43 protein-coding genes and 1 pseudogene (1 of these 44 cut by a window edge) are annotated in these 55475 nt (G+C 34.8%); 33 read left to right on the top strand and 11 right to left on the bottom strand.

Annotation, left to right across the window (positions count from 1 at the left end):
- Positions 1-221: transposase family protein (locus tag BM183_RS04805; RefSeq protein WP_139221479.1), on the bottom strand; the 221-nt coding region annotated here is incomplete at its 3' end.
- Positions 222-481: 260 nt separating this feature from the next.
- The gene (locus tag BM183_RS04800; RefSeq protein WP_091684841.1) at positions 482-1051 is read right to left on the bottom strand and encodes a manganese efflux pump MntP; all 570 of its coding nucleotides are present in this window, start codon (positions 1049-1051) and stop codon (positions 482-484) included.
- 372 nt (positions 1052-1423) lie between these two features.
- Between BM183_RS04800 and BM183_RS04795 the strand changes: the two genes are divergently transcribed.
- The 8 genes and pseudogenes from BM183_RS04795 to BM183_RS04760 all read left to right on the top strand — a co-directional run bounded on the left by BM183_RS04795 (position 1424) and on the right by BM183_RS04760 (position 10037).
- Positions 1424-2038 carry a cytidylate kinase-like family protein gene (locus tag BM183_RS04795; RefSeq protein WP_091684840.1) on the top strand — a complete coding sequence of 205 codons (615 nt, stop codon included), beginning with the start codon at positions 1424-1426 and terminating at the stop codon, positions 2036-2038.
- 82 nt (positions 2039-2120) lie between these two features.
- Entirely contained in the window at positions 2121-3362 is a 1242-nt protein-coding gene (locus BM183_RS04790; protein ID WP_091684838.1) for an AI-2E family transporter, read from the top strand.
- Between the two features lie 226 nt (positions 3363-3588).
- Positions 3589-4221: pseudogene (locus BM183_RS21460) on the top strand (ABC transporter ATP-binding protein); the annotation flags it as partial.
- 612 nt (positions 4222-4833) lie between these two features.
- Positions 4834-7317, top strand: coding sequence for a COG1361 S-layer family protein (locus tag BM183_RS04780; RefSeq protein ID WP_091684837.1), 2484 nt, complete (start codon positions 4834-4836; stop codon positions 7315-7317).
- Positions 7318-7444: 127 nt separating this feature from the next.
- A complete protein-coding gene (locus tag BM183_RS04775; protein WP_091684835.1) occupies positions 7445-7741 on the top strand; it encodes a hypothetical protein in 297 nt (98 codons plus the stop codon).
- Entirely contained in the window at positions 7731-9065 is a 1335-nt protein-coding gene (locus tag BM183_RS04770; protein WP_091684834.1) for an ABC transporter permease, read from the top strand. The genes BM183_RS04775 and BM183_RS04770 overlap by 11 nt, the downstream gene beginning before the upstream one ends.
- Positions 9066-9192: 127 nt before the next feature.
- Positions 9193-9459 carry a hypothetical protein gene (locus BM183_RS04765; protein ID WP_091684832.1) on the top strand — a complete coding sequence of 89 codons (267 nt, stop codon included), beginning with the start codon at positions 9193-9195 and terminating at the stop codon, positions 9457-9459.
- Positions 9460-9599: 140 nt separating this feature from the next.
- Positions 9600-10037: a hypothetical protein gene (locus BM183_RS04760; RefSeq protein WP_091684830.1), complete on the top strand. Its 438-nt coding sequence runs from the start codon at positions 9600-9602 to the stop codon at positions 10035-10037.
- 174 nt (positions 10038-10211) lie between these two features.
- Here the strand turns inward: BM183_RS04760 and mgrA are convergent, their stop codons facing one another.
- Complete coding sequence (gene mgrA, locus BM183_RS04755; protein WP_091684829.1) at positions 10212-11201, bottom strand: L-glyceraldehyde 3-phosphate reductase; 990 nt, start codon at positions 11199-11201, stop codon at positions 10212-10214.
- A gap of 408 nt (positions 11202-11609) precedes the next feature.
- Between mgrA and gltX the strand changes: the two genes are divergently transcribed.
- Together gltX and BM183_RS04745 are read left to right on the top strand one after the other, a co-directional pair.
- Complete coding sequence (gene gltX / locus BM183_RS04750; RefSeq protein ID WP_091684827.1) at positions 11610-13073, top strand: glutamate--tRNA ligase; 1464 nt, start codon at positions 11610-11612, stop codon at positions 13071-13073.
- A gap of 5 nt (positions 13074-13078) precedes the next feature.
- The gene (locus tag BM183_RS04745; protein WP_091684860.1) at positions 13079-15076 is read left to right on the top strand and encodes an ATP-dependent helicase; all 1998 of its coding nucleotides are present in this window, start codon (positions 13079-13081) and stop codon (positions 15074-15076) included.
- A 232-nt stretch (positions 15077-15308) separates the two neighbouring features.
- Here BM183_RS04745 and BM183_RS04740 read toward each other — a convergent pair whose 3' ends face one another.
- Both BM183_RS04740 and BM183_RS04735 read right to left on the bottom strand, forming a co-directional pair.
- Positions 15309-15752, bottom strand: coding sequence for a hypothetical protein (locus BM183_RS04740; RefSeq protein WP_091684826.1), 444 nt, complete (start codon positions 15750-15752; stop codon positions 15309-15311).
- A 250-nt stretch (positions 15753-16002) separates the two neighbouring features.
- Entirely contained in the window at positions 16003-16356 is a 354-nt protein-coding gene (locus tag BM183_RS04735; RefSeq protein ID WP_091684858.1) for a DUF1292 domain-containing protein, read from the bottom strand.
- A 322-nt stretch (positions 16357-16678) separates the two neighbouring features.
- On the opposite strand from BM183_RS04735, the gene BM183_RS04730 reads away from it, so the two are divergent.
- Together BM183_RS04730 and BM183_RS04725 are read left to right on the top strand one after the other, a co-directional pair.
- The gene (locus tag BM183_RS04730; RefSeq protein WP_091684824.1) at positions 16679-17260 is read left to right on the top strand and encodes a hypothetical protein; all 582 of its coding nucleotides are present in this window, start codon (positions 16679-16681) and stop codon (positions 17258-17260) included.
- Between the two features lie 158 nt (positions 17261-17418).
- Complete coding sequence (locus BM183_RS04725) at positions 17419-19785, top strand: ATP-dependent DNA helicase (RefSeq protein ID WP_091684822.1); 2367 nt, start codon at positions 17419-17421, stop codon at positions 19783-19785.
- Positions 19786-19841: 56 nt separating this feature from the next.
- Here the strand turns inward: BM183_RS04725 and BM183_RS04720 are convergent, their stop codons facing one another.
- Positions 19842-20759 (bottom strand): diacylglycerol/lipid kinase family protein, encoded by a 918-nt coding sequence (locus BM183_RS04720; protein WP_170847891.1) that lies wholly within the window; start codon positions 20757-20759, stop codon positions 19842-19844.
- Positions 20760-21069: 310 nt separating this feature from the next.
- Between BM183_RS04720 and srtB the strand changes: the two genes are divergently transcribed.
- Entirely contained in the window at positions 21070-21918 is an 849-nt protein-coding gene (gene srtB, locus BM183_RS04715) for a class B sortase (protein ID WP_091684819.1), read from the top strand.
- A 34-nt stretch (positions 21919-21952) separates the two neighbouring features.
- On the opposite strand, the gene BM183_RS04710 is transcribed toward srtB, so the two are convergent.
- Positions 21953-22867: a LacI family DNA-binding transcriptional regulator gene (locus BM183_RS04710; protein ID WP_091684818.1), complete on the bottom strand. Its 915-nt coding sequence runs from the start codon at positions 22865-22867 to the stop codon at positions 21953-21955.
- A gap of 422 nt (positions 22868-23289) precedes the next feature.
- Here BM183_RS04710 and BM183_RS04705 point away from each other — a divergent pair, with 422 nt between their 5' ends.
- The 5 genes from BM183_RS04705 to BM183_RS04685 all read left to right on the top strand — a co-directional run bounded on the left by BM183_RS04705 (position 23290) and on the right by BM183_RS04685 (position 29228).
- Entirely contained in the window at positions 23290-24630 is a 1341-nt protein-coding gene (locus BM183_RS04705) for a carbohydrate ABC transporter permease (protein ID WP_091684816.1), read from the top strand.
- 5 nt (positions 24631-24635) lie between these two features.
- A complete protein-coding gene (locus BM183_RS04700; protein ID WP_091684814.1) occupies positions 24636-25460 on the top strand; it encodes a sugar ABC transporter permease in 825 nt (274 codons plus the stop codon).
- A gap of 61 nt (positions 25461-25521) precedes the next feature.
- Positions 25522-26838: a sugar ABC transporter substrate-binding protein gene (locus tag BM183_RS04695; RefSeq protein WP_091684812.1), complete on the top strand. Its 1317-nt coding sequence runs from the start codon at positions 25522-25524 to the stop codon at positions 26836-26838.
- 51 nt (positions 26839-26889) lie between these two features.
- A complete protein-coding gene (locus BM183_RS04690; protein WP_091684810.1) occupies positions 26890-28635 on the top strand; it encodes a glycoside hydrolase family 13 protein in 1746 nt (581 codons plus the stop codon).
- Positions 28636-28655: 20 nt separating this feature from the next.
- Complete coding sequence (locus tag BM183_RS04685; RefSeq protein WP_091684809.1) at positions 28656-29228, top strand: starch-binding protein; 573 nt, start codon at positions 28656-28658, stop codon at positions 29226-29228.
- Positions 29229-29867: 639 nt separating this feature from the next.
- On the opposite strand, the gene BM183_RS04680 is transcribed toward BM183_RS04685, so the two are convergent.
- The 4 genes from BM183_RS04680 to BM183_RS04665 all read right to left on the bottom strand — a co-directional run bounded on the left by BM183_RS04680 (position 29868) and on the right by BM183_RS04665 (position 34531).
- The gene (locus tag BM183_RS04680) at positions 29868-31838 is read right to left on the bottom strand and encodes an ABC transporter permease (RefSeq protein ID WP_091684807.1); all 1971 of its coding nucleotides are present in this window, start codon (positions 31836-31838) and stop codon (positions 29868-29870) included.
- Positions 31831-32598: an ABC transporter ATP-binding protein gene (locus tag BM183_RS04675; RefSeq protein ID WP_091684806.1), complete on the bottom strand. Its 768-nt coding sequence runs from the start codon at positions 32596-32598 to the stop codon at positions 31831-31833. Before BM183_RS04675 ends, BM183_RS04680 begins: the two co-directional genes overlap by 8 nt.
- A 229-nt stretch (positions 32599-32827) precedes the next feature.
- Complete coding sequence (locus BM183_RS04670) at positions 32828-33838, bottom strand: sensor histidine kinase (RefSeq protein ID WP_091684804.1); 1011 nt, start codon at positions 33836-33838, stop codon at positions 32828-32830.
- A 21-nt stretch (positions 33839-33859) separates the two neighbouring features.
- A complete protein-coding gene (locus tag BM183_RS04665) occupies positions 33860-34531 on the bottom strand; it encodes a response regulator transcription factor (RefSeq protein ID WP_091684802.1) in 672 nt (223 codons plus the stop codon).
- Positions 34532-34794: 263 nt separating this feature from the next.
- Between BM183_RS04665 and BM183_RS04660 the strand changes: the two genes are divergently transcribed.
- From BM183_RS04660 to BM183_RS04590, 15 genes are all read left to right on the top strand, one after another.
- Positions 34795-35478: a LiaF transmembrane domain-containing protein gene (locus BM183_RS04660; RefSeq protein ID WP_091684801.1), complete on the top strand. Its 684-nt coding sequence runs from the start codon at positions 34795-34797 to the stop codon at positions 35476-35478.
- The gene (locus BM183_RS04655) at positions 35475-36308 is read left to right on the top strand and encodes a DUF4097 family beta strand repeat-containing protein (protein WP_091684799.1); all 834 of its coding nucleotides are present in this window, start codon (positions 35475-35477) and stop codon (positions 36306-36308) included. Before BM183_RS04660 ends, BM183_RS04655 begins: the two co-directional genes overlap by 4 nt.
- Before the next feature lie 288 nt (positions 36309-36596).
- Positions 36597-37829 (top strand): D-alanyl-D-alanine carboxypeptidase family protein, encoded by a 1233-nt coding sequence (locus BM183_RS04650; RefSeq protein WP_170847890.1) that lies wholly within the window; start codon positions 36597-36599, stop codon positions 37827-37829.
- A gap of 144 nt (positions 37830-37973) precedes the next feature.
- Complete coding sequence (locus BM183_RS04645; protein WP_091684796.1) at positions 37974-40919, top strand: insulinase family protein; 2946 nt, start codon at positions 37974-37976, stop codon at positions 40917-40919.
- Positions 40920-41047: 128 nt separating this feature from the next.
- Positions 41048-41956, top strand: coding sequence for a GTPase Era (gene era, locus BM183_RS04640; protein WP_091684794.1), 909 nt, complete (start codon positions 41048-41050; stop codon positions 41954-41956).
- Positions 41957-42143: 187 nt separating this feature from the next.
- A complete protein-coding gene (locus BM183_RS04635; protein WP_091684792.1) occupies positions 42144-42335 on the top strand; it encodes a hypothetical protein in 192 nt (63 codons plus the stop codon).
- Positions 42274-43023: a DNA repair protein RecO gene (gene recO / locus BM183_RS04630; protein WP_242960851.1), complete on the top strand. Its 750-nt coding sequence runs from the start codon at positions 42274-42276 to the stop codon at positions 43021-43023. The genes BM183_RS04635 and recO overlap by 62 nt, the downstream gene beginning before the upstream one ends.
- An 81-nt stretch (positions 43024-43104) precedes the next feature.
- A complete protein-coding gene (locus BM183_RS04625; protein ID WP_091684789.1) occupies positions 43105-43707 on the top strand; it encodes a hypothetical protein in 603 nt (200 codons plus the stop codon).
- Between the two features lie 188 nt (positions 43708-43895).
- Positions 43896-45284, top strand: coding sequence for a glycine--tRNA ligase (locus BM183_RS04620; RefSeq protein WP_091684787.1), 1389 nt, complete (start codon positions 43896-43898; stop codon positions 45282-45284).
- Positions 45285-45868: 584 nt separating this feature from the next.
- The gene (ppdK, locus tag BM183_RS04615) at positions 45869-48490 is read left to right on the top strand and encodes a pyruvate, phosphate dikinase (protein ID WP_091684786.1); all 2622 of its coding nucleotides are present in this window, start codon (positions 45869-45871) and stop codon (positions 48488-48490) included.
- Between the two features lie 950 nt (positions 48491-49440).
- Positions 49441-50793, top strand: coding sequence for an MATE family efflux transporter (locus BM183_RS04610; RefSeq protein ID WP_091684784.1), 1353 nt, complete (start codon positions 49441-49443; stop codon positions 50791-50793).
- 131 nt (positions 50794-50924) lie between these two features.
- Entirely contained in the window at positions 50925-52439 is a 1515-nt protein-coding gene (locus tag BM183_RS04605) for a serine hydrolase domain-containing protein (RefSeq protein ID WP_091684782.1), read from the top strand.
- Between the two features lie 153 nt (positions 52440-52592).
- Complete coding sequence (locus BM183_RS04600; protein WP_091684780.1) at positions 52593-53243, top strand: redox-sensing transcriptional repressor Rex; 651 nt, start codon at positions 52593-52595, stop codon at positions 53241-53243.
- Between the two features lie 42 nt (positions 53244-53285).
- Positions 53286-54224: a LysR family transcriptional regulator gene (locus tag BM183_RS04595; RefSeq protein ID WP_091684778.1), complete on the top strand. Its 939-nt coding sequence runs from the start codon at positions 53286-53288 to the stop codon at positions 54222-54224.
- Positions 54225-54609: 385 nt separating this feature from the next.
- On the top strand, positions 54610-55475 hold the 5' portion of the coding sequence (locus BM183_RS04590; RefSeq protein ID WP_091684776.1) for an iron-containing alcohol dehydrogenase. It continues 310 nt past the right edge of the window; 866 of the gene's 1176 nt are visible here — the first part of the coding sequence; the start codon lies at positions 54610-54612; its stop codon lies off the right edge, out of view.

Genomic DNA, 55475 nt, shown 5'->3' with positions numbered 1-55475 from the left:
TTTCTGAGGACAAGATACGTATTCTTTAACTGAAAAGGAAGATCTTTTATCTTCTGCATACGATAGTCATGAATTCGCTTCGTTGAGTTACCACAGCATGGGCATATATGCGGTTTTGGAGTTGTCTCAATAAAAATATTTACACAAGTATCTGAATGTGTAATTTTAAATATTTTAATATCTTCTAAATTTAATAATAATCTGATATAATTAGGTTGCATGTATTTGCACCTCCGAGTGATGTTTGTGAGACTGACGCTTGGAGGTTTTTCTTTTATTATAAAATAAAATGTTAGAGTATACGAGTTTTTTCGTACACCCCAACACTTATTATAGAACCAAAAAAGGTAACTAGTTAAATCTAGTTACCTTTTTTCAAGCCTATCATTAAGTTCTGATTTTGTAAGTCGTAAATCCAAGATAACCTCACTCTCATCTTGTCCACAATCCCTCAAGAAAGTATAGCAGGAGACTCATCTCATTATAAGTACAAATCCAATACCCCCGTATGTTCAAGTAGAATTTTAAGCCCAATACAGACTAACACAATACCTCCTACCAATTCTGCCTTTGATTTATATTTTACTCCAAAAATATTCCCTATCCTAACTCCAACCATAGATAAGATAAAAGTAACCGTACCAATAAATGTAACAGAGTGAATCACATCTACTTTAAGAAAAGCTAAAGTAATACCAACGGCTAAAGCGTCTATACTTGTACTAAAAGCAAGAATCACCATGTTTTTAAAACCAAGATCCCCGCTGGGACATCCTTCATTTGCTCTGGATTCCTTTATCATATTAACACCGATAAAAGCCAGTAAGAAAAAGGCAAACCAATGATCAATGGAAGTGATTATATCTCTAAACTGCACTCCAAGGAAGTAGCCGATTAAAGGCATACCTGCCTGGAATATCCCAAAATATAATCCTACCGTCAAAGCTTTTTTAAGGGTGACTTTCTGCATGGATAACCCTTTACAAATAGCAACAGCAAAAGCATCCATGGAAACAGCTACAGCGATGAGAAATAACTCCAGTAAACTCATTATAAAAACTCCTTTAGTATATTAATTTTAGTACAAAAAAAGACCAATCTGCAGTCCTTTCCCGCAGATAAGTCTCATTATACCAACAATTTAAAAAATTGAAGTTTATAAAGCCAGATGTGAAACATCAGTATGTTGACTTTATCACACAAATATTGTGCTAATTACTCCCTTATCTTTTGCTAGTATACTTGGTGAATAAGGTTTTGTCAAGGTTTTGATAGCTATTGATCATAATGGGTATATTATCTAAAAAATAAAGTTCACATACCTATAGCAATATGGTATAATATAGAAGAGAACAATAACCATTTGTGTGTCCATGTATTATATGCATGAACCTTGCCTGAAATTGAAGAATGGAGTGATCATATGAGTAAAATTATAACCATTAGCAGACAGTACGGAAGCGGAGGAAGAGAAATAGGTAAAAAGCTTGCAGATAGCCTGAGCATTCCTTTCTACGATAACGAATTAATTGCCAGAGCAGTAAAAGAAAGTGGTTTTGCAGCAGCAGCATTTGAGAATGCAGAAAGAAAAGCAACCAACAGCTTACTCTATTCTATCGCCATGGGATTAAATGCTTATGGCAGCCAGGAACTTGGTTTCAATCATCTTTCCTTAGATGACAGAATATATCTTGTTCAATCCGATGTAATACGTAAAGTTGCACAGGAAGGACCTTGTGTTATAGTGGGAAGATGTGCTGATTATATATTAAAAGACATGCCGGATGTGGTAAATATATTTATATGGGCCGGTTTGGAATTTAGGAAAAAGAGAGCAATGGAACTGGATCATCTTCCAAAAGATAAAATAGAAGAAGAAATCCGCAGAATTGACAAAAGGAGAGCTAATTATTATAATTATCATGCCAACGAAAAATGGGGAAAAGCAGAGAACTATCACTTATCCCTCCGCAGTGATTATATCGGGATAGATAATTGTGTGGAATGTATTAAGAATTATATTGAGCATAGGCTCTGATATTAAAAAACCAACTAGGTAATTATGATATGAAAGAGTCATTTCATAATTACCTAGAATATTATAGGGAGATAAAAAATGAATGAAGCTGAATAAAAAACAAAATGAAAAATATACTTTAATTTCCATCTACGTAATCATAACGGCTATGATTATTTATAGCTTAAGTTTGGTAGCTAAAAGCGCACCGGCAATCTTTCAATATATTATGGATAAGCTGTCCTGGCTGGTGAGAGTTGCAAGACCAATAGTAATAGCATTTGTATTTGCATATATTTTTGATCCGGTAATTGAATTCTTTGAGAAGAATTACGAAAAGGTAAAGATAGGAAGAAAAGGAAAGGAAAGGCACCTAAAGTCTTCCAGAACATTAGCGGTATTAACTACAATTTTCCTTATTATATTCTTGTTATCCGGGATAATATCTTTATTGGTATTTAGTGTAACTGATCAAATCCGTTTTGCTAACTTTGATGATCTTATTATATTAGCTGAATCCTACAAGAAGAATATTAATGATTTCTATAATTCTGTTCTAACTCAATTAAATAAATTAGATATTCAATCCGAACAAGTATCAGACTATGTAAGACTTGTTTCCACAAAGTTATTAGATGGATTAAAAGTCATGGCAAGTTCTCTGGTATCCTCTATTAGTAATATATCATCCTACTTAACTACATTTATTTTCTCCACTATTATCGGTATATATTTTATGATCGATGGAGCTATGATTAAGAAATTTGTTAAAAAAGTAGGTGAAGCCTTACTAAGTGAAAAAGCAAATAAAAGAATCAGTAGATTTATAAAAGATGCAGACCAGGTATTTAGCGGCTATATCAGAGGACAATTAACAGATGCTGTGTTCATGATGATATTAATTAGTTTAACCTTATCTGTTGTTGGGGTAAAGTTTGCTTTTATAATAGGTATAATAGCGGGAATTGGCAATTTAGTACCTTATCTTGGTCCTTTCATCGCATACATTGGTACTGCAATCGTATGTCTTATTAACGGACAATACAGAGAACTGCTAATTGCCGTTATTGCCCTGTTCATTGTCCAAACCTTAGATGGAAATGTAATACAGCCGAAGTTCCTCAGTCAAAGTATACAAATACATCCGGTATTGGTAATCATATCCTTAATATTTGGTAATGCAATCGGCGGTTTGTTTGGTATGCTATTGGCAGTTCCGGTAGGTGCATTAATTAAATTATTATTTGTCAGATATATAGATTACAGATTGGAAAAGAAGAAAGAAGAAAAGGAAGAAGGAGAAGTGGAAAAAGAAGAAAAAAACCAGATGGCAAAAAAGATATAAAAATTTAAATAGTATAACACTCAAAGTTTACATTGGAATGTCATACTATAAAATGTGACAGAATATGCTATTAATTCAGAAATTCTTAAGAAAATATATAGTCTTTATTTAAGATTTTTAGAGTAGGATTATTTAGAAACCAAGGAATAATTTAGGAGGTGGAGCAAGAGTGCAAAACCAGGTCGAAACTGTAATTCAGGTTAAGAATGTAAAGAAGATATACAGAATGGGAACGGAAAAAATATTTGCGGTAGATGATGTTAGCTTTGATATTTTAAAAGGTGAATTCTGTTGCTTACTTGGAACATCCGGTTCAGGTAAATCAACTTTACTAAATCTAATGGCCGGCATTGAGAAACTATCAGCCGGTCAGATTATTATAAAGGGGAAGAAAATACATCGTATGAATGAAAGTAGCTTAGCAAGATTCAGGCAACGCTACTTAGGATTTGTCTTTCAATCCTATAATCTGATTAATTCTATGACTGCATTGGAGAATGTGGAGTTCCCCCTGGTGTTTAAAAGGGTAAAGGCGAAGAAAAGAAAATCCATGGCAAAGGACGTACTCACAAAGGTTGGTCTGGAAAACCGTATGGCTCATAAACCTAAGGAAATGAGCGGCGGTCAGCAGCAAAGAGTTGGTATTGCCAGGGCTTTTGTTGCGAAACCGGAGATTGTATTTGCAGACGAACCTACAGGTAATCTGGATACCAAAACCACTATGGAGGTCATGGGTCTGATACGGAATATAGCCAAAGAGAACAATCAGACCATTGTAATGGTAACCCATGACAAGCGTTTAGCAGAATTTGCAGACAAGATTATACATATATTGGACGGTAAAATTCAGAATATTGAAATCAGACGGGATGTTTCTAAGAGTGAAAATGAAGTTCTGGAACAGAACTCGGAGGGGATGGATAGTAAGCCGGATATCAGCCCAGATACGGAAAGCAGTATTAATTCAAAAAGTGATACAGAAACGAAAAATAATGCAGAGTCAAAAAGCAATAAAGAGGCAATAAGCAATACGGAAGGTAATGAAGAAACAAAAAGCGATACAGATTCAAAAAGTAATACAACTGCGAAAAGTAGTAAAACTGCTAAAAGCAGTAAAGGTGCGAAAAGCAGTTCAGGTAGGAAAAATAGCGTAGATACAAAAAGCAATGTGGATATCAAGAGAAGTAAAGATACGGGAAGTAAAATAGATAAAAAGGATAATACTGATACAGAATTGGACATAAAGATTAATTTAGATGATATCTTTGATATGAATGAAAAAATTGTGTATCCGGAGAAAGTTGATACTGAGACACCGTTAACAGAGGACAACACTGGCCCGATGTCAGATATTGCATCTACGAAAGAATAAAGATGCATATACATAAAAATAGAGGACGGAATCAGAGTGGACTTGAGGAAAAACGAGATATAAATAAAGCTAATTAAAAAGGAAGAAGAGGGATTAAGAATGAAAAAAGCAAGAAAAATATTAATGCTAATTGTGATATTTGCTTTAATTATCAGCAATTTATCGGGAACTTCATTATCTGTGAAAGCAGCTACGACATCTTTAAGTTTTAGTGGAGAAGTTAAAGATATTGTAGGTATTCCTGGTAAAACGGTTCATGTTAAACTGCCGGTTAGAGCGATAGGAGGTTATATATCAGAACCAAGAATTTCAGTAAATACAAAAGATGCGCCTTTTTCTGCTGAAAATATAACGTTAAGTGCAGAGGGTTATTCAACTAGCAATCCGCCCCAGGGTATATATGCTGCTACTACTTACATAGAATTTGATTTAAAGGTAAAAGAGACTGCAAAGATTGGAACTTATCCATTAAAAATCGATGTTAAATTTATGGATTATAGCGATGAAGAAGAGAAGATGAAGGAAATTACACTCCAGGTTCCAAGCCTTGATGTGGTCATTTCAGAAGAAAAGGAACCCATACAGTTAACCGTTGATAATGTTGTATTTGATAATGCTATTATAGGAAATGATACGGAATTATCTTTTGTTATAAAGAATGAAGGTGAAGTGACGGCTCTGAATACACGTTTTAGTGTAGAAGGGTATGAGGCAGCAGGTATATCTCCTAAATATTCCAAGTTAAATCAGGAAGCAGGTTATAATGGAAAACTGTCTGCAGGAGAATCCTATCAGGTAAAACTACCGGTAAGGATTTTATCAACTGCAACAGCCGGTTCAAAAACATTGACCATTAATATGACTTCAAAAGATATAGATGGCGCTGAAGCACCAAAGGTCGAAAATAAAATCTATATTAATATTGATGAAAACAGTAATGCACCAAAAATCGAAATAGACAGTACCAAACATGCAGGCGAATTAAAAGCTGGAAGTACTTTTAACTTGGTAACTACTTTGCGTAACACAGGTGCATCTGAAGCAAAAGATATTGAAGTTGAAATCGAAGGACTGGGAGTTGAAAGTTTTCTTCCCAATTACACCACAAAAACAGTAAAAATAGGAAATTTAAAACAAAATAAAAAAATTGATGCAAAAGTTCCTTTGATTGTTTCAAAAGAAGCAAAAGGAGGATTAAAAACAGTTACAGTTAAGATTTCTTATAAAGATAATAAAGGAAATTCTTATACAGCTACGAATGTTTTATATCTGGAGGTAACAGCAGCAGACGGAGTGTCTTCTGAAGGTAAGCCTAATATAGTAATCAGTAATGTAACTCAAAGCCCCAACTCACCAAATGCAGGCGGAAGAGTAGATATAACATTTGATCTGATAAATAAAAGCAAAATTGATATTCATGAAATAAAAATAGTAGCTACCAATCTGTCAAATACGAATTTTAGTCCTGTTAATTCTGACCCTTATCAATACCTTGAAAAGTTAGAAGGCGGAAAAAAAGCAAGGATTACCATGCCATTGTTGGTTTCCAATGAAGCAGCAGAAGGTGTACATACATTAGAAATAAAATGTGAATATAAAGATAACAGTGGAACACCCCAGTCAGATCCTGCAACTATTTATGTTTTAGATGTACAAAATAATGGTGCAGCCAGTAAGCCAAAGTTAATCATTAGTAATTTTACAACAGACATAGAAGAATTAAGAGCCGGAAGTACATTTAATTTCTTATTTGATATCTACAATACCCATTCTAATGTGGATGCTAAGAATATCAAGGTAACGGTATCACAGGCAGAGAATGTATTTTCAGTAACCAAAGGCAGTAATACTTTCTATATTGACAGAATATCTGCTGGAGAAACCAAACAGAATTCTATTGAATTAAAAGTAAAGTCAGATGCTGTTACTAAGGCATATCCCTTAGAAATTAAATTTGAATATGAGTATGCCGGAGCGGAAGCTAATCCAACTACCGGTGAAATTGGTGAAAAAGTAACAGAGACCATTAATTTGCAGGCTGTGGAAAATTCAAGGCCGGTTGTAAACAACATCTATGTAGGTTCTTGGGGAACTCCAACAGTCAACCAGCCTACAGCAGTTACCTTTGAATTTTATAACATGGGTAAATCTACTCTGAACAATGTATATGCTACCGTAGAAGGAGATTATACTTTGACCACCGGAAATATGTATTATATTGGAAATGTACAGTCCGGTGCCTCTGAATATGTAGAAATGGAAATCATACCAACACTGGAGGGAACTGCAAAAGGCAATCTTGTAATTAGTTTCGAAGACAGTAATGGTGAAGAAGTAAAAGTTACCAAAGAATTTGAATCTGTTGTTCAAGGAGAATTTGTTCCTGAGTTCCCGGGAGGTGAGGGAACAGGCGGAGAGTTTCCAATGGAGAATCCTGTGAAGGAACCAATCCTTCCAATCTGGTTGTTTGTAATTATTCAAGCTGCGGTTTTAGTGGTAGTTATACCAGTAACCAGAAAAATCGTATTGAGTTTACATTTAAGGAAATTAAGGAAAAAAGAAGACTTGGAATTAGGTGAATAGTGAGAAAATCAAGAATTTTCACAAAGTGAATGGTAAACAATTCACCTTGTAAATATTGTGCTGATGCCCAGATTCTCGGTGTTCGGCAGAATAAAGATTAATATTAAGACCGGAAGGGAGAACGATTATGAAAGTATTAATAGATCAGGATATGAATGTACAAGTACTTCTGGATACAGCCAATTCCTTTAATAATTCAATCATCAGCGCAAGTGCAGATATAAGTGTTGATGGAATGGAAGGCGGCTTTATAGAAGGGGATATGGGAGGTGATATGGGAGGAATGAAAACGAAGGATCCCCTGCTTTCCAGCTGGGTATTTGTAGTAGGAATTACTGCCGTATCATTAGCTGTATCAATAGGAATAGGCATACTGTTAGCAAAGAGAAAAATCAAAAAAGGACTTGAGCTGTATGAAAATTAGTGACTTATTTATCATGGGTCTAAGAAATTTAAGCAGACGTAAAGCAAGAACCGCTTTAACGGTAATTGGTGTAATCATTGGTACTATTTCTATTGTGGTTATGGTTTCTATTGGTGTGGGCATGAATAAGAATTACGAATCTCAGGTTATGGAACTGGGCAGTCTGACAACCATTACAGTGGAGAGGCATGCCCCAATCTTGGATAAGGATGGCAATTATGTAGACATGAAGGAACAGTCAATGGATGACACTCTTGTTGAAAAAATTAAAGGAATAAAGCATGTAAGAGCAGTATCTCCGGTTATCAGCAAAAGTGCCATGTTATCCAGTGGAAAGTACGAGAATTACATACAAATTATGGCTATGGACAGCAGTACCTATGCTGATTTTGATTTTCCGGCTTTAACCAGCGGAAGTTATCCAACAGATGAAAATAATAAAGTCTTGGTATTAGGTGCAGAAATTCCTAATAATTTTTACGATCCCAGATCAAGAAGGTGGGAACCGACTACCGTAGATATGGATAAAGATAAAGTAATATTTCGCTTTGGATACGAATATATGCCGGAGGAAAGTAAAAAGCAATTTTCCCTGACAGTAACAGATTATTCTATTATGGAAAAAACAGACAACTGGCAATTTGACGGAGTTGTTTATATGGATATTGGTTATTTTGAAAGTCTTTATAAAAAGTATGCCAGTTCCTTAAAAACAGAAGATCGTAAAAAAGCGTTGAAATCCTTAGAGACCTATGAACGTATACAAATATCAGTGGATAATGTAAAGAACTTAGATAAAGTTCAAAATGAAATTAAAGAAATGGGATACCAGCCTACAAGTTTAGGTACCTTCTTAAAGCCAATGCAGGAAACCTCTAAAATGCTTCAAATGGTTTTAGGTGGAATCGGTGCCATTTCTATGTTGGTTTCCGCCATTAATATAGCAAACACAATGGTTATGTCTATTTATGAACGGACGAAAGAAATCGGTATTATGAAGGTATTGGGCTGTTTTATTAAGGACATAAAGAAATTGTTTTTATTTGAGGCTGGAATCATAGGACTTATGGGAGGAGTTATAGGAATCATCTTAAGTTACATAACCTCATGGGGAATCAATAAGTTTGGTCAGCCTTTATTTAAATCATTATTTTCAGGAAATTACATGTATAACATGGATAATACTAAATTTTCAGTCATTCCATTATGGCTGCCATTTGTAGCAGCGGGAATTGCAATTGTTATCGGTTTAGTTTCAGGCTACTATCCTGCACGAAGAGCAACTAAAATAAGTGCAATTGAAGCTATGAAGACGGATGGATAATGGCGAACTATATATGCTTAGGCTATATAGGATATTGGGACCTTTGAAAGTATGGGATGAAACAGGTATCCCATACTTTCAAAGGTTAAATTAGTTTTATAGGGCAATTCAATCTGACAAGAATTATATGAAATTAGAAGATTCCATATACAGGATAAATGGAGAGTTTAAATTGAAAAATATAAAGGGAAAAAAATTAAAGTTTAATTTAAAAGAATTTATTAGTACGTATATTAGATGCTTGGCACTTATCATGGTAATAACGGTTATTCCTAATTTAATAAATAAGGTTGAAATAGCAGTAACTTATTTAATGGCGGGAATATTTATTGGTGCATTAATAATAACTGTAATAGTGCTAAAATTTAGAAGAAGGTGGAAAGAAATTGGGTAAAAGCGTTTTCAAATCGTAGCTATTGCGATATTTCTTCAAACACCAAAGACAAAAAGACCCTAAAAATAAGTTTAGCTTTTTGGGGAAATGTGATATAATCGGATTAATGGTGTTATATAAAAGGAAAGGATGAACAAGCAATGATTTGTAAAATGTGCGGTAGAAACACGGAAAATGAGAATGCTAATTTCTGTGAATACTGTGGAAATTCATTTCGTGAGAATGGTTCTGCAATAACGGATTATAATTCCGGTATAAATCAAACTACGTATAATAATCAAGGAATTCAAGAGCAAGATAAAGAAAAACCGATTTCCTTTGGCAATTGGCTATTATCTATGTTGGTACCGTTTATTCCCTTTGTAGGTATATTTGCATATCCGGTACTGCTGTTAGTTTGGGCTTTTAGCAATGATACTCCTCCTTCTAAAAAGAACTGGGCCAGAGCAAGTCTGATTATAATTTTAATCGGTATAGTAATATTTGTTATATTTTTTGCATCTGCTATGAGTATGATTATGAACGGAGATTTTGCAGGTTATATGAAAGAATTCTATAATATTGAGGAATTCTATTAATAATAGGATAGAAGCTGCTAAAAAACTGTCATTCTGAGGATTAATTAATTGCCAAATATTAGAGGAGAAATCTTATTATTAAAAGAAGCGATTCCTGACTTATATTTAGCAATTGAATTTACACTTAGAATGACAGTTTTTTATTTGAAAAATCCCTATTAATGCTTATGATACCTACTTTAGTATAGTCTCAATAGCTCTTAATTCATCCTGGGTAAAGTTTAAGTTCTTTAAAGTATCAATATTCTCAAGTATTTGGGAAGGCTTGCTGGCACCAATTAATGCAGAGGTAACTTTTCCGCCCCGCAGTACCCATGCCAATGCCATCTGAGCCATTGTCTGTCCACGGTCTTTGGCGATTTGCTCAAGCTTTCTTACCTTATCAATGTCAGATTCACTTATGGATTCTGAAGTAAGGGAAGCGGTTCTGGAGTCTGCTGCACGAGAATCTGCCGGTATCCCATGAATATATTTATTGGTAAGAAGACCTTGTGCCAATGGACAAAAAGCAATACTTCCAACACCATTTTTACTAAGTACATCTTGTAATCCATCTTCAATCCAACGGTCAAACATATTATATAATGGCTGGTGTATAAGGAGAGGGGTTCCTAAGTCTTTTAATATTCGGATAGCTTCTTTGCTTTGTTCAGCGCTATAACTTGATATACCAATATAAAGTGCTTTTCCGGAACGAACAATCTGATGGAGAGCCATCATGGTTTCTTCTAGCGGTGTTTCCGGATCCGGCCTATGGGAATAAAAGATATCTACATAATCTACGCCTAATCTTTTCAGACTTTGATCCAAACTGGATATTAAATATTTCTTGCTTCCCCATTCACCATATGGACCCGGCCACATATAATAACCGGCTTTGGATGAAATAACAATTTCATCACGATAGGGTTTCATTTCATTCTTTAAGATCCTTCCAAAGTTTTCTTCTGCTGAACCGGGTATTGGTCCGTAATTATTGGCAAGGTCAAAATGTGTGATTCCATGATCAAAAGCCGTTGTGATCATGTCTACCATATTGTCGTATATGTTGGAAGAACCAAAATTGTGCCATAAACCCAGCGATAAAGCAGGAAGTTTAAGGCCGCTTTTACCGCAACGGTTGTATACCATACTTTCGTAACGTTTTTCATTGGCTGAATACATAGAGCACCTCTTTCTTACTTATTTAAATTAGTCCATTTATAACTTATGAATGAAAGGATGGAGTTGTAAATTATGTAAATCCATCAATCACAGCCTAAATGAATCTATTTATAATTCTATCATATATCGTAAAGCAGATTACTGCAATAGAATTAGGAGTAAAAATATAATTTAACAGGGTTTGTTTTTGCTGTATTATTTAGTATAGAATCTGCCCGTTTTTTTGATTTATAATTCCCTTAAGAGGATTTGCAACCCTTGACATACGCTGGTACATAGATTATATTATTACCTATGATAACCAATATCTACAGCAAAAAAATAGTATGATTTTTATCACAATATCAGCTCATTATTTATGTGAAAGCTGTATGATATTTAGATAAATAAAGAAAGCAGGAAAAAAACATGAGCAGAATAAGAACTCGTTATGCACCAAGTCCAACAGGAAGAATGCATGTTGGTAACCTAAGAACCGCACTGTATGAATATTTAATTGCTAAACATGAGGGCGGAGATTTTATTCTAAGAATTGAAGATACGGACCAGGAAAGACTTGTAGAAGGCGCTACGGAAATCATTTATAGAACTCTGGAAAAGACCGGATTGATACACGATGAAGGACCGGACAAAGATGGGGGATGCGGCCCATATGTGCAAAGTGAGCGTCAAAAGGAAGGTATCTATTTAAAATATGCAAAAGAATTAGTAGAAAAGGGAGAGGCTTATTACTGTTTCTGTACCAAGGAAAGATTAGAATCTCTAAAAAGTGTAGTTTCTGAAGAAGATGATAAAGAAATCATAAAATATGATAAGCACTGTTTGAATTTATCAAAGGAAGAAGTAGAAGCAAATCTTGCTGCAGGCATGCCTTATGTAATTAGACAGAATAATCCTACGGAAGGTACTACCACATTCCATGATGCAATTTATGGTGATATTACAGTTGATAACGAAGAACTGGATGATATGATATTAATAAAATCTGACGGTTTTCCTACCTATAATTTTGCCAATGTAGTTGACGATCATTTAATGAGTATAACTCATGTGGTTCGTGGAAATGAATATTTATCTTCCTCACCAAAGTATACAAGACTCTACCAAGCCTTTGGGTGGGAAGAACCGATTTACGTACATTGTCCTTTGATCACCAATGAAGAGCATAAGAAGCTGTCAAAACGTAGCGGACACTCTTCTTTCGAAGACTTGTTGGAGCAGGGATTTGTAACGGAAGCCATTGTTAATTTTATCGCTCTACTTGGATGGAGTTCCTCCAGTAATGAAGAAATCTTCTCCTTGGAAGACTTAATAAAAGAATTCGATTATCATCATATTAATAAAGCACCGGCTGTTTTTGATATGAATAAATTAAGATGGATGAATAGTGAATATATTAAGAAAATGGACAATGAAAAATATTATGAAATGGCCATTCCTTACATCAAAGAAGCCATCCAAAAGGATTTAGATCTATACAAAATAGCAGATTTGGTAAAATCCAGAATAGAAACTTTCCTGGATATCAAAGATATGATAGATTTCTTTGAAGAATTACCAGATTACGATACAGCAATGTATGCACATAAAAAGATGAAGACGAATGAAGAAATATCTTTAGAAGTTCTAAAGGAACAATTACCATTATTAGAAGCCTTGGAAGATTACTCTATTCCGGCTATTGAAGAAGTTGTTATGAATTATATCGGACAAAAAGGCATTAAGAATGGTACCGGATTATGGCCTCTTAGAACTGCAGTATCCGGTAAACAGTCAACACCAGGCGGTGCATATGAAATCATGAATATTATCGGTAAGGAAGAAAGCATTCGCCGTATCAAAATTGCTATAGATAGATTAAGCAATCTTTAATGCCTATGGATATAAATGAATCACAAATAAAAGCAATAAATCATAATAAAGGGCCCATGCTGGTATTAGCAGGGCCCGGCTCCGGAAAAACTCTTGTGATTACAAGAAGAACTGCCAAGTTGATTGAAGAGTACGGAGTGAATCCTCATAATATCTTAGTAATTACATTTACAAAGGCAGCAGCAGAGGAGATGAAAGAACGGTTTTGCCGGCTGACTTCCGGCAAATGCAATGGAGTAAACTTTGGAACTTTTCATGCTGTGTTTTTTACAATTCTAAAATATGCCTATCGCTTTCAAGCGTCTAATATTATCCGTGAAGAACAAAAATACCAATATATGAGAGATATTATAGAACAGAATAATTTAGAGATTGAAGACGAAAAAGATTTTATTTCCGGTATATTCTCTGAGATTAGTTTGGTCAAAGGGGAAGGACTGGACTTAGAACATTATTATTCCATTAACTGTTCGGAAGAGGTCTTTAAGAAAATATATACAGCATATGATAATAAGCTTCGAAGAGCTAATTTGTTAGATTTTGATGATATGCTTATTATGTGCTATGAACTGTTAAAAGAAAGATCTGATATTTTAAGCCTATGGCAGAAGAAGTTTCAATATATCTTAATTGACGAATTCCAGGATATTAACAGAGTACAATATGAAATTGTAAGACTTCTTGCAATACCGGAAAATAATTTGTTTATTGTAGGTGATGATGACCAGTCCATCTATCGTTTTCGTGGGGCTAAACCTGAAATTATGTTGAACTTTCAGAATGATTATCCAAAGGCCAAAAAGATATTGCTGGATACTAATTACCGGTCATCAGCTAATATTGTAAGTAAAGCAGCATCTTTAGTGAAAAATAATACCAAAAGATTCCCTAAGGACATAAAAGCAGTTAAGCCATATGGGCAGGATGTGGTTATAAAAACCTTTAAAGAACTGAAAGAACAAAACAGTATGGTAGTAGCAAATATATTGCAGTATTATAAACTGGGGATGCCTTTTTCCAATATGGCGGTATTATTTCGAACCAATACCGGTCCTAGGGCCTTAATCGAAAAGATGATGGAATATAACGTTCCTTTTCAAATGAAGGATATGGTTCCAAACATTTATGACCATTGGATTGCTGCCAATATTATAGCTTATATTAAAATAGCAATGGGAAACAGGGAAAGGGGATTGTTTCTACAGATTGCTAACCGTCCCAAAAGGTATCTGAACAGAGAATGTTTTGATGGGCCCTATGTGGAATTTGCAAAGTTAAGAGAATATTACAGAGATAAGGATTGGATGATAGACCGAATTGATAAACTGGAATATGATATCCATCTGTTAAAAACTATGAGTCCATTTGCAGCCATCAATTATATTCGAAAAGGAATCGGCTATGAGGAATATTTATCCGAATATGCAGACTACCGGAGGATAAAAGGGGATGAGTTAATGGACACCCTAAATGAACTGCAAGAAGCTGCAAAACCATATAAAAGCTATGAAGAATGGTTTGAGCATATTGAAGAATATAAAGCTGAATTAAAGGAACAAGCTGTTAATAGGCAGAACAAAGACAGAGACAGTGTAACTATGGCAACCATGCATAGCTCAAAAGGACTGGAATATGAGGCAGTTTTTATCGTGGATGCCAACGAAGGCATTACTCCCCATCGGAAAGCGGTGGTTGATGCAGATTTGGAAGAAGAGAGAAGACTGTTTTATGTAGCCATGACTCGTGCCAAAGAATATCTTCACATATATTCTGTAAAAGAACGTTATAATAAAGAGCTGGCCTGTTCCAGATTCGTTGGAGAAATCCTGTTAGACAAAGAAAAATTAATCCCCGGAACAAAAGTTGATCATAAAACTTACGGAGTGGGTGAAATCAAAGAAAACAGACAAGGCAGATTGGTAATTTATTTTGAACGTTTAAAGAAAGAGAGAACTTTAGACTTAGAATTTTGTGTTCAGAACATGCTTCTGACCATTATATAAAATCATAATATAAAATAGAATTATAGTTAAAAATAAACGGGGAATGTCATCCAAATTGAAAAAGAGGTATAAAGTACTTAGAAAATATGAGCGAAAGTGGTTTACCGCCTTTCGCTCGATTTGTTGCTACACCGCAGGGACAGACGGACTTGTCATACGGCGGTACGTAGTACCGTTCATTTTACGTTAACAAGTACGGCCGGTTCTGCTACCTGTTGCGTCAAATGCTCATTTATCCTGTAACAAATGTATCAATCAGCCATAAATTGTTATCTGTTCTTTTCATTGTAACATAAAATGATGTTTCAGATTCACCATACAGTGCTGATGCTTTCGTTGTTTCCATTTCAATGTCAACAAAAATCCTATATTCATATTCGTTCAAAATCTCTGGTTCTTCTGCAATATGTATTGCTTTCGCCCATATCATACCAAAAACATCGTCGCCATGAAAATATGTATTGATACATTTCTCTGTACAGTATATTTTCATGCTCTCATAGTCGGCTTTTTCAAAAGCAGTAAAGAAACTCTTAATAATTTCAACGGGCCCAATAACTGCCGCTTCGGAATTGCTAAGGTTATTATTATCCCCAACATCTGAACTATTGTTTTTACAGGCAATTAATCCCGTAAGCAAGCCAAGTATACATACAATTATAAGCAACCGCTTCATTTTTTATTTTCTCCTTCCCATTATATAAACTTCGTCGTATTAGCTTTCATAGTGATTAGAATTATACCACACTTCTCACTATGCCATGCACACAACTTTGTAAACTTTATAAAGAGCCTTAATTATAAAAGGACATGTAGATATTATCTGCAAGATAATCTACATGTCCTTTTATAATTTTAAACCTTATATTATTGTAATATTATATTAATAACTACAAGGTAAAGCGTCCAATTGGAATATAATGGGATTATTCTTCGTCATCTTCCTCATCATCGAACATTTCATCAAACTCTTCACTGTCCATTAATTCATCGAAAGCATCAGAAACTGCTTCAAACTCATCATCATTCTCAATATTAAGTAGTTCGATTTCTTCGTTTTCATGCTCTATGAATTGGTATAAGAAGATTTCTCCCTCTTCATCATCATCTTCATTATCAACAGGTACAAGTGCAATATAATCTTTATCTTCAACTGGGAAGATGCAAAGAACTGCACATTCTAATTCGGTACCGTCATCAAGTGTTAATGTTACATTCATCTGATCATGTTCATGTTCGTGATCGTGTCCACAACCGCATCCGCATCCGTGTTCGCTCATAAATACCTCTCTTTCATACCCATTTACAGAATTCTGTATGGGCTTTATAAATATTAAAACAATAAGAATAGGATAACCAAATTCTATTATTTCTAACAATTTGACTTTAACAGATTTACTGCAAAAAAGCAAGGTAATTCTAGCCATATTAATTATTTAAATTTATCTTAAAATTTACAAAAAGTGATTGACTTTATATTTAAATAGAATAAAATATACAATAGATTGTGGTGAGACAAAGGTGTTATATACAAGCATTTTAGCCACAATAAATAATATTTATATTAAAAGAAGTATTTCAAGTTAAGAGAGGAGAACTTCAGTGGTTACAACCAATGCTAGGGATAGCAGACCAAGAGAAAATCTAGGAAGACAGTCTAGATCGAATGAGAATTACGTGCCAAAAACAAGTCGTCAGAATGGAAGTAATAAAGAAGCTTCTGTTCAGGAAAAAAGAGAAAGTAAGCCTTCCGGCCGAACATCCTTTGGAGGAAGTTCCTTAGGTGGGAAATCCCCAAATAGGAAATCTCTAGAAGGAGAAAAATCCGGTAAAACAGGGGGCTACAACAAAAACAGAGAATTTAGGAATAATCCCTTTAACAAAGATGATGATTACGAAAACGACAAAAATTATGGCAGAGGTAACCAACGTGCGGAATCCAGATCAAAATCTGGTCAAGCGAAAGAAAGAGAGCAACAGCCTGATAAATTTGAGACACTAAAAAGATTAGAAAATGAGAAAAAAATCAAGCAGAAAAAGCTGGATCAGGAATTCGGCAGTAAATCGGAGAAGCCAAATAAACCTTTGGTAAAGCATAGGAGAACCAATAACATTGACTGGACAAAAGGATATGAAAAAGGGCTCTTTGATGATGATGATGAAATCTATACAGAATATTTATAAGAAAAGTTGATCGGTATAGTTTATTTATTTCTATATGAATGGTAAAATAAAGATAGATTGAATTAAAATTATTATACATGATCAATATAACATAGAATAAGAAGGTATCTAATTGGCACACCATTTGGATACCTTTTTTCGTAGGAAGAGATGCAATTATGGAAAAGGATAAGAATGAAATTAAAATATCAGTAAGATCTCTGGTAGAGTTTGTTCTAAAATCCGGTGATTTGGATAATAGAACCGGAGGCAGAAGAGATACCGAGGCAATGCAGGAAGGAAGCAGAATTCATCGAAAGATACAAAAAAGGATGGGTTCTAATTACAGTGCAGAATTTCCTCTGAGCATTACAGTGCCAATTAAGAGGGATGAGCTGGAATTCGAAATAACCGTAGAAGGAAGGGCAGATGGAATTATCAGCTTACCGGAAGAAAATCCATCGGTTGTAATTGATGAAATCAAGGGTGTATATATGGAGTTAAGCCATTTAGAAGCACCTGTTCCGGTACACCGTGCCCAAGCTATGTGTTATGCATACATTTATGCAAAAAAGCAAATCCACAATACCATCGGAATCCGAATGACCTACTGCAATATGGAAACGGAGAATATCCGGTATTTTGAAGAGTCTTTTTCTATAGAAGATTTAGAAGCCTGGTTTCAAAAGGTAATAGAGGAATATGGAAAATGGGCTGCCTGGCAGTATAATTGGTCCTTATATAGAAACAAAAGCATTAAAGAAATGGAATTTCCCTTTGAATACCGTCCGGGGCAAAAGAAATTGGTAGCTGATGTTTACAGAACGATTATACGGGATAAACGGCTATTTATAGAAGCACCTACCGGAGTTGGAAAAACAATTTCTACTGTATTTCCTACCGTGAAAGCAATGGGAGAGGGATTTGTTACTAAGGTATTCTATCTGACTGCCAAAACCATAACAAGAACGGTAGCAGAAGAAACTTTTCAGTTACTTGTAAAAAAAGGACTGCATTTAAAGTCCGTTACCATTACTGCAAAAGAAAAAATATGCATACTGGATAAACCGGATTGTAACCCTGTTGCCTGTCCAAGAGCAAAAGGGCATTATGACCGGGTTAACGATGCAGTATTTGATTTATTAAATAATGAAAATGAAATTTCCAGAGAATTGATTCAGAAATATGCAGAAAAACATATGGTTTGTCCTTTTGAAATGTCTTTAGATGTAACCCTTTGGTCGGACAGTATAATATGTGATTATAACTATGTATTTGATCCAAATGTATATCTGCGGAAATTTTTTCTAAATGAGAAAAAGAATGATTATGTTTTTTTAATTGATGAAGCACATAATCTGGTTGAGCGGGCACGAGAAATGTATAGTGCCGTTCTCTACAAAAAACAATTTATGACAGTAAAAAATTTAATAAAAGCAGTAAGCAAAAAATTAGAAAAAAGGCTGCAAACTTGTAATGAAGACCTTCTGAAATTAAAACGGGAATGTGATAACTGTAATGTTATTGAAAATATTACTGATTTTGTTCTTCATTTACTCCGTCTAATGACAGAGTATGATGAGTTTTTACAGGAGAATCCTAATATTGAGGGTAAGGATGAGATTCTTCAGCTCTATATGGATATCAGACATTTCTTAAATATTTATGATATTTATAATGAGAAATACCTTACCTATACTGATTATGATGAACAAGGAGAATTCAGAATCAAATTACTATGTATGGACCCTTCCTGGAATCTAAATAAGTGTTTAGAGAGAGGAAAAAGTGCAGTATTCTTTTCTGCTACCTTATTGCCCATACATTATTATAAGGAACAGTTAGGAGGAAGAGAAGAAGATTATGCAGTTTATGCGCCTTCGCCTTTTCATACGGACAACAGGCTGCTCATGATTGGAAGGGATGTAAGTACCAAATATACAAGGCGTAATGAAGCAGAATATAAGAAAATATATGAGTATATATATTCGTTTACCAGTGCCAAAAAAGGAAATTACATGGTTTTCTTTCCTTCTTATCAGATGTTAAACAGCATTGCCCAATTGGCGGAAGGCTCTTTAGAAGGATTGGTCATTCAAAAAAGTTTTATGACAGAATTAGAAAAAGAGGCCTTTTTGGAGGAATTCACCACAGAGCCGGATACAAGCAGAATTGGATTCTGTGTTATGGGGGGTGTCTTCAGTGAAGGAATTGATTTAAAAAGTGACAGGTTAATCGGTGCCGTTATTGTTGGAACAGGTCTGCCTATGGTTGGTAATGAACGGGAACTTTTCCGTAATTATTATGACAGAATCAATGGAAGAGGCTTCGATTATTCCTATCTGTATCAGGGGATGAATAAAGTGCAACAATCTGCCGGACGTGTAATACGAACCATGGAGGATAAAGGTGCCATACTTTTGTTGGATGAACGTTTTGTACAAAAACAATATACAAGTTTGTTCCCCAGAGAGTGGTTTCCTAATATTATGGTTGACATACAATCTATGGAAACAGAGCTGGATTCTTTTTGGAACAAAAAATAATAAGAGGCTGTACAACAGCCTCTTAACATTAAGTCAAAAAATATAGGTAAATAATCTTATTTAATAATCCGTAGTTGTTTTGGGGTACAGGATAGTTTGATTTGATTGAGTTCACCCGGAGCTTCACCGTCAAAATGAACAGAAGCAGGTTTATCCACTGTAATATCTAGAGTTTTACAATCAAAAATTTCGATTCCCTTTAAACCGGTATGTTTGCCAAATAATAAGGTTGGCAGCATGAATAAAATCTTTAACCGGGACAGCCCATGAGCCATACAGACGGAAAGCTTACCATCGTAGGGATTAGCATCAGGAGTAAATTTTAAACCTCCACCTTCATATTTATGTATCATACTTGTTATAAATAAAACTTGCTTATATGATTTGGAAATCTTATTATCAATGATAAGTTCAGCATCCATAAATGGAGTAAATATTAATTCTTTTAAGGTAATCATGATATAAGTCAGTTTTCCAAGTCCAAATTTATTCAATACCTTTTTTAACTTGGAACGGTTGGTTACCACGCATATTTTTGCATCAAAACCTATGCCACAGCTTACTGCGAATTTTCGCTGAAAATCATTTGAATTAACGCAACCGGTATCCACATATTGAAAGCGATTTGGAGTCAGAATGTTTTTAAGACTTTTAATGGGATCTTTGGGAAGACTTAGGCTTCTTGCTAAATCATTACTGGAACCGGAGGGGATATAGCCTAATATTACGTCATCATAATCTCTAATACCGTTTATCACTTCATTCATCGTACCGTCTCCGCCTAAAACAACTATATTTTTAACACCGGAGGAACTATCGCATATTTCCTGAACAATTTCCGACGCATGCAGATTATGTCTTGTAAAATAAGCTGTATATTGTACTTCTAAGGAATCTAATTCGTTTTTTACTAAATACCATATCTTAATTCCATTCCCAGAGCGGGAATTTGGATTTACAATAAAATAATACATAGAAAACTCCATTCTGTTATGGTATAAAAAATATATACTTTCTTTAAATAAATTTTATATGATATCTATAATAAAGTCAATGAATGTTATGCTTAATCAGTTAAAAGTATAATGTAAAACAATAAAGTAATTGGTATAATCCGGAAGCAAGGATAGAACGAGAAAAATAGGGAAGATAGCGGAAATAGGAAGATAGCGGAATAAGGAAGATAGAGAAAGTTAGGAAGATGGCAAAAGCAAGGAAAGGTTCGAAACAATAATAAGTTATCACAACGTATTTGTACCAATCAGTAGAAAGGAATGATGCTATTTGAAAAGAAAAGACAGCAGGCTTATCATACGTATCCTGTCTATTTGTGTATTCTCAGGGTGTATTTTATATATTGCAGATTTTTATTATCAGGGTTACGCTTATCAAAAAAGAAACCAGTCAATTTCTGAAATCATAAAAGAGGAAACAGGTAATTCCAGGCAATTGGCTCAATCAGAAGATACAGAGGAAAGAGATGTAAAGTTAAGTGAAGAAGATAATACCGGTAATGCTCCGGAAGGCTCTCTTAAGCCAGGAACCGGGATATTACCTGAATTTACGGAAGTTTATGAAAAGAATAGGGAGTTTATAGGATGGCTTACCATACCAGATACCATAATTGATTATCCTGTTATGCAAGGAAAGGACAATGAATATTATCTTAACCATGATTTTTATGGTGAGGAAAAAAAACATGGAAGCTTATTTTTGGATTACAAAAATGATGTCTTATTACCTGATAGCAATCTCATTATATATGGCCACAATATGAAAGACGGCACTATGTTTTCCGCTTTAAGAAAATATAAAAATCAGTCTTTTTATGAAGCACATAAAGTAATTTCTTTTCATACCATATATGAAAAAGCTCAGTATGAAATTGTATCTGTTTTCTTATCCAAAGTTTATCTAAAAAATGAAGATACTTTTAAATACTATCAGTTTATTAAAGCATCCAATCAGGAAGAGTTTGATAAATTTTATACCAATATAAAAGAAATGTCTTTATATGACACAGGAAATGAAGCACAGTACGGAGATACTTTCCTAACACTTTCTACCTGTGATTACACCACCGAAGACGGAAGGCTAGTAGTAGTAGCAAAGAAATTACAGGATAAAGAATAGGAGGAAATTCATTCCGCTCTTCATCCTGTAAGGTTTATTCATCCGGCTGTAACAAGATTCTGGTATGTCCGCTTATATCATAATCCAGATTAATTAACTTTTTGCATATCTGAGTGGCTGTTTCGGCCTTCTTTTTATTGCTGACGATAATTCGTTTGGTATCGGCAAGTAACTGGTCCGTGACATAGTTAGAAGACAGAACAACAATATTATCATTATCTACATAGCGTTCAACCAGCATTCCTAACAAATCTCCAATAACAATCCCTTTTCTTGCTTTTTTCTGAAATAAGAATTCCTTTATATTTCCATTAGAACTATGAATGTAAATATCATCTCTTGAAAAGTTATCCATAATTTGTTCTTTTATTCTCTCGTTTATAATGGTGTCCATAATCAGATATGGATGTTCCTCTTCTAACATCTTTTTAGCTTTTTCTATCATAAAAAGATAATCAGGCAATATTTTATAAAATAAGCCTTCTTCAAAATCACAATCTAAAAAAACAACAGGTACATAGTATTTATTGGTTACCTTTTTCAAGGATTTTTCATTAATATCTATAATAAATGCAGCCTCAAGTGAATGCTTGTATTTTATCTCGATATCTTCTAATTCGTGGGTAACAGAAAGAATAGTGTCATAGCCTTCCTTATAGATTTGATCCTGTAATTCACTTGCAAGATCCAAACATTGATATTTCATTAATGAGGAGGCATTTTTATTTAGATTAATAATTATTCCCATCAGGTTACTTCTTTTATTTGCTAAGGACTTGGCAGTCTGATTAGGGACATAGCCTAGTCTTTTTGCTGTTTCAAGAACTTTTATACGTGTGTCATGACTGATTTTTTCCTTTTCAGAATGATTCAGGACATAGGAAACTGTAGCAAGTGACAGATTTAATTCTTTTGCAATGTCTTTCATGGTAACTTTCATTTTCTTCATGAAGCACACCTTACCTTTCCAAATTACTAATATAGGAATATTATAGCATTTTAAACTGGGGTATTCAATGAAAATAGACGGGACCTATAATATGATAAAGTTCTGATGGATATGAAAGGTAATGTATTCCCGGGACATAGCTGGTATTATATATTATTTTGACCCTAAGTTTATAAAATACGGAAATTATTAACTAACTTAACTTGATTATATAAAGTGCCTAGAAATACTATGAAACAAAGGGTTGAAAGAGAATTATTTAACTTAACTTAAATAAGTTTAAGTTAAAACGTAGTATAAATCATACAAAATATACAATGAAATACAAAGAAATGTTATGCAAAATGACTTGACGATATAAATAAAAGGTGCTATAGTAGAATTAAATTAACCGGTTAAGTGTATAAGAAGGAGGACTTTACATGACAAAAAGAAAAAGTTCTGCATTGGTATCTGTTTTTATATGGGGTGGAGGTCAGTTCTTCCTATGCAGACAGAAATTAAAAGGTTTATTCTTTTTCCTGATGCAAGTACTTTTCATTGGAATTGAACTGTTATCCGGATATTGGCTGGAGTATTTTTCAGGGTTATTTTCACCTTTTAGCATAAGACTCCATGGTGGATTTTTTACAAAAGGGTTATGGGGATTTATTACCTTGGGAGAACAAGCCGGTGCTAAGGGAGGAGATCATTCCACCATGCTTATGATTAGAGGGATTATTAGTATTCTGGTTCTCCTGACTTTTATATTTATATATATCTGGAATATAAGAGATGCTTTTAAAGCAGGTAAATGGATTGATGAAGAAGGTGTTTACATTTCCTCAAAAGAGTCTATTAAAAAGACCTATGAGAAATCATTCCCTTACATAATATTGATTCCAATTATTATTTTATTGGTTTTTGTAGTATTTATGCCAATTATATTCTCTTTCTTAACTGCCTTTACTAATTATAACAAAAATCATTTACCCCCTGCCGGTTTAGTTGACTGGGTCGGTTTTAAGAATTTTACCAAGTTGTTTCAGGTACCCATTTGGTCCAATACCTTTTTCTCAGTTTTTCTTTGGACAATAATATGGGCAGTGTGTGCAACGCTTTCCACTTATTTTATAGGAATGTTCCAGGCAGTCTTGCTGAACAGCAAGTATGTAAAGTTTAAGTCCCTATACCGAAGCATTATGATTTTACCTTGGGCAATTCCCCAGTTGATCAGCTTACTGGTTTTTAAAAATCTTCTTAACGGACAATTTGGTCCCCTTGGACAGCTGCTTATAGACCTTGGTTTAACCAAGGAAAGAATTCCTTTTCTTACGGATCCTTTATTAGCAAAGATAACGGTTATTCTGGTTAACCTTTGGATGGGCTTTCCTATGTTCATGATTATGATTCAGGGTATTTTGTCTAATATTGATAAAGGGCTTTACGAAGCGGCGGAAATGGATGGTGCCAGTTCCTTTCAGGTATTTAGAAAGATTACATTTCCTTTGGTGTTTAAAGCCACGGGTCCTTTGCTTGTTATGAATCTGGCAGGTAATTTTAATGGTTTTGGCGCTATTTATTTCTTAACTGAAGGAGGACCGGTAAATCCTAAATATCAATTGGCAGGAGATACTGATATTTTAATATCCTGGATCTATAAGCTGACTTTAGATCATCAGATTTATGATATGGCAGCAGTTATGTGTATAATTTTATTTATTATAATTGGCGGGGTTTCTTTCTGGAATTTCAAAAGAACCAACGCATTTAAGGAGGTGTGATCCGGATGAAGAAGCGTTTAAAAGCAATACTTATAAATCTGGAATTAATGGTTACATCCTTAATTGTAATTATTCCGGTAATCTGGATCGTTATGTCATCTTTTAACAATGGAACAGGTCTTGCAACTTCCTCCTTGATTCCTAAGAAGCTAACTCTGGATAATTATAGAAGACTCTTTCAGGAAACCAACTATGTGACATGGTTTAAGAATACCATTTCCATTGCAGTGGTGAATGCATTTGTGTCAGTTATATTGATTTTGATTACAGCATGGGTAGTATCCAGATTTAAATTTAAAGGAAGAAAAACCGGCTTAATGGCTATGCTGATTCTATCCATGTTTCCAAGTTTTTTATCAATGACTGCTATTTATACATTATTCATTACCCTAGGATTAAATAAAACTCCGCTGTCCCTGGTACTTGTATATGCAGCCGGAGCTATTCCCTACAATGTTTGGCTGGTTAAAGGGTATTTGGACGGAGTACCCATCTCTTTAGATGAAGCGGCTTACATAGACGGAAGTTCAAAAATAAATACTTTCTTAAAGATTATTATACCTATGTCAAAGCCTATTATTGTTTACTGTGCAGTATCCCAATTTATGATGCCCTGGATGGATTACATATTGCCCAATCTTTTGTTTACAGGAGAATCTACTAAGACACTTGCAGTTGGCCTGTATTCCATGATATCCGGAAAAGAAAACTCCCACTTTACAACATTTGCTGCCGGAACAGTACTAATTGCAATACCTATAACCATATTATATTTAATTTTTCAGAAATATCTGGTGGAGGGTATCTCCGCAGGAGCTAACAAGGGATAAGCATAGAAAATGTATTTGAAACAAGTATTATATAATTTTAATAATAGTCAGGAGGATGTATATGTTAAGAAAAAGAACACTTTCTGCTTTACTGGCAGTACTTTTTGTACTCTCACTTACCGGATGTAAGAAAGAGATACCGATTGATAATACAACTGTTGTAACAGATAAAGAAACAAAAGAAAACTCTGATAAGGAAGGCTCATTACAGAATACCCAGCTGGAAGAACAAAATCTAGTTCCGGAAGAAGGTGCTAAACTTACCTACTGGACCGGTGATGTTGAGTTTGGTGAAGCGGTTGGAAAGAAATTTGAAGAAAAATACGGTGTTCCTGTAACCGTAGAGGAAGTAGGACTTGGTGCCATTGATAAGATAGCATTAAGCGGTCCTGCCGGAACTGGCGCAGATGTATTTATGAGTCCTCATGACTCCTTTCAACACGGTGTTGCTTCAGGCTTATTTTTAGAATTAGAAGAACCTGTTGTAACCAATATAAAGGAACGTGTCAATGAAGTTGGTGTAGAAACCGTTACGGCGGAGGGAAAAGTTTATGGAGTTCCGATCTCTCTTGAAACCACCTGCCTGTTCTATAATAAGGACATCGTTGGAGAAAAGCCTGCGGCTGCTTTAGAAGAAATTATGGAAAAAGCAAAAGAATTCAATGATTCTGCTAATAATGAATTTTATTTTCTGGCCACCATAGGAGATGGCTATAAAATCTATCCTATGCTAAGTTCCTATGGATTTAGTTTGTTTGGTGAAGGTGGTAAAGACGAAAATAATCCTGGATTTGATACAGATGAATTCGAAAAAGGTCTGGAGTTAGTTAGCAGTTTACATGAAATTATGCCAATTAATGCTATTGATCTTGGAAATGTAAGTTTTTTAAAAAGCCGGTTTATGGAAGGTAAAGTTGCTTACGAAATATCCGGGCCCTGGGATATTGCAGAATTCAAAAAGAGCGGTGTGAATTTTGGTGTAACGGTTCTTCCTACCTTTAACGGTAGAGTGCTGACTCCTTTTGCCGGTGTACAGAATGCCCATGTATCAGCATTTACAGACTACCCAATAGCCGCGCAGCTGTTTGCGGAGTATCTGGTCAGCGACGAAGCGGCAAGCTTGTTATATGAAGTAGCCAACAAAATACCAACTTTAAAAGATATAAGCAATATAAGGGGCCTGTCTGAAGATGAATATATAAAACCTTTCGTGGAACAGTTTGCGAACTCCTTTCCAATGCCTTCTGTACAAAGAATCTCTTATTATTGGACTATTTCCGCAAGCGTATGCCAGGCTGTATTTGATGGGCAGTTAACACCAGAGGAGGGCAGGCAAAAAGCAGTAAGTGACTGGAATACCATGTTAACCACCGAATAATTGAGTTGGAACTTGAAAGAAAGAGTACAAAGACATAAAGAAGGAGACAAGATGAACTTACAAGCAATCTGTCATATACCAAAGAGCAATTATGCTTACCCATATAAAGAAAATGAATTACATATCAGACTGAGAACTGCTAAAGATGATGTGGATCAAGTTGAAATAATCCATGGTATAAAATACGATTGGAAAAACAACGAGAGACATGTAATGAAAAAAATCTTAACAGATGAGTTCTATGATTATTACCAATATAACATTATCTGCGAAGATAGCAGAATCGGTTATTATTTTGGGCTTACAAAAGGGGAAAAAAAGCTGTATTATACCGAATTGGGATTTGCAGATAAATTTAATGATGATTTTGCATATTGTTATTTTTTCCAATATCCTTATATTAATAAGGTGGATGTCCATAAGGAGCCTTCCTGGGTACAAGAAGCAATTTTTTATCAGATTTTTGTAGAAAGATTTTTTAATGGAGATGTAAAGAATTCTCCTCCAGATTTAACGCCCTGGGATGCAGACCCTGACCCAAAAAGTTTTTACGGTGGGGATTTGAAAGGTATTATAGATAAACTGGATTATTTAAAAGATCTTGGGATTAATGGAATCTATCTTACCCCGATCTTTCAATCACCATCTAACCACAAATACGATACTGTGAATTACTTTGAGATTGATAACTATTTTGGAGATAAAGAAGTATTTGGAGAACTGGTACAAAGAGCACATGATAGAGGAATTCGAATCGTTCTGGATGCAGTTTTTAATCACTGCAGTAATTTATTTGAACCTTTTCTGGATGCTGTAGAAAAGGGTAGAGAATCGAAATATTGGGAATGGTTCTTTATTGAGGATTACCCGGTAAAAATGGATCCTCCTAATTATAAAACCTTTGGACATGTGGCGTATATGCCTAAGCTAAATACCGCAAACCCTGAGTTAAAGGAATATTTATTGTCTGCCATCCGCTATTGGACCACAGAATATAACATTGACGGTTGGAGGCTTGACGTATCCGACGAAATCGACCACCTATTCTGGAGAGATTTCAGAAGGGTAGTAAAGGAAATCAATGAAGAAGCTGTGATTATCGGTGAAAACTGGCATAATGCACTTCCGTGGCTAATGGGTGACCAATTTGACAGTGTTATGAATTATCAGGTAACCAAGCTGAGTCAGGATTTCTTTGCAAGAAGTGAAATATCTGCAAGATCCTTTGAAAAGGGACTAAGCAGCCTTTTAATCCGGTATCCGGATCAAGTTAACGAAGCAATGCTTAATCTGCTGGACAGTCATGACACAGAACGCTTCCTTTATACCTGCCAGGGAAGAAAAGAAAAACTAAAGAATGCAGCGGCATTTCTCTTCGGATATATTGGTATGCCATGCACTTATTATGGCACCGAAATAGGAATGACAGGCAACTATGATCCGGGCTGCAGGAAAGGATTTGACTGGAATCAGGAACATTGGGATATGGAGCTTTATCAATATTATAAAAAACTAATATCCATTCGAAAAAAAGAGAAAGCCTTACAATATGGAGATATTACATTTTTGAGTACGGATTCCTTATTCGTAATGAAAAGGGAATATAACAAGGAATGCATTTACATTCTAATTAATCAGAGGGAAGATGTAGCAGACTATAACCTTCCTAAAAGTTCTTTTGAATATAATTATGTAAAAGAGTTACTAAGCGAGTCTGAATGGAAGCTGGAGCAGGGAACTTTAAGAATACAGATTCCGGCATTTACAGCCTTCTACATAAAGCTTGCTGAAAAATAAAAAAGAAAGAAGGTATTATTATGTTAAAAAGGTTTAAAAAAGCAGCAACTATTTTACTTGCAGCTATGGTCCTGATGGTGGGATTAAGAGGAACCACAGTAAAAGCAGCCGGTGACACCGTTGTAATTCATGTAAAGAATAATGCCGGTTGGGATTCCATGAATGTTTACAATTGGGGAGATGCAGGAGAAACAGCAGGAGTATGGCCGGGAACCGCTATGAAAGAAGAAGGAGATGGCTGGTATACCCATACATTACCAGCAGAAGCAGATTTAAATCTAGTATTTAGTACAGCTAATGGAACTCCACAATCCAATAACGTAGATGGGGTATCAAAATCCATTGGTGAATGCTGGATTGTTGTAGGCGGTGAAGGAGAAGAAAATGACCTTGGTGTAAAAGGTGCTCAGGCCGTATTATACGAAAAACCGGAAGAAGGTTGGCCTGTGGCAGCGGCTGGTGAAGCAGCCGAAGCAGTAAAAGACGAAACTCCTGCTACTGGCGACGTATCTTCCATTATGCCGGTTGCTATGGCAGGCTTGGGAGCATTAGGGGTTATGGTGGCTACATTTAGGAAGAAAAAGGATAACTAGTCAAGATAGGACGCTTTGCCTGCTGTAGGGTATTCAGACCTTAGAAAGTAGGAGAGGCTATGTACTTCATGTTCCATAGGTAAATCCGATAGTTCTAATACTATAGTAATCGCTTAAAGCATATATAAAAATTGCGAACTCCTCGGCTTCGCCTCGTCAAACATCACAATTTTTATATATTGGCGCAATTCCTATAGTATAAGAACCATAACGAATTTGCCAAAGTCACATGAAATACATAGCCTCTCCTACTTTCTAAGGTCGATTTAGGCTTATGAGGGGCAAAGCTGTATATGGAAATTAACAGATGAAAATTTAATATTAATTTTGTGGAAAATAAAATTTATTACGGTTCGTTCTTTATTCATATTCAAAAAGTAACTAATAATAGTTAAGTATGATTATCATTTTGATTTGTAATAACCATCTTCTAAAAGTGTATACTAGAAGCGTCACAGATTCCTTGATTATTAATATCATTATTACGTAATGTTCTTTATACTGTAAGCCACATTCTAGCATTAATTTATTAGAACTTGGATTTCTTGAATTGTGTCAGAATTCTATACATTTAACCCCGACTTTATCGAATAAAAGGGAATAAAACCCCTATTAGGCAAAAGCGTCCTTACTGAATATCTAACGCACTATCTTATAATAAACCTTTGCCGTCATCACATAAATAATTGCATAAAACACAGCAAAAACCAATAATGTACCAAGTGTACACCATGCAAATAAAGCTACATTAGTCAGGTTCAATAAAGCCAATAATTTAGTAATTACTTTAAAAGCAAAGGCAATATGAATGGCCGCCGTAACAATAGGCAGGAAGAATACGGTCAGTACCTGGCTTCCGATGGATTTCTTTATTTCCCCACGGCTCATACCCACCTTTTGCATAATTTCAAAACGTGATTTATCATCATATCCTTCTGAAATCTGTTTGTAGTATATAATTAATACGGTTGCCATAATGAATAACCCACCAAGGAATATACCAAGGAAGAACAAGCCTCCATATAAGGAGAAGAACCCTTCTTTTGATCCCGCAGCAGATTCAACATAACTATTTTCTAAAGCAGAACTAATATCTTGTGATATTTGAATGGTTTCTTCGTCCTCTGTATTGATATCAAATCCATAAATATAACGGTAATAAGTTACAGATTCATCGGAATTACCCATTTTCTGCCGGTACATTTCTTCTATCTGACCTAGATCATTTGTTATAACATAAAAACTATTGACTATATCTCCTATGTCTGACAGGCGTTCACCTAAAGAGTTATGATGCTCCTTAATATGAAGAGGAGTATCAAATATGGTGAATGTTTCTTGGGTATAGGTTTCACCATTTACGATCAGAAATATTTCATTGTTATCTAATGTATATGAGGTATTATTCATGGCATTATAGTCTTCCAAAGGTATAAAATACAGCATTTTAATATCTGATGATAAAGTATCACCTATTTCATCACCGGTAACAAAGGAGTCTCCTTTTTTTGCTGCACCAAAGCCCAGATTACGGTATTCCAGTATATTTTCTGGTTCTGTACCATGTTGTTCCAATATATTTGAAACAGTATCCTTTACATCCTTTCGATATTCTTCCGTAATATTATAGGAAGTTATTAATAGATTTCTTGAATATCTGGTACGAAGCACATCCTCCATACCAATATACAAAGATACAGTAGTAGACAGCATAACAAGCACAGCTGTTGACAGGATGCATATATTTGCCAGTCCTACGGCATTTTGCTTCATCCTGTACATCATACCGGATACAGTGATAAAATGTTTGGTTTTATAGTAATACTTTTTATTCTTTTTCAGCAGTTTTAAAAGTGCAATGCTTCCTGCTGTAAAAAGGCAATAGGTGCCGATAATCACTAATATAACTGCAATAAGGAACATATATAAGGCGGCTATAGGAGATTCCGTAGTAATAGCAATTATATAGCCTCCTGCAAGTGCAGCTAAACCAATTAAAGTAAGCAGCCATTTGGTTTTTGGCTCTTTTTCTCCAACTTGTCCCCCTTTTAGAAGTTCGATTGGTTTAGTCAAATGGATTTGTCTAAGATTATTAATAAAAGTTAATAAAAATATACCTGCAAATAAAATTAGAGTTTTATAAACAGCCGTAAATGATATGGCATATCCCATTGGAACTTCAAACTTTAATAATTTAAGCAAAAGCATATACATAAGTTTGGATAGAACAATACCTCCAAGAAGACCAAGGATTATGCTAATGAAAGATACATAGACAGTTTCAAAAAACATAACTCGGGATATATGCTTCTTTTCCATACCAAGAATATTAAATAGACCAAATTCCTTTTTACGTCTCTTTATTAAAAAACTATTGGTATAGAATAAAAATATGAGTGAAAATAAACCTATTACAAAAGATCCCATAGCCAGTATCGTTTTTAAGCTGTCACCACCTGACATGCTGTTCAGTCCGTCATCTAAAGATATGGTCTTCAAAATGTAATACATCATGACCGTACCGATACTTGTTAAAATATAAGGTACATAGGTTTGGTAATTCTTTTTAATATTAGTAGCGGCAAGTTTTGGATAAAATAATTTACTCATTTCTTGCACCGCCTGTCGCTATCATAGTAAGGGTATCGGAAATCTTCTGATACATTGCCTCATTGTCCATGGATGCCTTATACAGCTGATGGAATACCTGGCCATCTTTAATAAACAGTATCCGTTTTGCATGGCTGGCAGCTTTGATACTATGAGTTACCATTAGGATAGTCTGGCCTTCATCGTTGATTTCATTAAATAAGTGGAGTAATCCGTCAGCAGCACGGGAATCCAGTGCACCGGTAGGCTCATCGGCAAGAACAAGCTGAGGGCCTGTAATTAATGCTCTGGCAACGGCAGCTCTTTGCTTCTGTCCTCCGGATACTTCATAAGGGTATTTGCCAAGAATATCACTGATTCCTAGCTTTGCTGCAATTGGTCTTAAACGGCTGTTCATTTCTTCGTAAGTTTTACCGGAAAGAACCAAAGGTAAAAATATATTATCCTGCAATGAAAAGGTGTCTAATAAGTTAAAATCCTGAAATACGAAACCTAAATTATCACGTCTGAATGCAGATATCTCTTTTTCGCTGATAGAAACAATACTTTTTCCGTTTAATAGTACCTCGCCGCTGGTGGGCTTATCAAGGGAAGCAAGAATATTCAGTAATGTGGTTTTACCGGAACCGGACTCTCCCATAATTGCTACATATTCTCCTTTTTCTACTGTAAAAGATACATCAGATAAAGCCTGAACATGATTTCCCCCAAAGCGGGTTGTATAGATTTTCTTTACATTATTTACTTCTAAAATTGACATGTTATAACCTCCTTGAATTTGTCATGTTCAGTATACTAAGAAAGGAAATGAGCAGCCATAACTTTGACTTACATTTCCTAAATGAATCTTACATTTTTGTAAGATTAAATTATTAAACTTAATTCGATTATAAAACCTTCAAAATATCAGACAGAAAAGCTAAGGGTATTTACGTCCTTGGATATATAGGTTATTGAGCTGATTTTTTGGGGGATTTACCAAGTTAAAATTATTCAAATAATATATTAACGTGATCCAGACAAATTTTAACCTTTGTACCTTTCCCAACCTGAGACTGAATCTCTATGGTATGTGATAAATTTTTTACTATCCGCTTACACAAATACAATCCAATTCCAGTGGATTTTTTATCGGCATGTCCATTATAGCCGGTATATCCTTTTTCAAAGACCCGGGGTAAATCTTCCGGTGCTATGCCTATGCCGGTATCTTCAATAACCAGGGTTTTGCTATCCGTATTCTCCATATAAATAGATATACTGCCTTCTTTCGTATATTTTAAAGCGTTAGACAGGAGCTGCTCAATTACAAATACCAGCCATTTTTCATCCGTTAATACCTGACAATTCAGTTCTGTGTAATTCAGACTGATTTTGTGACCTATAAACATCTTGGCATATTTGCGGACTGCTTGCCGAACAATCTCGTCAAGATCCCATTTTTTAAATATGAAATCAGAAGAGTAACTGTTTAGGCGCAGATATTGAAGGACCATTTCCACATATTGTTCAATCTTAAACAGTTCCAATGAAAGTTCTGAGTTCTGAGTATTTTCTTCGGATTGCAGAAGAAGCCTCATAGCAGAAATAGGTGTTTTAATCTGGTGAACCCACAAAGTGTAATAATCAATCAGGTCATTTCTTGCAGCATCTGCCTCAGAAACAAGGGATGTTTTATCAATAAAAAGAATCTTAATTAATTCCTGGTAGTCTTTTTCTAACAAAGACTTAGCTCGAGGGAGATCATCTATGTTTAGTGTAACCTGATTTTGCAATTGAAGCAGTAATTCATGCTTTCTATAATAATGTATAAAATCCGCCATAAAAAAGATTATGCTGATTATCATACATAAAAAAGCAGCGTACAAAACCGGTTCCACCGGCAGATTATAAAGAAATAAAACGACTATAAATATGATGCCAAATAATATAAAAGTAATAAAAGTTTTTATATGCTGACGGATATAAGTTAAAAACAAGGTTGGAGTGTTTACATCCATTTAATGCCCATCCCTTTCTAATTATTCAATTATATAGCCAATACCTTTTCTGGTTAATATAAAGTCAGTTAAACCAATAGATTCAAGCTTTTTACGAATTCTTGTCATATTAACAGTCAGGGTATTATCATCTATATAATCATCCGTTTCCCATAGTTTCGTCATAATGGAATCCCTGCTTACGATTTTACCCTTATTCTCCATGAGAATTTGTAAAATACGGTTATCATTCTTTGTTAGATCAATTTTTTCACCGTTATAAGTTAAGGTAGCATCGCTGGTATCCAGAATAGCTCCTTTGTGTTCAATAAGAGTAGACTGTCCGGCAAAATCATAAGTTCGCCGTAACATTGCCTGTATCTTTGCCATTAGAACAGATAAATCAAATGGCTTGGCTATAAAATCATCTCCACCCATATTCATAGCCATAACAATATTCATATTATCAGAAGCTGAGGAGATGAAAATAATGGGGACTTTAGATACCTTTCTGATTTCACTGCACCAATAGAAGCCATTATAAAAGGGTAAAGAAATATCCAATAGTACTAACTGGGGTTGAAAAGAAACAAATTTTGAAAGAACATCTTTAAAATCAGTCACATATTCTGCTTCATACCCCCATGTCTCCACATGTTTCTTCATTGCTTTTGCAATGATTGTATCATCTTCCACAATTAATATTTTATACAATAGCATACCTCCTAGATTTATTTTAATATGATGTAAAATGTAACTAAAAACTTGTTTCTCAACCTAACCTCGATTCTGGCACTTAGTACCTTTTAAATATTATATTCCATAATAAACCCTCAAGCAAGCATTGGTATTGATTAATAGTTGTGACATTTTTCAGCCAAACAATATGACAAATGTAACTTGTTAATGGGTAGGTGATAAAGTATGATACATATAGAAACAATAATAAAAAAATAGCATTTGGGAGGTTTTAATATATGAGAAACAAAATATCGAATGCATTATGGGGAGTATTTTTTATACTAATTGGTATCATAATTGCCGGAAATGCATTTCATCTATGGAAGTTTAATATATTTTTTGATGGATGGTGGACTTTATTCATTATTGTTCCCAGTTTGATTAGTATTTTTCAAAATGGTTTCCGTACTTCATCCCTTATTGTACTGACCATTGGCATACTATTACTGTTATCCATTCAAGACTTTTTTAGCTTTGAAGTCTTTGGAAAATTAATCGTGCCGGTTATCTTCGTATTTATAGGATTAAGCATGATATTTAAGAATTTTTTCCACATAGGAGAAAATAGCAGAAGTAGCAACCCAACATACCAAGGCGGTTCCTCAGAGTATACTGCTGTTTTCTCCGGAAGCAGACATCAGATAGTAGGAGAAAAATTTCTGGGAACAACAATTAATGCAATCTTTGGGGGAGTTGAGCTGGATTTAAGAAATGCCATTATTGATGAGGATATTGTAATCAACGCAACTGCAATATTTGGAGGAATTGATATATTTGTTCCTTCCAACGTAAAAGTAAAAGTATCTAATGTCCCTATCTTCGGAGGAGTTGACAACAAAGCCCCCACAATCGTTGATATGAATGCACCAACTATCTTTATTAACTCAACGTGTATGTTTGGAGGGATGGATATAAAATGAATGAATTTCAAAAAGTAATCAAGTATCTGGCTATGGGATTTGCAATATTCCTTACTGTTACGATAATTGGAGGAATTGCAACGGGTATATTTGCTTTAACTGGTGTATTTAACGGAGTTGCAACAAGGGGAGATGCTGTAGATATTAACAAATCCTTTGATGATATAACAAGTATATCCATAGATCATGGGGTTGGAACTCTTAAAGTTCGAACTGGAGACAGTGATAAGGTGGAAATAATTGCAAAGAATGTAAGTGAATACTATACTATTGAAAAAAGTTTTAATGGGACTCTAACTTTAAAAAATAAAACAAGATATTGGTTCTGGAATTGGTTCGATGGTAACTTTAAATCCGATATAACAGTATATCTACCGGAAGGTTTTGTTGCAGAACGATTCATAATCGATGCAGGAGCCGGTGATGTAAACATTGAAGATCTGGAGACCAAGGAATTAGAGATCAATGGGGGAGCCGGAAATATACGGGGTAATAATATTATTGCCCATACAGTAGATATTGATGGCGGTGTAGGAAATATTAATTTTAAACAGGTTGTATTAAATGACACTACTATCGATTCAGGCCTAGGAAATGTTGATATTGAGGGAACCTTATCAGGAAAAACTGATATAGATTGTGGTGTAGGTAATGTTGACTTGGATTTAAAAGGAACAATCGATGACTACAAAATAAAAGTAGAAAAAGGTCTTGGAAATATCAAGATTAATGGAGAAAAATACTCCAATATAAACTGGAATAGCTTAAATGCAAAAAACTTCATGGATATTGATGGGGGAGTAGGAGACATCAATATAAATTTTGAATAATCTATTAATAATATGAAAAAACTGTCATTCAGAGAACAATTCACGAAGTTGAATTGGAGAGGCATCTAATATGAATATGAGATGCTTCGATAAAGTGTTCTCTGATTGACAGTTTATTATTTTGGGCAGACTCTTAAATTTTTTAAAATTACAAAAAGAATACTATTGCGATTACTGGAAATAAATAATAGAATAATATAAATTGGCTATAAAGAGAATAATAATAATTAATATAGATTTAAGCATACTCAATTTTATTGAAACAAAAATTAAGGGATGGGCGTAATCGTGAAAAAAACGGTATTCATTATTGGAACAGTACTGGTTGTAGGGTTAGGTGCAATTTTTGGAACCATGCTGATAAAAACTATACAGTATACCATCGAGGAAAGTGCTGAAAAAGATCTGGAAAAATCTCAAGATTTATCTTATAAAGAAATCAGTCATATACTACAGGATAAAGCCAATTCTAACCAGAAAACAGATAAGACCTCCAATGGAACCTCCTATTTAGAGGATTCCCATAGGGAAAATTCCGATATGGCGAATTCCATACCGGAATCGGAAAGAAACAGAGTGGGGGAAAAAGAGATTGAATCTTCCCGCGAATTTACAGAAAAAAACATAGAAGACGGATTTTATGCCAATGCAGACGGATTAAGTGCTTCAGGATGGGAAGAGCCAAGCGTGGAGGCGAATTCTTCTCCCAAAATAGCTCTGAATATAAAAAATCCATCTATTTCTATTGATGCAGAAAGTGCTATTCTTATTGATTGTAAAAAAGGGAAGGTGTTGTATCATAAGAACGCTACCACACCGGTTTATCCGGCAAGTACCACTAAACTAATGACTGCCCTTGTTATTTTGGAGCTTTGTAACCTTAATGATACTGTGAAGGTAGGGGAGGAAATTCAATTAATTGCCTCGGATTCCAGTCGTGCTTATCTGCAGGAGGGTGAAAGGCTAACCGTACAAATGCTTCTTGAGGGTATGTTAATACCTTCGGGTAACGATGCGGCGTATGCTTTGGCAGCCCACGGCGGGAGAATTATTTTAAAAGATAAATCGGCAGATGCCAAAAGGGCTGTAAATGCCTTTGTAGATAAAATGAATGAAAAAGTCAAAGAACTTGGTCTAAAAGACACTCATTTTAAGAACCCTGACGGGTATGATGCGGAAGGACAGTATACTACTGCCTATGATATGGGTATAATCTCTCTGGAAGCAATAAAGGTGGATATTATCCGTGAAATAACAGAAAAAGAAAGAGCAAGAAATATATTTTTAAGCGGTGAAGATGTAACTTGGAAGTCAACCAATAAATTAGTTGTAAATGGCAGCGGAGCATTTTATAAATATGCCATTGGCTTAAAAACAGGATCCAGTTCTTTGGCCGGAAGATGTTTGGTATCGGCGGCAGAAAAAGAGGATAAACAATTTATCAGCGTTATCATGAACTCTACTGCGTCCGGAAGATGGGAAGATTCTATAACTTTACTCAAATACGGCATAGAACATTAATTATTGTCTCAGCCTCATGTAAAGGATATTGTCATCATCTTTCTCATGACAATAATAGAAGGTTATGTTATAATAACCAGATAACTAATATGCAAAATCATGCAGTATAGTTAGTTACTGGTAAGTATATAAGGAGGAAAAATCATGGCTAAGAATCTGAAAAGCAGTAAAGAGTTAAGTGAATTAACTGGTTATGAGTTATTGAAAGAAGAAGACCTAGTAGACATTAATAGTTTGGGACTACTCTTTAAACATAAAAAAACCGGCGCCAGAGTTGCCGTAATTACCAATGATGATGATAATAAGGTGTTTTCTATTGGTTTTCGAACACCGCCCTTTAATAGTACTGGTGTACCTCATATTATTGAGCATTCCGTATTATGCGGTTCTAAAAAATTCCCTGCCAAAGATCCCTTTATAGAGTTGACAAAGGGTTCATTAAACACTTTTTTAAACGCAATGACTTATCCGGATAAGACAATATATCCGGTGGCAAGCTGTAACGATAAGGACTTTCAAAATTTGATTCATGTATATCTGGATGCTGTATTTTATCCCAATATCTATCAAAGAGAAGAGATATTTAAGCAGGAAGGATGGCATTACGAATTAGAAAGTGAAGATGGAGAATTAAAATATAATGGTGTTGTTTATAACGAAATGAAAGGTGCTTTTTCTTCGCCGGAACAACTGTTATTTAGAACCATTCAAAATTCTCTGTTTCCGGATAACGCTTACGGAGTAGAATCAGGGGGTGACCCAAAACATATTCCGGAACTGTCCTATGAAGAATTTTTAGATTTTCATAAGAAATACTATCATCCTTCCAATAGTTATATATATTTATACGGAAATATGGAAGTTGAAGAAAAACTAAATTGGATAGACACAGAATATCTACAGCACTTTGATGAGAAGGCTATAGATTCGGAGATTCGTTATCAGCATCCTTTTGGAAGGATAAATGATGTAGAGATGTTTTATCCTTTAAGTGAAAATGAAAGTACGGTTAATAATACGTATCTAAGCTATAATATGTCTATTGGAACCAGTCTTGACAAAGATTTAGGCATGGCTATGCAGATTCTTGATTATGTTCTTCTATCGGCACCGGGAGCACCGTTAAAGCAAGCTCTTTTAGATGCTGGAATTGGTAAGGATGTATTCAGCAGTTATGATAACAATATCTTTCAGCCTACCTTCTCCATTATTGCAAAGAATGCAGAATTGGAGCAAAAAGAATTATTTGCTTCTTTAATACGAACTACACTGGAACAGTTGGTACGTGACGGATTGGATGAAAAGTCCATTAAAGCTGCCATTAACTATTATGAATTTAAATATAGGGAAGCGGATTTCGGACAATTTCCTAAGGGATTAATGTATGGAATTCAAATGTTAAGCAGCTGGTTATATGATGATAACAGGCCCTTTACATTATTAAACGCTAATAAAGTTTTTCAGTTCTTAAAAGATAAAATCGGGACGGACTATTATACTAAGCTAATCGTAGATTATTTATTAAATAATGATCATATTTCATTGGTGACTTTAAAACCACAAGCTGGTTTATCTGCCCGAAGAGAAGAAGAGTTAAGAGAAAAGCTGGCTAATTACAAGGCAGGCTTTACTCAGGAAGAAATCAATAAGATTATTGAAGATACCAAACATTTGAAAGAATATCAGGAAGAACCGTCCTCCAAAGAAGATGTGGAGAAGATACCAATGTTGAGCCGTGAAGATATTGGTGAAAAGGCCCAACCAATCTATAACGATGAAATCGTAATTGACGGAATACCCCTTACTCATCATAATGTATTTACCAATGGTATTGCTTATATGCGTTTGATCTTTGATTTAAGCGGGGTTCCTAAAGAATTAATTCCATATACCGGCCTGCTTTCAACGGTTTTAGGCTATATTGATACAGAACATTATAGCTTTTTAGAACTTGCTAATGAGATTAATATTCATACTGGAGGTATTACATCTGATGTAGCAGCCTATGGCAAGAAGGGAAGTCCTTTGGAATATTTACCTGCCTTTCAGATTGATGTAAAAGTATTATATGACGAAATGGACAATGCCTTTGACTTATTAAAAGAGATAATCAGCTTTACCAATTTAGATGATGAAAAACGCCTTCTTGAAATTATTTCGGAAGTAAAATCCAGACTGCAAATGCGAATAAATTCAGCAGGACATATTGCAGCTGTCAACCGTGCTACGTCATACTTTTCAGAATCTGCCCGCTTTAATGAGGAATGCAGCGGTATATCATATCTAAAGTTTATTGAAAAAATAGAGAAAAATTATAAAGAAGAAGTTGCCGACTTAATTAAAAAGCTTCAAGACTTAATGATTTATATCTTTAGAAAAGAGAATCTGATCATCAGCTTTACTTCTGACGAAGAGGGACTTAAAACATTAACAGGAAAACTTCTGCCTTTTGTAGAGCAATTAAAAAAGGAACCAATAGAGGCTAAAGAAGATCATTTTGAATTACGTAGATTAAATGAAGGATTTAAAACTTCCAGTCAGGTCCAATATGTAGCCCGGACCGGAAACTTCATAAAAGCAGGCTATCAATATACAGGTGCATTAGAAGTTCTAAAGGTAATAATGAGTTATGATTATCTTTGGAATAACATCAGGGTTAAGGGTGGAGCCTATGGCTGCATGTGCGGTTTCTCTAATATCAGCGGTAATGGTTATTTTACTTCATACAGGGATCCGAATATAAAAGAGACTAACGATATTTATGAAAAAGCTTATGAATATGTAAAGAATTTTACTGCAGACGAGAGAGATATGACCAAGTATATTATTGGTACCATCAGTGGAATTGACACACCACGCACACCCCGCATTAAAGGAAATACATCTATGGCAGCCTATTTAACCGGTATGACCATGGAAGATATTCAAAAGCAAAGAGATGAAATCATAAATGTTACTATGGAAGATATCCGGGAACTTTCCGATATCATTAGAGCTATTGTTGATGAGGGTAATATCTGTGTCATTGGAAATGAAAAGAAAATTGAAGAAAATAGAGACTTATTTATAGAAATAAAGACTCTTAGTTAAAAGAAAAGTCTATAAACACTGGTTTTTAAAGCAGGAATTTATAGACAACAGGTCATTTTAAAACGTAAATTCAGTCTGTTGAATTTATGTTTTGGAATGGCAGATAAAAAGGAGTAAAGAAACAACATATGAAAAAAAATGAATATAAATCCGGTTTTGTTACCCTTATTGGAAGACCCAATGTGGGAAAATCCACATTAATGAACTATTTGATTGGTCAAAAGATTGCCATTACTTCCAATAAGCCTCAAACCACAAGAAACCGAATACAGACCGTTTATACCGCAGAACAAGGACAGATTATCTTCATTGATACCCCAGGGATACACAAAGCGAAAAATAAGCTGGGAGAATACATGGTATCTGTAGCAGAGAGAACTTTAAAAGAGGTGGATGTGATACTTTGGCTGGTTGAACCTACCACTTTTATTGGTGCTGGAGAAAAACATATAATAGATCAATTAAGCAAAGTAAAAACAACCGTTATTCTGGTCATTAATAAAGTGGATACAGTAAAGAAAGAGGAGATTTTAAAATTTATAGATGCCTATAAAGATGTTCATTCCTTTGCTGATATAGTGCCTGTATCTGCTTTAAAAGGAGATAATACGAAAGAATTGATTCAGTCTATATTCAAATATTTACCGGAAGGCCCCAGATATTTTGATGAGGATGTTATTACAGATCAACCTGAAAGACAGATTGCAGCAGAACTGGTAAGAGAAAAGGCTTTAAGACTTTTAGGCGATGAGATACCTCACGGCATTGCGGTAGCAATTGATAGAATGAAAGAAAGACCGGGTGGTGGACTTGTAGATATTGATGCCACCATTATTTGTGAAAGAGATTCCCATAAAGGAATTATCATAGGTAAAAAAGGTGAAAAATTAAAACAAATCGGAATGCAGGCAAGGCAGGAGATAGAGAACCTTCTTGATATGCGGGTGAATCTGCAACTCTGGGTAAAAGTGAAAAAAGACTGGAGAGACAGTGACTTCTTAATTAAAAACTATGGATATAACAAATCAGAACTGTAGTTTTTAATGGAACGCTTAATTATACTAATATACGTCAAAGTTCCATAGGCTAAAGGATATTAGTATTACCCCTTACGTAAAATAGGATATTGGTATATTTTTATTAGTTTAGAATAAAAATGGTTGGATAAACTATTATTAGGAACTTAAGTATTACACTTATTATTTACAGTTAGGGGGATTTTAGATGAATCAATCATATTATTGGAAAAAATTCGAAGAAACCGGATCCATTCTTGATTATTTAAACTATACGGCTTGTACTATGGAAGATGCTGCAGGCTATAGACGAAAGGATATAAAAGAAGGTGGTTGTAATGATGATGGCAACACCTATGATAGGGATGGTTTTATCAGCCATGCCAATTGGAGATTATGATAAACGTTTGGTTATTTTAACCAAGGAACGTGGAAAAATAACTGCATTTGCAAAAGGCGCTAGAAAACCAAGTAGTGCCTTTTTGGCATGTAGTCAACCTTTTTCCTTTGGAGAATTTTCTCTATATGAAGGAAGGACTTCTTACAACTTAATATCTGTCAATATATCAAATTACTTTGAAACATTAAGAAATGACATAGAAGCGGCCTATTTTGGAATTTATTTCTGTGAACTGGCGGATTATTTTACTCATGAAAATGAAGACGGGACGGAGATTTTAAAACTTTTATATCAATCCCTTCGGGCATTAACTATGGAATCTATTGGAAAAAGCCTGGTCCGATATATTTTTGAATTAAAAATTTTAGTTATCCATGGAGTGGCTCCCCAAGTATTTCAATGTGTGAAATGTGGAAAAGAAGAAGACTATTATTTCTTTAACAGTAAAGAGGGGGGGCTTATCTGTAAGGACTGCCGGCATGGAGAGATCCTTGGAAAAAACATAAGATTAAGTTCCTCTGCCATCTACACTATGCAATACATCATAACCTCTTCCATTGAAAAATTGTATACCTTTACTGTTTCAAATGAAGTATTAGAAGAACTGAAACAGTGTATGAACAGCTATAAGGAATACTACATAGACAAAAAGATGAAATCTCTAGAAATCTTGGAGAAATTATTCTGATATAAAATCTAGTTGAAATATATTAATTTTAAGGTTACAATGATAGAAAACTATTTTTAAGTCTGGATGGAGGAGCATTTTATGAAGAAGAAGATTCTTTATACAATTCTTGCCTTAGCACTTATCTTATTGGCTGGTTGTAAAAGAAAAGATATAAAGTTAAATACCAAGGATGCAGAGGTTAATACCGTTGTAATCAAAAGGGACGGGACGGTACAGGCGGCAACGGTAGAAGAATTTAGTAAAGAGTACTACAGTTTGGATGCGTTAAACAACTTTATAACAAAAGAAATCAACAAATTTAATAAATCTTTAGGATCGGAAACTGCAATTACCATAGATTCCCTGGAGATGAACGGAGAAACTGCCGTTCTTATATTAACCTATCAAAACCTGGATACTTATGGAGCGTTTAATAAGGTAGAAGCAGTTACTATGGGTCTGGATGCTCTTTCGGGCAGCAACTTAGAACTTCCCGATGTATTTGTTAAAGAAGATAACGGCTCTTATGTAAAAAAAGAGGAAGCACTAAAGAATGAAAAGTATAAAGTTGTTATGATAAATGACAGTGTAGATCTAATGGTTGAAGGAACAATTAAATATTATGCAAATTGCATATTAGTGAATTCCCGCACCATACAAACAGCACCGGAGGGTGCTTCCGTCATTGTATATAAACCATAACGTATACTATCTGTCATTCTGAGAGCTTATTTAGGTAGATTAATTTCTAAGCTCGAAGTTAGATAAATTATTGAAAGGAATGAAAGTAGTTTGAAAAAAGCAAGCTTTTTTCAAACCGGCAATTTGTGTCAGAGCACAAATCGCTTTCACTATTATAAAGGTGCTAAAGTACCAGAATCGAGGTTAAGATGGAAAAAACAATGGAGAAAATTGTTGCCTTAGCAAAGGCCAGAGGATTTGTATATCCGGGTTCAGAAATATACGGAGGATTGGCAAATACCTGGGATTACGGCAACTTAGGCGTTGAATTGAAGAACAATGTAAAAAAAGCATGGTGGAAAAAATTCATACAGGAGAATCCTTATAATGTAGGTGTTGACTGTGCAATCCTTATGAATCCCCAAACATGGGTAGCTTCCGGACATCTTGGCAGTTTCTCTGATCCTTTAATGGATTGTAAAGAATGCCATGAAAGATTCCGTGCTGATAAAATCATAGAAGATTATGCTCATGATAATAATCTTACATTAGAAGGCTCTGTGGACGCTTGGAGTCATGAAGATATGTCCAAATATATTGCTGAACATAACATACCATGCCCAACTTGTGGGAAACATAACTTTACAGATATACGTCAATTTAATCTTATGTTCAAAACCTTCCAGGGTGTTACAGAAGATGCAAAGAATGTAGTATATTTAAGGCCGGAAACAGCACAGGGTATCTTTGTTAACTTTAAAAATGTACAAAGAACCTCAAGAAAGAAAATACCATTTGGTATTGGACAAATCGGTAAATCATTTCGTAATGAAATCACACCTGGTAACTTTACATTCCGTACAAGAGAGTTCGAACAAATGGAATTAGAATTCTTCTGTGAACCGGATACGGATCTGGAATGGTTTGCATACTGGAAACAATTCTGTATTGACTGGTTGAAATCACTTGGAATGAAAGAAGAAGAAATGAGAGTCCGTGACCACGAAGCAGCAGAACTTTCTTTCTATAGTAAAGCTACTACGGATATCGAATACCTATTCCCATTTGGATGGGGTGAATTATGGGGTATTGCCGACAGAACGGATTATGACTTAACACAACATCAAAACGTATCCAAAGAAGATATGAGCTATTTTGATGATGAAAAGAAGATTAAATACGTGCCTTATGTAGTAGAGCCATCATTGGGTGCTGACCGTGTAACACTGGCATTCCTTTGCGGTGCATATGATGAAGAAGAAATTGGGGAAGGAGATGTTCGTACGGTTCTACATTTCCATCCTGCATTAGCGCCGGTTAAGATTGGTGTATTACCATTATCCAAGAAACTCTCTGAAGGGGCAGAAAAAATATATCAAGAATTATCTAAATATTATAACTGTGAATTTGATGACAGAGGTAATATTGGTAAACGTTATAGAAGACAAGATGAAATTGGTACTCCATTCTGCATTACTTATGACTTTGAATCAGTAGAAGACCAAGCCGTAACCATTCGTGACCGTGATACAATGGAACAGGAACGCATTAAAATAGCGGATTTAAAGGCTTATTTTGAACAGAAATTTGAATTTTAATATATTAAGATGATATTGTAATATTCAGTTATTGAAATTATAAGAACACCCCGGATATTTATATAAAATCTGTAAGGAGCTGTGCAAATGTGCAGTGGCATTCTCTATTCTAATGCTGTTTTGCCTGCTTTTACAGATAATCTATAAATTTTCGAGGTGTTTTTTGTATTTTGGTGAGAATTTAAACGAAATAGATAATACTAATTTTCCCTAGAAATTAGATTAAAATATTTGCAAAACTGTATATATCTAAGTTTTAGTTGAGTTTTTACATTTTTATAACTCGTTTCAGTATAAGGTAATGTTGGAACTTTTGAGTTTATAAAATCTAAGATTTAACGATATTGCAGAAAACCTGTATAATATTGATCTGACCTAAAATTTATAAAGATAAAATAACTTATGAAAAATGCCTTTAAGAGGGCATATTTACAAGGAATTTTGTCAATAGTCAATTTTATCTTTATAAAATCGATGAAAAAGATAAAAATATCTTCCCTTATTTATGTAACATGTGTTATAATGTTGGATGTCGACGATAAGTCAAACAATTAACAGATATTTTAGGAGGTAAAAAGACTAAAATGGCAAAATGGGTATATTTGTTTAAAGAAGGTAAAGCAGATATGAAAAATCTGCTTGGTGGTAAAGGAGCTAACTTAGCTGAAATGACTAATTTAGGACTTCCTATTCCACAAGGTTTTACTGTTACAACAGAAGCGTGTACAGATTATTATAACAATAATAAAACTATATCAGACGAAATTAAAGGTCAAATCTTTGATGCTTTAAGAAATCTTGAAGAACAACAAGGCAAAAAATTCGGAGATACAGAAAATCCTTTATTAGTATCTGTTCGTTCTGGTGCAAGAGCTTCTATGCCGGGTATGATGGATACTATCCTTAACTTAGGCCTAAATGATGTGGCTGTAGAAGGTTTTGCAAAGAAAACTGGTAATTCCAGATTTGCATACGATTCCTACAGAAGATTTATTCAAATGTTCTCTGACGTAGTTATGGAAATCAGTAAATCTAAATTCGAAAGAGTTTTAGATGAGATCAAAGAAAAAAAAGGTGTTCATTATGATAATGACCTTACAGCAGAAGATTTAAAAGATGTTATTGCACAATTTAAAGCATTATATAGAGAGGAAAAAGGAACCGATTTCCCTCAGGAACCAGCAGAACAATTAATCGAAGCAATAACAGCAGTATTCCGCTCATGGGATAACCCTCGTGCAATCTACTATAGAAGAATGAATGACATTCCTGGAGATTGGGGAACCGCTGTTAACGTACAAGCCATGGTATTTGGTAACATGGGTGATACATCAGGAACCGGTGTTGCATTTACACGTAACCCGTCTACTGGTGAAGCTAAGATTTATGGTGAATACTTAATCAATGCACAAGGTGAAGACGTTGTTGCAGGTATCAGAACTCCTCAGCCAATTACAAGGCTACATGAGGATATGCCGGAAGTATACGATGAATTCATGAGAATTGCAAACTTACTTGAAGAACATTACAAAGATATGCAAGACATGGAATTCACAATTGAAGATAAAAAACTTTACTTCTTACAAACTCGTAACGGTAAGAGAACAGCTGCAGCTGCTTTAAAAATCGCTTGCGATTTAGTAGATGAAGGAAAGATAACAAAAGAAGAAGCTGTTAAGAGAATTGATGCGAAATCCCTGGATCAATTACTACACCCAGCATTTGATCAGGCTGCTCTTAAAGCAGCAACACCTATCGGAAGTGCACTACCTGCATCTCCTGGTGCAGCAGCAGGTAGAGTATATTTTACTGCTGATGAAGCGAAAGAACATCATGATCAAGGCGAAAGAGTTATTCTTGTTCGTCTGGAAACTTCACCGGAAGACATTGAAGGTATGCATGCTTCAGAGGGTATTTTAACAGTACGTGGTGGTATGACTTCTCACGCAGCGGTAGTAGCTCGTGGTATGGGAACTTGCTGTGTATCCGGTTGCGGTGAAATTAAGATCAATGAAGAAGCAAAATATTTTACACTTGGCGGAGAAACAATCAAAGAAGGAGATTACATTTCCTTAGATGGTTCTACCGGTAAAATTTATGTGGGAGATCTTCCAACAGAAGAAGCTACTATCAGTGGTAACTTTGATAGACTTATGCAATGGGCTGATGAAATCAGAACATTAAAGGTTAGAACAAATGCTGATACTCCAGAAGATGCTGCTAACGCAGTTAAATTTGGTGCAGAAGGTATCGGTCTTTGCCGTACAGAGCATATGTTCTTTAATGAAGACAGAATTCCTAAGATTAGAAAGATGATTCTTTCTAAGACAGTGGAAGCAAGAGAAGCAGCTCTTGAAGAGTTAATTCCTTTCCAAAAAGGTGACTTTAAAGGTATTTACGAAGCAATGGAAGGAAGACCGGTTACAATCCGTTTCTTAGATCCACCATTACATGAATTCGTACCTACTAATGAAGAAGATATTAAAGAATTAGCAAATGATATGGGTCTTACTGTGGAAGAAGTAAAAGCTACTTGCGATTCCTTACATGAGTTCAACCCTATGATGGGACACAGAGGATGCCGTCTTGCTGTAACTTACCCAGAAATCGCTAAGATGCAGACAAGAGCTGTTATGGAAGCAGCTATTGAAGTTAAGAATGAAAAAGGATACGATATCGTTCCTGAAATCATGATTCCATTAGTTGGTGAGAAGAGAGAATTAAAATTCGTTAAAGATGTTGTTGTTGAAACAGCAGAAAAAGTAATCGCTGAATACGGTTCTGACATTAAGTACATGGTTGGTACTATGATCGAAATCCCTCGTGCATGCTTACTTGCTAACGAAATCGCAGAAGAAGCTGAATTCTTCTCCTTCGGTACAAACGACTTAACTCAGATGACATTCGGATTCTCTCGTGATGATGCTGGTAAGTTCTTAGATTCTTACTACTCTAACAAGATTTACGAGTCAGATCCATTTGCCAGACTTGACCAGGAAGGTATTGGACAACTTGTTCAAATGGCAGCTGAAAAAGGCCGTTCAACAAGCCCTAATTTAAAATTAGGTATCTGTGGAGAACATGGTGGAGATCCATCCACTATCGAATTCTGCCATAAGGTTGGTTTGAACTATGTATCCTGTTCACCATACCGTGTGCCAATTGCTAGACTTGCAGCAGCTCAGGCAGTACTCAACAATAAATAATTTCTATGTACAGAAAAGCAGTCCTTTTTGGGCTGCTTTTCGTCATGCGGCTGGGGGATAAGGATACAGACAAAGCAAATAAAATGTAAGTTATATTTTGAGAGAAGTTACACAGTTTTAACACTTGCTATATTTTAATAATCTGCTATAATATAATTATATGAAAGGCAATCGCCACAGGGTGGTTGACCAAGTTTGAATTAAAAAACCTTCCTGGACTCGGTCAAAGTACAGGGAAGGTTTTTTACATTAGCGACATATTAAATAAATGAATGTCAGTAGTGCTATAATGAACATGCCAAATTGCATTAAGTCTTTAAAATCAAACTTATTGTTCATATGCATCACCTCCATTCTATGTAGAATGAAGGCCAACCACCCTATACACGATTGCCGGCAGTTATAATAACTGCTTATACAAATTATACCATATCATAAAACAGAACACAAGTTCGAAAAGTGGATTCCATTATCGCTAAATTCAACTTGTATTTCTATGTTATCAACAACAATAATTCTTGTAGCACTTTTCTCTATTTCTCATTTTCTACTTTTTTATAAATTGTATTACCTTCTTCTTATTCTTTCGATTCCGACATATTATAGGATTTACAACTTGGACGGCCTGTTTTGGATCATTCGACTACGGAACTGAAAAAGGCCGGATGGTAAACCTTGGTTAGGATGTGCAGAAATCATAACAGCCTGGGCATGAGGGTAATGGTGCAAATTGGTTATCTTTTGATGTGGATGACATGATCCTGGTTTGTACCCACTTACCTAGTAATCTACCAGGGGGTATAAACAAGTTGAAAATTATTTTTTATTGAAATTGTATAATAAAAAAACAACTGGATTATTATGAGAATATATTATATACTTTTTTCATTATGACTAATTAATATAAAAGATTATGAATATAATTTGTTACTATAGGCTGGAGCGAAGAAATGAAAATGAATCTTGGAAGTGAAAAAATATCTAGATTGTTATGGCAACTTAGCTTTCCAGCTATTCTTGGAATGTTAAGTAGTGCAATTTTTAATATAGTAGATCGTATATATGTAGGTAAATTAAGTTCATATGCATTAACAGCAGTAGGGATTACCATGCCTATACAGATTATTCAAATGGCATTTATATTACTAATAGGTATTGGAACTTCCTCTTTGATATCCATTAAATTAGGTGAGGGGAATAATGAAGAGGCTGAAGATATTTTATATTTAGCCCTTAAATATATTATCTTATTTTTGATTAGTTTTGTTATTATATTTATGAGTTTTCTAGATCCTATTTTACGTTCCTTAGCAATTTCAAAAGAAGTATTACCTCATGCTAAAGAATATATTGTTATTATTATTGTTGGCTCAATCATAGGAATTCCCGGATACTGTTTAAATAATTCATTACGTTCTATTGGCCAATCCAAGATCTCAATGAAAATTATTGTGATAACATCAATAATCAATATTATATTAGATCCTATCTTTATATTTGGATTAAAATTAGGAATCGCAGGAGCAGCAATAGCAACGGTGATATCTCAAACAACATTAACTATTTATGTGATTTATGTATTTTCTAAAAGAGCGGATTTTATCATTCACCTTAAAATAAGAAAAGTGAAAAATGAAGCTAAGTTGATTAAAGAAAGCTTAAAGATGGGGTTACCTTCTTTTTACGTACAAATTTTAGCAGCTGTAGTTAATTTTTATATAAATAATAATTTGCTTAAATTTGGTACTGACTTAGATATTGCTGCTGTAACTATCATGTCTAGTATATATAGTTTTTACCATATGGTAATTGTAGGGATCGTTCAAGGTAACAACTCAATCTGCGGTTATAATTGGGGAGCAAAACTATATGCTAGGGTTAGAAGATCGCTAGAATTAGCACTTTTCTATTCGTTTTTATTATCCTTTCTTTTGTACTTAGTAGTCTTATTATATCCTCAATTATTGGTAAGCATGTTCACAGATGATATACTGTTAATACAATTGACTTCTGCTGGAATAAAATTTTATCTAAGCATGCTTCCTCTAATTGGACTACAAACAATTAGTTCGCAATATTTTCAGGTTGTTGGAAAAGTCAAGCGTAGTAGTGTTTTAGCGTTTTTAAGATATGGTATTATTATTATTCCATCAATTTTAATACTAGCACCAAATCTTGGGGTAAAGGGGATTTATATAAGCAATGCATTATCTGATGGTATTGCATCTATTATTGCCATTGTATATATCGTGGTAGAGATTATAAAATTAAAAAGATTAGAATGTATAGAGACTTCCTTGTAAAGATGAGAGCAGCAGTATTTCAAATAAGGATATGCTGATAACGTTGGTAGAAGTTTTTGAAATATCTAAACAAGCAATGCAAGATTTTATTTGGTAAATACCAAGAAGAATCATAGGAGAGGAGTATAGGTATGAAAACAGCAAAGAAAACAGCAAAGAAAACAGGAACAACAGCAGTGGTTATCTTATTTCTAGTAATAGTTTCCTTAATTATTTGGAGGAATGAACTCGCTACTTTTTTTTCGGCAGGAAATTATAATGATGTTGATAATATGGTGGAAACTATAATGGATAAATCAGCTACTCCAGGGGTAGCCATGGTAATATCAAAGGGTGGTAAGATTGATTATAAATACTACGGATATGGGGATGTGAAAAATCAAAAGAAAGTTACTGAAGAATCTTTGTTTGAATTGGGCTCAACAACAAAGGCGTTTACGGCTTTGGCTATCATTTTATTGGAAGATGAGGGATATATAACAGGTTCAGACCCTGTATCGGATTATTTACCCTGGTTCGCGCCTGCTTATAACGGTGAACAGGCAGATATAACCATTGACCAGTTGCTGGCACATACCAGCGGTATTCCCTCATGGAGTGTTCAGCTGATTCCGGAAGGAACTTCAGATGATATGCTTGAAAAAACCATACGGAATATATCAGCAATTACATTGGATACATATCCCGGTACAAAACATAGTTATGCAACTATTAATTATGATATATTAGCTCTTATTATTGAAGAGGTTACGGGACAAAAATATCAGGATTTTGTAACAGATAATATACTGCTTCCCTTAGGAATGACAGAGAGTTATTTCTCTACCGGTCAGGAAGAGGTATCTGATAAACTTACCAAAGGTTATAAATTATTCTTTGGAAAAAGCTTAGAATATAAAGCTCCCAGATATTATGGTAATATTGCAGCAGGATATCTGGTTACTAATATTAAGGATTTAGGGCTTTGGATGAATGCTCAATTGGGACTTGGTAACATACCGGATAATCTTAGAAGTGCTATAAACAAATCCCACCATGTAGACAGAGAAATTGCCGGTTATATAAACGAAGATAAGTATTATTCTTATGGATGGAGTAATGATATAGAGAATAAAGTTATTAAACATGGCGGAAGTAATCCCAATTATTCTTCTCAGGCTATTATAGATTTAGAAAAACAGGAAGCTGTATTTGTTCTGGCAAATTTAGATTCCAGTGCACCTTCTCAAATTGCCAACAATACATATAGAAATCTAAATAATATACAGATGATTAAATTTAGTTATGATGATTCTTATATATTACTGGATATTATATTCTCCCTCTTATCTATAATAGCGATGGTGGGCTTTGGTAGAAGGGTTTTTATTAAAGGGAAAAGGAAGGTGATTAAAAATGAAGATACTAATCCCAGGAATATAATCGGAATCGCCATTGGACTTGTATTAAGAATAATTTTATTGGTATTTATAATAATCTGGCCTTATTTAATCAACTATAATTATTATTTAATCAGGGTATGGATGTCTAATGCAATATTTGTATGGGAAGTCCTTACGATTATTAACTGTATTTTGTCTATAGCTATGAAGATTAGAAGGATAGGAGCAATAAGAACCAGGAACATTTCAATCCCCGGCAAATAGGTTTATAAATGTTGTGCTTAACTCAAAGCTATATTCAATACTTTATCTGTACTTCATTACTGAGCATAAAACCTAGGGAAACTCCATTGACAGTGGCATATACCGGCATTACAATATTAATAAACGGATACTGATGAAAAGAGGTGTTTCACGGTGGATGATGATAGAAAATACGGGGTGACCATACAGGCACTGCGAAGGGTACCATATTATTTGCAACAACTTAAAATACTGCAAAAAAATAATGTAGAAACCGTTTCAGCACCCAAAATTGCAGAACTACTTTATCTCAATGAGGTCCAGGTACGTAAGGATTTTGCGTCAGTCAGTTTATCGAAGGGAAAGCCAAAAGCCGGGTTTTCTGTCTCTGAATTGATTACGAATATGGAGAAACTTCTTGGATATGATAATACAGAGGAAGCTGTTCTGGTTGGTGCAGGTTCACTGGCCCATGCCTTGCTGGCATATGAGGAGCTGAAAACCTATGGAATAAAAATAGTGGCCGCTTTTGATAATAATGCTGCTTATATTGGTATGGAAATCAATGGTACCAAGGTTCTTCCCGCAGAGAAAGTCAGCGATTTGTGCCGCCGTATGAAGGTGCATATCGGTATTATTACCGTTCCGGCAGCTCAGGCCCAAATTGTATGTGACCAGTTGGTAGCCGGAGGAGTGCTTGCTATTTGGAATTTTGCCCCGGTTCATCTATCCGTACCGGATCATATTCTTGTACAAAATGAAAATCTAGCGGCGTCACTTGCAGTATTATCCAAGCATCTTAAGAAAACAATTGATAAAATATAGTTTTCTTGAGCACATACTGTTAGCTGGAAAGTAGGAAACCAAATGAATACAAAACATTTAAAATACGTAATAGAAGTAGAAAGAACCTGCTCCATATCCCAGGCTGCAGAAAATCTTTTTATGGGGCAGCCAACTCTAAGTAAAATCATTAAAGAATTAGAAGATTCTCTTGGGTATGCTATCTTTGAACGAACTTCCAGAGGAGTAAGTCCAACCCAAAAAGGGCAGGAATTTTTAATATATGCCAGGAACATACTTCAACAGATAGAAAAGATGGAAGCACTTTCTGAAACTGCTAATAGCAATATCCAAAATTTCAGTATATCCATACCAAGGGCTTGCTATATTACAGACGCTATTGTAAAGTTTATAGCAGACCTGGACGAAAGCAGGGGAATAAACGTAAATGTTCAGGAGACCAATTCATTTCAGGTAATTAACAATATTACCGATGGATCTTTCCGTCTGGGAATTATCCGCTATCAAATCGAATATGAAAATTATTTTTTTGATTACTTAATGGAAAAACAGTTACAGTATGAAATACTGTGGGAATTTGAACATCTTGCACTTATGTCAACAAATCATCCCTTAGCCCAGTGTGATAAAATAGACTATGAAGAACTTAGAGAATTTACTGAGATATCTTATGGGGAGACGATTATTCCCTATCTGATGCAAAGTAATAACAGCCGGATAAATAATAATGGAAAAACTTCAAAACATATTTATATCTATAACTGGTCCAGTCAGTATGATATTCTAAGCACCATTCCTACAACCTATATGTGGGGCTCTCCCATATCGGAGAAATGGTTAACCAAATACAATCTTATGCAGCGAAGATGCAAAGCCTCCGGTCACAGATACAAAGATGTGTTTATATATTCTAAGGACTATAAACTTTCTGCACTTGAATATAAATTTATAGATAAATTATCAGAAGCAAAAAATGAGGTGGCCTTTAAAGAATATAGATAAAATCAGAAAACAGTTATAACAGACAGTAAATTATGATACAGTTTATTGCTTACTATAATTTTTTTCTGCCATGCCCATAATGGAATATGAATATTCCATTGTGGGCATGGATTGTATTCTGTGACAAATTTTTATCAATCTAATTTCAACAATTATGAATATATACAATCAAAACCTTCATATATTTTAACGAATAATATCTAAAAATCTAAAATAATATACTAACAATTAATATATCGATAATGGAATATCGATAAATCAATTTTGCATTTTACATTTAAGAAAAAGATTGTTAAAATATAAACAAAGCAATTACATATAACTGCATACTGTAACAATAAAGGAAACAGCGTGTAAACATGGTATAATTAAGGAGGAAAATAGTATGTTAAGATTTACAATACCCAGAGATGTCTATCATGGTAAAGGATCTATCGAAGCTTTAAAGACTTTAACCGGAACAAAAGCAATCGTTGTTGTTGGTGGCGGAAGTATGAAACGTTTCGGCTTTTTAGATAAAGTTGTTGAATATCTGAAAGAAGCAGGAATGGAAGTTAAGTTGTTTGAGGGGGTAGAACCGGATCCTTCCGTTGAAACAGTTATGAAGGGTGCAGAAGCAATGCGTGAATTCCAACCGGATTGGATTGTATCAATTGGCGGCGGTTCACCTATTGATGCTGCAAAGGCAATGTGGGCTTTCTATGAATATCCTGAGACAACCTTTGAAGATCTTTGCATACCATTTAATTTCCCAACACTTCGTACAAAGGCAAAATTTTGTGCTATTCCTTCTACTTCCGGTACAGCAACCGAAGTTACGGCATTTTCTGTAATAACAGATTATGCAAAGGGTATCAAATATCCTCTGGCTGATTTTAATATAACACCGGATGTTGCAATTGTAGATCCGGATTTGGCGGAAACAATGCCTAAGAAACTTACAGCACATACCGGAATGGATGCAATGACACATGCTATTGAAGCATATGTTTCTACATTAAACAGTGATTATACCGATCCATTGGCACTTCATGCCATTAAAATGGTAAGCGAATATTTGGTAAAATCTTATAACGGCGATATGGAAGCCCGTGCTAAAATGCATAATGCACAATGTCTTGCAGGTATGGCATTCTCTAATGCACTACTTGGTATTGTACATTCTATGGCACATAAAACCGGTGCTGCTTACAGTGGCGGACATATTGTACATGGCTGTGCCAATGCTATGTATCTTCCGAAGGTTATTAA

Source organism: Anaerocolumna aminovalerica, from assembly GCF_900115365.1.
GTDB lineage: Bacteria > Bacillota > Clostridia > Lachnospirales > Lachnospiraceae > Anaerocolumna > Anaerocolumna aminovalerica.
Note: the sequence above shows the minus strand (reverse complement) of the source record. Positions and strands in the feature narration are given on the sequence as shown.

Bases quoted from the DNA above. Each gene is read 5' to 3' on its own strand.
- mgrA (WP_091684829.1), bottom strand. From the start codon at position 11,201: ATGTATTCAGCCAATGAAAAACGTTACGAAAGTATGGTATACAACCGT.
- BM183_RS04705 (WP_091684816.1), top strand. From the start codon at position 23,290: ATGACAAAAAGAAAAAGTTCTGCATTGGTATCTGTTTTTATATGGGGT.
- BM183_RS04775 (WP_091684835.1), top strand. From the start codon at position 7,445: ATGAAAGTATTAATAGATCAGGATATGAATGTACAAGTACTTCTGGAT.
- BM183_RS04720 (WP_170847891.1), bottom strand. From the start codon at position 20,759: ATGTATTATTTTATTGTAAATCCAAATTCCCGCTCTGGGAATGGAATT.
- BM183_RS04675 (WP_091684806.1), bottom strand. From the start codon at position 32,598: ATGTCAATTTTAGAAGTAAATAATGTAAAGAAAATCTATACAACCCGC.
- BM183_RS04790 (WP_091684838.1), top strand. From the start codon at position 2,121: ATGAAGCTGAATAAAAAACAAAATGAAAAATATACTTTAATTTCCATC.
- recO (WP_242960851.1), top strand. From the start codon at position 42,274: ATGATGATGGCAACACCTATGATAGGGATGGTTTTATCAGCCATGCCA.
- BM183_RS04645 (WP_091684796.1), top strand. From the start codon at position 37,974: ATGGCTAAGAATCTGAAAAGCAGTAAAGAGTTAAGTGAATTAACTGGT.
- BM183_RS04760 (WP_091684830.1), top strand. From the start codon at position 9,600: ATGATTTGTAAAATGTGCGGTAGAAACACGGAAAATGAGAATGCTAAT.
- BM183_RS04670 (WP_091684804.1), bottom strand. From the start codon at position 33,838: ATGGATGTAAACACTCCAACCTTGTTTTTAACTTATATCCGTCAGCAT.
- BM183_RS04780 (WP_091684837.1), top strand. From the start codon at position 4,834: ATGAAAAAAGCAAGAAAAATATTAATGCTAATTGTGATATTTGCTTTA.
- BM183_RS04725 (WP_091684822.1), top strand. From the start codon at position 17,419: ATGGAAAAGGATAAGAATGAAATTAAAATATCAGTAAGATCTCTGGTA.
- BM183_RS04800 (WP_091684841.1), bottom strand. From the start codon at position 1,051: ATGAGTTTACTGGAGTTATTTCTCATCGCTGTAGCTGTTTCCATGGAT.
- BM183_RS04735 (WP_091684858.1), bottom strand. From the start codon at position 16,356: ATGAGCGAACACGGATGCGGATGCGGTTGTGGACACGATCACGAACAT.
- BM183_RS04680 (WP_091684807.1), bottom strand. From the start codon at position 31,838: ATGAGTAAATTATTTTATCCAAAACTTGCCGCTACTAATATTAAAAAG.
- BM183_RS04655 (WP_091684799.1), top strand. From the start codon at position 35,475: ATGAATGAATTTCAAAAAGTAATCAAGTATCTGGCTATGGGATTTGCA.
- gltX (WP_091684827.1), top strand. From the start codon at position 11,610: ATGAGCAGAATAAGAACTCGTTATGCACCAAGTCCAACAGGAAGAATG.
- BM183_RS04595 (WP_091684778.1), top strand. From the start codon at position 53,286: ATGAATACAAAACATTTAAAATACGTAATAGAAGTAGAAAGAACCTGC.
- BM183_RS04700 (WP_091684814.1), top strand. From the start codon at position 24,636: ATGAAGAAGCGTTTAAAAGCAATACTTATAAATCTGGAATTAATGGTT.
- era (WP_091684794.1), top strand. From the start codon at position 41,048: ATGAAAAAAAATGAATATAAATCCGGTTTTGTTACCCTTATTGGAAGA.
- ppdK (WP_091684786.1), top strand. From the start codon at position 45,869: ATGGCAAAATGGGTATATTTGTTTAAAGAAGGTAAAGCAGATATGAAA.
- BM183_RS04620 (WP_091684787.1), top strand. From the start codon at position 43,896: ATGGAAAAAACAATGGAGAAAATTGTTGCCTTAGCAAAGGCCAGAGGA.
- BM183_RS04605 (WP_091684782.1), top strand. From the start codon at position 50,925: ATGAAAACAGCAAAGAAAACAGCAAAGAAAACAGGAACAACAGCAGTG.
- BM183_RS04765 (WP_091684832.1), top strand. From the start codon at position 9,193: ATGAAATTAGAAGATTCCATATACAGGATAAATGGAGAGTTTAAATTG.
- BM183_RS04685 (WP_091684809.1), top strand. From the start codon at position 28,656: ATGTTAAAAAGGTTTAAAAAAGCAGCAACTATTTTACTTGCAGCTATG.
- BM183_RS04710 (WP_091684818.1), bottom strand. From the start codon at position 22,867: ATGAAGAAAATGAAAGTTACCATGAAAGACATTGCAAAAGAATTAAAT.
- BM183_RS04795 (WP_091684840.1), top strand. From the start codon at position 1,424: ATGAGTAAAATTATAACCATTAGCAGACAGTACGGAAGCGGAGGAAGA.
- BM183_RS04610 (WP_091684784.1), top strand. From the start codon at position 49,441: ATGAAAATGAATCTTGGAAGTGAAAAAATATCTAGATTGTTATGGCAA.
- BM183_RS04770 (WP_091684834.1), top strand. From the start codon at position 7,731: ATGAAAATTAGTGACTTATTTATCATGGGTCTAAGAAATTTAAGCAGA.
- BM183_RS04660 (WP_091684801.1), top strand. From the start codon at position 34,795: ATGAGAAACAAAATATCGAATGCATTATGGGGAGTATTTTTTATACTA.
- BM183_RS04690 (WP_091684810.1), top strand. From the start codon at position 26,890: ATGAACTTACAAGCAATCTGTCATATACCAAAGAGCAATTATGCTTAC.
- BM183_RS04635 (WP_091684792.1), top strand. From the start codon at position 42,144: ATGAATCAATCATATTATTGGAAAAAATTCGAAGAAACCGGATCCATT.
- BM183_RS04625 (WP_091684789.1), top strand. From the start codon at position 43,105: ATGAAGAAGAAGATTCTTTATACAATTCTTGCCTTAGCACTTATCTTA.
- BM183_RS04740 (WP_091684826.1), bottom strand. From the start codon at position 15,752: ATGAAGCGGTTGCTTATAATTGTATGTATACTTGGCTTGCTTACGGGA.
- BM183_RS04695 (WP_091684812.1), top strand. From the start codon at position 25,522: ATGTTAAGAAAAAGAACACTTTCTGCTTTACTGGCAGTACTTTTTGTA.
- BM183_RS04745 (WP_091684860.1), top strand. From the start codon at position 13,079: ATGGATATAAATGAATCACAAATAAAAGCAATAAATCATAATAAAGGG.